This window comes from Escherichia sp. WS1118 (assembly GCF_046487695.1).
GTDB classification, from domain to species: domain Bacteria; phylum Pseudomonadota; class Gammaproteobacteria; order Enterobacterales; family Enterobacteriaceae; genus Escherichia; species Escherichia coli.
Window position 1 is genome coordinate 230,685 of sequence record NZ_JBJQIZ010000007.1, and the last position, 46,753, is coordinate 277,437.

The 46,753-nt window shown below is 48.4% G+C and carries 44 protein-coding genes, 1 pseudogene and 1 riboswitch (1 of these 46 running past the window's edge); of the genes and pseudogenes, 30 read left to right on the plus strand and 15 right to left on the minus strand.

Going from position 1 to position 46,753, the window contains the following annotated elements:
- From ACJHYO_RS14265 to metG, 5 genes and pseudogenes are all read right to left on the minus strand, one after another.
- Window positions 1-20: the start of an ATP-binding protein gene (locus ACJHYO_RS14265; protein WP_001313986.1), read on the minus strand. 1,069 nt of this gene lie to the left of the window's left edge; the window shows 20 of its 1,089 coding nt (coding positions 1-20); the start codon lies at window positions 18-20; its stop codon lies off the left edge, out of view.
- A gap of 779 nt (window positions 21-799) precedes the next feature.
- Window positions 800-1,116: pseudogene (yehK, locus tag ACJHYO_RS14270) on the minus strand (protein YehK).
- A gap of 60 nt (window positions 1,117-1,176) precedes the next feature.
- Entirely contained in the window at window positions 1,177-4,809 is a 3,633-nt protein-coding gene (gene yehI, locus ACJHYO_RS14275) for a DUF4132 domain-containing protein YehI (protein WP_024705194.1), read from the minus strand.
- A 9-nt stretch (window positions 4,810-4,818) separates the two neighbouring features.
- Complete coding sequence (locus ACJHYO_RS14280; RefSeq protein ID WP_001533467.1) at window positions 4,819-8,607, minus strand: DUF4132 domain-containing protein; 3,789 nt, start codon at window positions 8,605-8,607, stop codon at window positions 4,819-4,821.
- Between the two features lie 140 nt (window positions 8,608-8,747).
- Window positions 8,748-10,781 carry a methionine--tRNA ligase gene (gene metG / locus ACJHYO_RS14285; RefSeq protein WP_001350700.1) on the minus strand — a complete coding sequence of 678 codons (2,034 nt, stop codon included), beginning with the start codon at window positions 10,779-10,781 and terminating at the stop codon, window positions 8,748-8,750.
- A gap of 131 nt (window positions 10,782-10,912) precedes the next feature.
- On the opposite strand from metG, the gene apbC reads away from it, so the two are divergent.
- The 6 genes from apbC to ACJHYO_RS14315 all read left to right on the plus strand — a co-directional run bounded on the left by apbC (window position 10,913) and on the right by ACJHYO_RS14315 (window position 17,703).
- Entirely contained in the window at window positions 10,913-12,022 is a 1,110-nt protein-coding gene (gene apbC, locus ACJHYO_RS14290) for an iron-sulfur cluster carrier protein ApbC (protein WP_001005448.1), read from the plus strand.
- Between the two features lie 262 nt (window positions 12,023-12,284).
- Entirely contained in the window at window positions 12,285-12,566 is a 282-nt protein-coding gene (locus ACJHYO_RS14295; protein ID WP_001046487.1) for a YehE family protein, read from the plus strand.
- 293 nt (window positions 12,567-12,859) lie between these two features.
- Window positions 12,860-13,402, plus strand: coding sequence for a fimbrial protein (locus ACJHYO_RS14300; RefSeq protein ID WP_000830454.1), 543 nt, complete (start codon window positions 12,860-12,862; stop codon window positions 13,400-13,402).
- An 80-nt stretch (window positions 13,403-13,482) separates the two neighbouring features.
- A complete protein-coding gene (locus ACJHYO_RS14305) occupies window positions 13,483-14,157 on the plus strand; it encodes a fimbria/pilus periplasmic chaperone (protein ID WP_000677332.1) in 675 nt (224 codons plus the stop codon).
- A gap of 15 nt (window positions 14,158-14,172) precedes the next feature.
- Window positions 14,173-16,653 (plus strand): fimbrial biogenesis outer membrane usher protein, encoded by a 2,481-nt coding sequence (locus tag ACJHYO_RS14310; protein ID WP_000945347.1) that lies wholly within the window; start codon window positions 14,173-14,175, stop codon window positions 16,651-16,653.
- A 15-nt stretch (window positions 16,654-16,668) separates the two neighbouring features.
- The gene (locus ACJHYO_RS14315) at window positions 16,669-17,703 is read left to right on the plus strand and encodes a putative fimbrial-like adhesin protein (protein ID WP_085455432.1); all 1,035 of its coding nucleotides are present in this window, start codon (window positions 16,669-16,671) and stop codon (window positions 17,701-17,703) included.
- A gap of 81 nt (window positions 17,704-17,784) precedes the next feature.
- On the opposite strand, the gene rcnB is transcribed toward ACJHYO_RS14315, so the two are convergent.
- Together rcnB and rcnA are read right to left on the minus strand one after the other, a co-directional pair.
- Window positions 17,785-18,123: a Ni(II)/Co(II) efflux transporter accessory subunit RcnB gene (gene rcnB / locus ACJHYO_RS14320; protein ID WP_000153067.1), complete on the minus strand. Its 339-nt coding sequence runs from the start codon at window positions 18,121-18,123 to the stop codon at window positions 17,785-17,787.
- A gap of 218 nt (window positions 18,124-18,341) precedes the next feature.
- Window positions 18,342-19,166 carry a nickel/cobalt efflux protein RcnA gene (gene rcnA / locus ACJHYO_RS14325; protein WP_000134614.1) on the minus strand — a complete coding sequence of 275 codons (825 nt, stop codon included), beginning with the start codon at window positions 19,164-19,166 and terminating at the stop codon, window positions 18,342-18,344.
- A gap of 120 nt (window positions 19,167-19,286) precedes the next feature.
- Between rcnA and rcnR the strand changes: the two genes are divergently transcribed.
- The 5 genes from rcnR to ACJHYO_RS14350 all read left to right on the plus strand — a co-directional run bounded on the left by rcnR (window position 19,287) and on the right by ACJHYO_RS14350 (window position 23,048).
- A complete protein-coding gene (gene rcnR / locus ACJHYO_RS14330) occupies window positions 19,287-19,559 on the plus strand; it encodes a Ni(II)/Co(II)-binding transcriptional repressor RcnR (protein WP_000019944.1) in 273 nt (90 codons plus the stop codon).
- A 91-nt stretch (window positions 19,560-19,650) separates the two neighbouring features.
- A riboswitch (TPP riboswitch) is annotated at window positions 19,651-19,747 on the plus strand.
- A 34-nt stretch (window positions 19,748-19,781) separates the two neighbouring features.
- Complete coding sequence (gene thiM / locus ACJHYO_RS14335) at window positions 19,782-20,570, plus strand: hydroxyethylthiazole kinase (protein WP_001195614.1); 789 nt, start codon at window positions 19,782-19,784, stop codon at window positions 20,568-20,570.
- On the plus strand, window positions 20,567-21,367 hold the full coding sequence (thiD, locus tag ACJHYO_RS14340) for a bifunctional hydroxymethylpyrimidine kinase/phosphomethylpyrimidine kinase (RefSeq protein ID WP_000822280.1): 801 nt from the start codon (window positions 20,567-20,569) through the stop codon (window positions 21,365-21,367). The genes thiM and thiD overlap by 4 nt, the downstream gene beginning before the upstream one ends.
- A 64-nt stretch (window positions 21,368-21,431) precedes the next feature.
- Window positions 21,432-22,250: a glycoside hydrolase family 25 protein gene (locus ACJHYO_RS14345; protein ID WP_021516272.1), complete on the plus strand. Its 819-nt coding sequence runs from the start codon at window positions 21,432-21,434 to the stop codon at window positions 22,248-22,250.
- Between the two features lie 51 nt (window positions 22,251-22,301).
- A complete protein-coding gene (locus tag ACJHYO_RS14350; protein WP_000434049.1) occupies window positions 22,302-23,048 on the plus strand; it encodes a GntR family transcriptional regulator in 747 nt (248 codons plus the stop codon).
- On the opposite strand, the gene ACJHYO_RS14355 is transcribed toward ACJHYO_RS14350, so the two are convergent.
- The 3 genes from ACJHYO_RS14355 to ACJHYO_RS14365 are packed head-to-tail and all read right to left on the minus strand — an operon-like array spanning window position 23,022 to window position 26,262.
- On the minus strand, window positions 23,022-23,987 hold the full coding sequence (locus ACJHYO_RS14355; protein WP_000011935.1) for a carbohydrate kinase family protein: 966 nt from the start codon (window positions 23,985-23,987) through the stop codon (window positions 23,022-23,024). The two genes, ACJHYO_RS14350 and ACJHYO_RS14355, sit on opposite strands and share 27 nt — an antisense overlap.
- Window positions 23,984-24,988 carry an ADP-ribosylglycohydrolase family protein gene (locus ACJHYO_RS14360; protein ID WP_000846203.1) on the minus strand — a complete coding sequence of 335 codons (1,005 nt, stop codon included), beginning with the start codon at window positions 24,986-24,988 and terminating at the stop codon, window positions 23,984-23,986. The genes ACJHYO_RS14355 and ACJHYO_RS14360 overlap by 4 nt, the downstream gene beginning before the upstream one ends.
- Entirely contained in the window at window positions 24,985-26,262 is a 1,278-nt protein-coding gene (locus ACJHYO_RS14365) for a nucleoside permease (protein ID WP_000858523.1), read from the minus strand. Before ACJHYO_RS14365 ends, ACJHYO_RS14360 begins: the two co-directional genes overlap by 4 nt.
- 256 nt (window positions 26,263-26,518) lie before the next feature.
- Here ACJHYO_RS14365 and fbaB point away from each other — a divergent pair, with 256 nt between their 5' ends.
- The 8 genes from fbaB (at window position 26,519) to ACJHYO_RS14405 (ending at window position 34,048) form a co-directional block, all read left to right on the plus strand.
- Window positions 26,519-27,571 carry a class I fructose-bisphosphate aldolase gene (gene fbaB / locus ACJHYO_RS14370; RefSeq protein WP_000129551.1) on the plus strand — a complete coding sequence of 351 codons (1,053 nt, stop codon included), beginning with the start codon at window positions 26,519-26,521 and terminating at the stop codon, window positions 27,569-27,571.
- A gap of 228 nt (window positions 27,572-27,799) precedes the next feature.
- Window positions 27,800-28,654, plus strand: coding sequence for a tagatose-bisphosphate aldolase subunit GatY (gatY, locus tag ACJHYO_RS14375; RefSeq protein ID WP_000289800.1), 855 nt, complete (start codon window positions 27,800-27,802; stop codon window positions 28,652-28,654).
- Window positions 28,655-28,682: 28 nt separating this feature from the next.
- On the plus strand, window positions 28,683-29,945 hold the full coding sequence (gene gatZ / locus ACJHYO_RS14380; RefSeq protein WP_000853834.1) for a tagatose-bisphosphate aldolase subunit GatZ: 1,263 nt from the start codon (window positions 28,683-28,685) through the stop codon (window positions 29,943-29,945).
- Window positions 29,946-29,954: 9 nt separating this feature from the next.
- Window positions 29,955-30,407, plus strand: coding sequence for a PTS galactitol transporter subunit IIA (gatA, locus tag ACJHYO_RS14385; RefSeq protein WP_000182899.1), 453 nt, complete (start codon window positions 29,955-29,957; stop codon window positions 30,405-30,407).
- Window positions 30,408-30,437: 30 nt separating this feature from the next.
- A complete protein-coding gene (gatB, locus tag ACJHYO_RS14390) occupies window positions 30,438-30,722 on the plus strand; it encodes a PTS galactitol transporter subunit IIB (protein ID WP_000823288.1) in 285 nt (94 codons plus the stop codon).
- Window positions 30,723-30,725: 3 nt separating this feature from the next.
- Window positions 30,726-32,081 carry a PTS galactitol transporter subunit IIC gene (locus tag ACJHYO_RS14395; RefSeq protein ID WP_001467958.1) on the plus strand — a complete coding sequence of 452 codons (1,356 nt, stop codon included), beginning with the start codon at window positions 30,726-30,728 and terminating at the stop codon, window positions 32,079-32,081.
- A gap of 47 nt (window positions 32,082-32,128) precedes the next feature.
- Complete coding sequence (gene gatD / locus ACJHYO_RS14400; RefSeq protein ID WP_000844230.1) at window positions 32,129-33,169, plus strand: galactitol-1-phosphate 5-dehydrogenase; 1,041 nt, start codon at window positions 32,129-32,131, stop codon at window positions 33,167-33,169.
- Between the two features lie 105 nt (window positions 33,170-33,274).
- Window positions 33,275-34,048, plus strand: coding sequence for a DeoR/GlpR family DNA-binding transcription regulator (locus ACJHYO_RS14405; RefSeq protein ID WP_001367074.1), 774 nt, complete (start codon window positions 33,275-33,277; stop codon window positions 34,046-34,048).
- A gap of 81 nt (window positions 34,049-34,129) precedes the next feature.
- On the opposite strand, the gene yegS is transcribed toward ACJHYO_RS14405, so the two are convergent.
- Complete coding sequence (gene yegS, locus ACJHYO_RS14410; RefSeq protein WP_016233358.1) at window positions 34,130-35,029, minus strand: lipid kinase YegS; 900 nt, start codon at window positions 35,027-35,029, stop codon at window positions 34,130-34,132.
- A gap of 415 nt (window positions 35,030-35,444) precedes the next feature.
- Here yegS and yegR point away from each other — a divergent pair, with 415 nt between their 5' ends.
- Entirely contained in the window at window positions 35,445-35,762 is a 318-nt protein-coding gene (gene yegR, locus ACJHYO_RS14415) for a protein YegR (RefSeq protein ID WP_001441996.1), read from the plus strand.
- A 263-nt stretch (window positions 35,763-36,025) separates the two neighbouring features.
- Here yegR and ACJHYO_RS14420 read toward each other — a convergent pair whose 3' ends face one another.
- Complete coding sequence (locus tag ACJHYO_RS14420; protein WP_000985261.1) at window positions 36,026-37,039, minus strand: site-specific integrase; 1,014 nt, start codon at window positions 37,037-37,039, stop codon at window positions 36,026-36,028.
- Between the two features lie 115 nt (window positions 37,040-37,154).
- The gene (locus tag ACJHYO_RS14425) at window positions 37,155-37,454 is read right to left on the minus strand and encodes a helix-turn-helix domain-containing protein (protein ID WP_000020919.1); all 300 of its coding nucleotides are present in this window, start codon (window positions 37,452-37,454) and stop codon (window positions 37,155-37,157) included.
- Window positions 37,455-37,575: 121 nt separating this feature from the next.
- On the opposite strand from ACJHYO_RS14425, the gene ACJHYO_RS14430 reads away from it, so the two are divergent.
- From ACJHYO_RS14430 to ACJHYO_RS14475, 10 genes are all read left to right on the plus strand, one after another.
- Window positions 37,576-37,851, plus strand: a complete 276-nt coding sequence (locus ACJHYO_RS14430) for a regulatory phage cox family protein (RefSeq protein WP_001081582.1) — start codon at window positions 37,576-37,578, stop codon at window positions 37,849-37,851.
- A gap of 10 nt (window positions 37,852-37,861) precedes the next feature.
- The gene (locus tag ACJHYO_RS14435; protein WP_001752359.1) at window positions 37,862-38,032 is read left to right on the plus strand and encodes a hypothetical protein; all 171 of its coding nucleotides are present in this window, start codon (window positions 37,862-37,864) and stop codon (window positions 38,030-38,032) included.
- Window positions 38,029-38,529: a hypothetical protein gene (locus tag ACJHYO_RS14440; RefSeq protein WP_000217671.1), complete on the plus strand. Its 501-nt coding sequence runs from the start codon at window positions 38,029-38,031 to the stop codon at window positions 38,527-38,529. Before ACJHYO_RS14435 ends, ACJHYO_RS14440 begins: the two co-directional genes overlap by 4 nt.
- Before the next feature lie 63 nt (window positions 38,530-38,592).
- Window positions 38,593-38,817 (plus strand): DUF2732 family protein, encoded by a 225-nt coding sequence (locus ACJHYO_RS14445; RefSeq protein ID WP_000557703.1) that lies wholly within the window; start codon window positions 38,593-38,595, stop codon window positions 38,815-38,817.
- Window positions 38,817-39,119, plus strand: a complete 303-nt coding sequence (locus ACJHYO_RS14450) for a DUF5405 family protein (RefSeq protein ID WP_021540633.1) — start codon at window positions 38,817-38,819, stop codon at window positions 39,117-39,119. The genes ACJHYO_RS14445 and ACJHYO_RS14450 overlap by 1 nt, the downstream gene beginning before the upstream one ends.
- Window positions 39,119-39,343, plus strand: a complete 225-nt coding sequence (locus ACJHYO_RS14455) for a TraR/DksA C4-type zinc finger protein (protein WP_001113264.1) — start codon at window positions 39,119-39,121, stop codon at window positions 39,341-39,343. Before ACJHYO_RS14450 ends, ACJHYO_RS14455 begins: the two co-directional genes overlap by 1 nt.
- Complete coding sequence (locus ACJHYO_RS14460; protein ID WP_001565038.1) at window positions 39,340-39,615, plus strand: DUF5405 family protein; 276 nt, start codon at window positions 39,340-39,342, stop codon at window positions 39,613-39,615. Before ACJHYO_RS14455 ends, ACJHYO_RS14460 begins: the two co-directional genes overlap by 4 nt.
- Entirely contained in the window at window positions 39,605-41,881 is a 2,277-nt protein-coding gene (locus tag ACJHYO_RS14465; protein ID WP_171865120.1) for a replication endonuclease, read from the plus strand. The genes ACJHYO_RS14460 and ACJHYO_RS14465 overlap by 11 nt, the downstream gene beginning before the upstream one ends.
- Window positions 41,882-42,048: 167 nt before the next feature.
- Window positions 42,049-42,666 carry a hypothetical protein gene (locus ACJHYO_RS14470; RefSeq protein ID WP_176600426.1) on the plus strand — a complete coding sequence of 206 codons (618 nt, stop codon included), beginning with the start codon at window positions 42,049-42,051 and terminating at the stop codon, window positions 42,664-42,666.
- Window positions 42,667-42,678: 12 nt separating this feature from the next.
- Window positions 42,679-43,710 (plus strand): HAMP domain-containing histidine kinase, encoded by a 1,032-nt coding sequence (locus tag ACJHYO_RS14475; protein WP_113415494.1) that lies wholly within the window; start codon window positions 42,679-42,681, stop codon window positions 43,708-43,710.
- Window positions 43,711-44,113: 403 nt separating this feature from the next.
- On the opposite strand, the gene ACJHYO_RS14480 is transcribed toward ACJHYO_RS14475, so the two are convergent.
- Window positions 44,114-45,148, minus strand: a complete 1,035-nt coding sequence (locus ACJHYO_RS14480; RefSeq protein ID WP_001607696.1) for a phage portal protein — start codon at window positions 45,146-45,148, stop codon at window positions 44,114-44,116.
- Window positions 45,148-46,753, minus strand: a 1,606-nt coding sequence (locus ACJHYO_RS14485) for a terminase ATPase subunit family protein (RefSeq protein WP_410232495.1), incomplete at its 5' end; no start/stop codon positions are given. The genes ACJHYO_RS14485 and ACJHYO_RS14480, both read right to left, overlap by 1 nt.

Here is a 46,753-nt window from a genome sequence, read left to right on the forward strand (position 1 = left end):
TGATTATTCTGCGGTGACATATATTCATCCCTGAAATGTATTAATGAAATAAACGATATTTTACGCGCAATAAATGTTTGGCGCATTAGTTGTTTGAGCGGAAAATATCTGGAAAGCAGATCGCAAAAAATAAAAAAACCTGCTGGTGAGGCAGGTTCTTTTATTTACAACTTTGACGTTAAGTTACTGATTATGCAACATGGCGCCCCAACGAACGAATTATAACCACCTACGGACCCCGTTGCAATTAAGATAATGAGATTTATAATCCTGACTGTTGGGAAGTTGCGCCGGATCGAACCAATTTCAAGTCCTGGCTACCGGACGGGTGGTGCCGCAGGTAGTGCTCTGATCCGGAGTGCAACATGGCGACTCAACATACGTAAACCAGTATCGACAGGCAGTGTAAGGGTAAGATGCTGGTGTTGCGCTCCTTAATAAGGAGAGCGAATGGACACGCTGACACAAAAGTTAACCGTGCTCATTGCCGTACTGGAGTTATTAGTGGCTCTGTTACGGTTGATTGATTTGTTGAAGTAACGGGCAAATTGAAACGCATTTAAGGGGGAATACCGTTTCCCCCTTTAATAAAGCTTTACTTGTCATACTTCAAGTTGCATGTGCTGCGACTGCGGGTTATTCGGCCCATCCATGGACCTCACCCCTTACGGGGCCGCTACAAGTAGCGTTCAAATCCGCTCCATGCGGATTTGTCGTTCACCCCTGTCACTTACTTTAGTAAGCTCCTGGGGATTCACTCGCTTATCGCCTTCCTGCGACTTGAATTATCTAGAGTATATTATTCTATTTCTTGGTTGAATATATTCTGTAGTTCACAATTAAAAATTGCTATTACTGTTTCATGTGATTCACCTCGTAATTTCCGCTCATCAATAAACTCATCTCTTATATAAATCAACGCATCATTTATTAGTGGTCGGCATCTTCTCGATCACGTTGATGAAATGTTGGATGTAGCCGGAATCGCTCCAGTCGATAGACGGAACCTGTAAATAATTCAGAGCATTTATGGATTTCAAGTCTGAAGGAAAACGGCTCTTCAGGTACAGGGATCTCATAATCGTAAATAGCAACCAGCTCTTTTTGCACGATCATCGCTTCCCCCGCTGGTAGGTCGTGTTGATAACGGGCAGTTGCATCACTGCCCGCTGTGTTTTAATGGAAAATGACGTCAGGTGCGCTTAATGCCTCACTCAAATCAAACACATCAAGTTCGGCAAAAGTGACGGATTTATTGTCACGGTAAACCCGAAGAGAACGGAAGCTCATTAGCGCTTTGCTATCAGTACTGTAATGGTTAAAACCGGGTGAAAACTTAAGGACCAGCCGGTACGCACCTAAGTCATAGACAAATGCGTCCTCATAGCCTGACTCCCAGCCTTTGTATCGCATTCCCATAAGCTGCCCAACGGTAGCAGATTTACCTTCCCAGCGATTCAAACTATTACTGGCTGACTCGTCAGGCGTGAGCAGCACTGTGCGCCGCGTCAACTGGCGAAAAGGCGGCATAATTTCGTAATCGGCAAAAAGCTGTGCAAATTCACTGCGCATTTCTGCTGTCATTTCTAACGGGTGGGCAATGCCAATCAGAGCATCGGCAGGCAGGTCAATTGGCTCATCTTGCTCATTGCAGAACTCCCCCTCAGCGGCCACACGAAAGGCGTTAAGTAAACGACGCGGTTCATTTGCCGGATAAACCCCCCATATTAATCGCTGAGTAACCAGACGGGTAAAGGGATGATTAACAAACAGAGAATGAAAATCTGCCAGCGACCAGCGTCGGGTGGTGCGCAGGGCAGTTTCAAGACGCGGGAGCAGGTTTTTGCTCACCTGAGTCGCATCTTTTTTTAGCCCTTTGAGTCGGGCCAGTGCCTCGGGGGTTTTCAGTTGATCGTCATCGGCGCGCAACCGGGGAACGCTTTTCTGGCGAACGTTTTGCTGATCAAAGATAACCGGGTTGAGGTTTTCATCGAAGCGAACGGTAAATTGCCGTGGACCAAAATCAAAAATCAACGCCTGCGGATCATCAAGACCCAGTGTTGGGACTAATCTGTCCGCTAACTCTTCCTGGCTTAGCCCGCGATTTTCTGCGACCACCTGAAGAAATTCCGCCGCGTTATCACGTAAGGGGCGGGATTTCGCCCGTTGCGATATATGATGCAGCTGTATCAGTGCCATATCATTATTCATCTTAGTAAGTATATTCAGACCACTGACAGCACGGGCAGATTTGCCCTCTTGTGGCCAGGCGAGGATCTGTGTCGTCAGATCCCGTGCCGTGCTTTCGTCGCCAAAGAGACTTAACGCCAGAAATGCCCAGTTGTCTTTTGCGGGAGCACCAGCTTGTTGCCACGCGGTGAAAAGATCCCAGGCAAAAGCTGCCAGCGTTTGCGGCTGGCAAAACGTTTTCAGCTGTTCCAGTCCGCCATAAAAACGTCCGCCCTGGGTAAAGCGCAGCATTTCGCCGATAATTTCCAGAGCGTCATCGGTAACAGGCTGATTATTCTTGATAAGGCGCGGCCTGGACCACATTGCCGGATGCCAGAAATCAGGAGCTTTTGGAATACGTGCCGGGTAAATTTCTATTGGACCCAGTTTAAGTAATTGCTCCAGGGCAGGCCATACATCTGTACGCTGCCAGCGGTTTGCCACGGTTTGCAGTAATTCGCCATGCCCTTGTTCATACAGTAAACGCAGGGCAAGTAATGCAGCTTCGCTATTATCGCAGGGTTTTGTAAAGACAAGAGGGATAAGTGCAGTAGCCGTATGTTCCGGCCATTGTAAAATCCACTGGCGAGCCAGATCACGCTGCGCCGCGAAACGTCGCCAGACGCGGGCAACGGGCAGGGCCAGTTCTGTTGCGCCGAAATTTAAAATTAACGGAAATGTTTCTTTTGGATGATGTGAAAAAGCCAATAACAGGCCAGGTAATGTATCCAACCCGAGGATACTGAGAAAATAGTCCTCACCCGCGAACAGATGCTTTTTCTCATTGATACGCAGCCAGAAAGTCAAAGCCATCTCACGCGGCAACTGTGCCAATAAATACAGGTTCCAGACACTCTTTTCCGGACGATAACGTGAGTAGCTATCATTTTCCCAGGTGTTAATTAACGCTTCAACGTCGCCGGAACGAAGCGCCTGTTCGGCTGATTTTGCTTCCGTGGAGTGCCAGCCATTGTTGATTTCCTCTACTCTGCGCGGGGAGTAATGCCACTGACCCACTAATGATTTGCGCGCCGCATCCAGTTTGCCGGGCAGTATATAATTCCGGAACAGCCATACATCATCCCCAAAACCTAGCTCCTGTAGTACAACTCGACCACTTTTTCGTTCCATGCGTTCCGTAAAAGATCCCGTGCTGAAATAACGGGCAGACTCTGTGGCGGCAAGTCTCTCTCGTTCGCCTGGTTGCCAGCGGGCTTTGGGCGCTAATTCAAGAGGCACTAAATCAAGGCGCAGCAATGCCGTTTTTTTCTTACCTCGCCACGGTGGAGAAACAAGTATTTCTGGCAGGTCGTTGCTATGAGTACTCTCGAAAGCAAGTTTTGGCGATGCCGATAAATAACCATTCACCACTGCCTGGGCTTGTGTACTTAAGCACGGCATCACCTCTTCTGCCAGTTGTGGCTGCGATGCCATCAGCGTTTGTAACAGCGTATGCCAGTATTCATCACGTGCTTTTTGCTGTGCAGGCAGCTTTTTGTCTTCGATGATGGGATAACCAGGGCGCGCAGGGGGGGCTTTTAACGCCAGCAGTTCTGCCAGTGCGGCGAGCGTCGCATGGGGGAAGTTTTTACTGTATTTAGCCACACGTTGCAGGCTGGGTTTGTTTTTATCAGCCACCAGTAGCAAGGTGCGGATGACTTGCGGATGGTTAATTTGTACCAGCAGACTGCCGCAATCTTCTTTATGTGCATACATCGCGAGGCGCGGAACGGCTGCCAGTCCTTGTTCGCGCAAAAGGGCAGCGCAGGCCGCGTAGCCGAAGTGGTTTTCATGCGACATGTAGCTGGCTTCTCGATCGCTAAATATATCCTGGCTCCAGTAACGTGCGAGTTCTTTCACCGCCTTAGGGTCATCAGCAACAACTTTTAACCACTCTTTTGAGCGAAAATGAGTTTGCGAACATTCAAGGCTTACCAGCTCGTTGGCGATTTCGGGTTTTTCCGGGAGGTTCAGAGCAATAAAAGGGCGGCGAACTTTGGTTATTCCTGGCAGTGCGGCAATGAGTTTGTCGGCGCAACGCTGCCAGCAGGTTTCCTCTGCCAGAGAGAGATGCTTACGTAATCGGAGATCGAATTCGTTATAGGTTTCTGAGCGATAACCATAGCCATAGTCCTCGTTCTGATACTGCAATGTTACTACCAGAGGATCACTCTCATAACACCGTACAATAAACTGGCGTGCAATCACCACCTCAGTTGCATATTCCAGCCCCTCTTGTTGGACGATTTCGTCGAGCAACTGTTGGCTATCATTTTGCGCGATACAGGCTAGCGCCGCCATTGTCCGGGCCGTGATTGAGGGTTTGTGTTCGCCGATCAAGTTGATGGCCTGCGTGATGGCGGACTGCCACTCCAGTGAAAAGTTTTCATAACGCCAGACAATGTTTTTTTTCTTCTCTGCTTTTTGTAGCAATTCATCACCCAGTGTCTGAATGATGCTTTCAGTGATAACAGGCACCGGTTCGCCTGGCCAATTGCGATGGCTGAGTGGTGTTTTGCCTTTTTTATATTTAAGTTCCAGTTGGGCGTTATCCGCCAGCCACGGTAATTCCTTGTCCATGCTCTTTCCTTATTCAAACAGGGCTTCAATATCGTTAATTAGCTCGCTGGCGGTGATGGCATCGAGTACGGAGAACTGCGCTTCCTGTGTTGAATTACTCCCCCAGCCATAGCTTTCCGCTTTGCCTTCCCATAGCCACAGCTTGCTTAAGAGTTGCTCGGCACTCAGTTCGGCTGGCGACATGCCTACCGCAAAACCTTCATCGATTTCCATGATTAACGACCAGCGGCCCAGGGGGTTGATCATCCAGCCGATCCAGCCAGCATCCTGCGGGGTGCCCTTTATCCAGCCTTTATTCGCCAGCCCCATTACCCGACCACTCGGGCATTTTCTGCCTGTCCAGCGTGTCAGTTCGCTGGCGTTGCGCTCGGCTTCTGTCAGCGCGTAACTGTTACGATCAAGCTGGCGGAACGGTGGTAACAGTTCGTAGTCGGCAAAAAGCTGCCCGAAGGCGGCAGCATCCGTCGGTGATATTTCCAGAACGTGAGGAATACCAATAGAGATATCGCCTTCCGGCAGGGTGAAAAGATCATCGTCAGCGGTGCTGTAGCTGTTATCTTCCGCTACGCGAAAGCAAGCCAGTAGCTGGTTTTCGGCGCTATAAACGCCCCAAATCAGACGGCGGGTTAAGTGGCGGACCAGCGGATGCTCAACCAGGAAGAGCTGAAAGTTTTCCGGTGACCAGCGGCGACGCAGGCACATGGCGGATTCCAGCCTTGCTACCTGCTGGGCGGCGACGGTACGCGCATCTTTTTTCAGCAATTTGTAGCGGTTAACAGCATCGTTCGCCTGTGATTCATCATCGCTTTTGTTTGGTTTGGGCAGGTCTTTCAGACGACTGCCGGAAGCGTCACGCACAAACGGTTTTAAGGTTTCATCAAAGCTGACGGTGAACTGGCGTGGGCCGAAATCCAGCAACAACGAACCATTATCATCCAGACCGAGATCCGGTGCTAACCGATCTTCAAGCTCCGCCACCGTGAGTTCGCGGCTCTCGGCAATGTCGGCAATTTTTTCTTTTGCCCGCTCCTGTAATGCTTTGAATTTCAGTTTCTGGGCGATGCCGTTAAGCTGCATCAGGGCGATATCACTACCGATAGCAGCGAGAATATCCAACCCGACGGTGGCGCGTTTATGCTGGGATTCACCAGGCCAGGCGCGAATCAAAGGCGTCAGTTTGCGGGCGGTGTCATCGTTACCGAGAACGCCTAACGCAGTGAACGCCCAACTCTCTTTCGACGGCGCGCCAGCGGTCTGCCAGGCGGTAAACAGATCCCAGGCAAATTCAGCCAGTGAGTCGGTGGTACAGGCATCTTTCACCTGCAATAATCCCGGATACAGTGCCTCTTCCTGAGGGAAGCGGAGCATTTCACCGAGGTGGAGGAGTGCGCTATCAGGCAGTGATTGGGCGTTTGCTTTTAATAACGGGCGCGTCCAGAGCGATGGCTGATAAAAGGTCGGAAGAGTGGGGATTTTTGTCGGGTGATTATCTAAGGGATCGAGCGCAAGTAGAGCGTTCACCGCATCGGTTACTTCCGGCTGGTTATAACGCCGGGCGATTTCTTGCAGCAATGGCTGATGACCGTTTTCGGTAAGCATACGCAAGGCAGCACGGGCGTTGTCCTGTGCTTCACTGGCTTTGCCGAGCGCTGCAGGCAGCAGGCCGGTAATGGCGTGTTCCGGGTATTTCAGCAGCCAGCTACTGGCGTCTTGTCGTAATGTTTTGAGTTTGTTGAAGGCGCGGGCGACGGCAGGAGCCAGTTCCGTTGCGGCAAAATAATTAGCAACCGCAAAACCTTCTTGAGGGTAGCGTGAAAACGAGTGTAGAAAACCACTCATACCTGCCAGTCGCAAATAAAGCATGACTGGTTTTATCGCGGTATGCGGCTCTTTGCTGAGAAATTCCCATAGCTTAATCGCTTTTTGCATAGGTAAAAAGGGAAGTGAGTTGAGATGCCACTCCCCCTGATACGGTGCATGGTGGGCTTTAAACATTTGGATGAGTGTAGCGAAGTCCTCACGTTCCCATGCGTCAATTGCCGAGTCAGAAGCGCCGATATATTTATATGTGTCAAAATCCCAGCGGCGATACCCCAGCGAGTAAAGGAAATTTTTAGCACCTTCACCTGGCTTATGCGGTTCCCAGTCCCAATGAGTTTGAAACTCTTTAGCTTCTGTGTCGGTTATTGTGCATATGGATTCGAGGTTGAGCGGTGCTAAATCCAGCACCGGAATCGGCGATTTTTTCTTTTTCGAAAGCCATGGTGGGGAGACTACTATGGCCGGCAGTAGATCGGCGCTGGCATGGTTTGAGGGCTGTGTCAGTTGTTGCTGGCATGATTTCAGCACTGCAACTGCGGGTGTCGAAAGCCAGGGAATGACCTGTTCTGCTAGTGTCGGTTGCGAGATAAGCATCGTCATTAGCATAATGCGCCAACTATTCTCTTCTTTTTGCACTAGAAGTTCCGCCAGTGCTGCCAGTGCTGCGTGTGGGAACGCAGCGCAGGCTTTCGTCATTCGATCGTGACAGCGTTTAGTATGCCCTGCTACACGTATAAGCAGTGTTAATGCGAACGGATGATTGATATGACGCAACACATCGGCGCAGTAGTCACTTGCGACATAGGGAGCAAATCGGGGCAGGGCCGCAACACCTTGCTCCTGTAATACGGTGGCTGACCATATCGCACCACAATAGTAATCATCAAAAATGGCATATGGCTCGTGATATTTTTCTAATGAGGCAAGAATGTGCTCATCAGTCGCCACTATTTTTAGCCACTCCAGCGAGGGTAATTTCTTTTGCCCCAGTAGACGCTGGGCAATTTCATGTGCAATTTCTGGTTTTTCGGGCAATAACAAAGCAATTAATGGTTGCCGCCATTCTGGAATATGTGGAACTGCGGCAATAAGTTTTTGTGCACATTTTTGCCAGAGAGACTCTTCCGCCAGTGATAAATGTTTACGTAGGCGTAATTCAAAGCTGGAATATTGCTGCAAATAATCAGGTGAAATGCCAGACGACAGGAAAACAATATTATTGTTGACATAATCCCATTCAATAGATATTTGTTGAAGATGTATTATTACATCAGTAGCATATTCCAGACCGCCTTCCTGAATAATCTGATCCATAACATCCTCACGCTCTTTATATCTTGTGCATTTCATTTCAAGTGCCGTGAGTACAGCCATTACGGGTGATGGTAGCTGTGTTGTTTTCAGGTCGTCGATCTGACTGATCGCCTGGGCGACGGTGTTTTGCCATTCTAAAGAACAGGCGCTGAAGTCAAATGTGGCTGTTGTATTATCCCGTTGCGACACACTACAGGCTAAGCGACGTAATTGGGTCAATTTGTCTGCTTGCTGAACAGGAACTCCGGGAAAGCGGCGATGACTTAACGTGGTGTGTACAACTTCGGGCGGAAAAACGACAGCAATATCTTTCGCCAGCCACGGTAAAACAGCATCTGTATTTTTGTCAGCCGCACGGGTTTCTGCTACGAAAGAGGGTTGTTCCTGAATAATGGTGGATAAGTCCGCTACCTTGAGAGAGTCCGTTACCGTTTGGGAAGGTTGCAAAGAATTATCCTTCGCTTGCTCCACATATCCCTTCTTCACCTTCTCCGCAATCAGCTTCAGCTCCGCTTTTTCCGCTGCCACAGCATCAGCAAAACTTTTTACCTGGCTTTGCCCTTGGGTACCAACTTTTCCCCAACTGATATGCAACTCGTTTCCCTGTTGCTCCACCGCCCAGAATTTATGTGATTTTTCGTCCTGATAGATAAAGTGTCTCATTCTGCATCCCTGTAATTTTATCCAGTTGAATGCAGATGCTACCAGTATTTATGCGGGTTAGAGAGAGACAAAATCGCAAGAGAACAACTTTAGGAATTTATAAAGAAAAGGCGCTGTCGATGCAGCGCCTTGAAGGGGGATTATTTCACCTGATGACCCGGTTTAGCACCGGCATCCGGGCTTAGCAGGAAGATATCTTTCCCACCAGGACCAGCAGCCATTACCATGCCTTCGGAGATACCGAAGCGCATTTTACGTGGTGCCAGGTTAGCCACCATAATGGTGTGACGACCAATTAGTGCTTGCGGATCCGGGTAAGCAGAACGAATGCCGGAGAAGACATTGCGTTTTTCACCGCCGAGATCCAGCGTCAGGCGCAGCAGTTTGTCAGAACCTTCAACAAACTCTGCGTTTTCAATCAGCGCCACGCGCAGGTCAACTTTGGCGAAGTCGTCAAAGGTGATGGTTTCCTGAATCGGGTCGTCAGCCAGTGGGCCAGTTACCGGTGCGGCTGTGGCTTTTACTTCCTCTTTGGATGCTTCCACCAGTGCTTCAACCTGTTTCATATCGATGCGGTTATACAGCGCCTTGAATGGATTCACTTTATGGCCCAACAGCGGTTGCTGGATACCATCCCAGGTCAGTTCTGTATTGAGGAATGCTTCTGCGCGCTCGGTCAGTTTCGGCAGTACCGGTTTCAGGTAAGTCATCAGCACGCGGAACAGGTTGATGCCCATTGAGCAAATCGCCTGCAGATCGGCATCGCGACCTTCCTGCTTCGCCACCACCCACGGAGCCTGTTCATCGACATAGCGGTTAGCCAGGTCAGCCAGCGCCATGATTTCACGGATAGCTTTACCAAATTCGCGGCTTTCCCACGCTTCACCAATCACTTCAGCGGCATCAGTGAAGGTTTTGTACAACTGCGGGTCAGCCAGCTCGCTTGCCAGCACACCGTCAAAACGCTTATTGATAAAGCCAGCGTTACGGGACGCCAGGTTAACCACTTTGTTCACGATATCGGCATTCACGCGCTGAACGAAATCTTCCAGGTTGAGATCGATATCATCAATGCGCGAAGACAGTTTGGCGGTGTAGTAGTAGCGCAGGCTGTCGGCGTCAAAATGATTCAGCCAGGTGCTGGCTTTAATAAAGGTGCCGCGAGACTTGGACATTTTCGCGCCGTTCACCGTCACATAGCCGTGAACAAACAGGTTGGTCGGCTTGCGGAAGTTGCTGCCTTCCAGCATGGCAGGCCAGAACAGGCTGTGGAAGTAAACGATATCTTTACCGATGAAGTGATACAGCTCGGCAGTGGAATCTTTCTTCCAGTATTTATCGAAGCTTACGCTGTCGCCGCGCTTGTCACACAGATTCTTGAAAGAGCCCATATAGCCAATCGGTGCGTCCAGCCAGACATAGAAATATTTGCCCGGCGCGTTCGGAATTTCAAAACCGAAATAAGGCGCGTCGCGGGAGATATCCCACTGTTGCAGGCCAGATTCAAACCACTCCTGCATTTTATTTGCCACCTGCTCCTGCAACGCACCGCTGCGGGTCCATGCCTGCAGCATTTCGCTGAAAGAGGGCAGATCAAAGAAGAAGTGTTCAGAATCACGCATTACCGGGGTAGCACCAGAAACCACCGATTTCGGCTCGATCAGTTCAGTCGGGCTGTAGGTCGCGCCGCAGACTTCGCAGTTATCGCCGTATTGATCCGGGGATTTACATTTCGGGCAGGTGCCTTTTACAAAACGGTCCGGCAGGAACATGCCTTTTTCCGGATCGTACAGCTGAGAGATGGTGCGGTTTTTAATAAAACCGTTTTCTTTCAGACGAGAGTAGATAAGTTCTGACAACTGGCGATTCTCTTCGCTGTGCGTCGAGTGATAGTTGTCATAGCTGATGTTAAAGCCTGCGAAATCAGTCTGATGTTCCTGACTCATTTCGCCAATCATCTGCTCCGGGGTGATACCAAGCTGCTGAGCTTTAAGCATGATCGGCGTGCCGTGGGCATCGTCGGCGCAGATGAAGTTGACCTCGTGGCCGCGCATTCGCTGGTAACGGACCCAGACATCAGCCTGGATGTGCTCCAGCATATGGCCGAGGTGGATTGAGCCGTTAGCGTACGGCAGTGCGCACGTCACCAGAATTTTCTTCGCGACTTGAGTCATAGTAGGCATTACTTCTTAATAGTGAAAAGGGCTTAGATAGTACCAAATGGGAAAATGTTAAGTAAGTACTTCTCTATATTCTTCAGGTAAACTATCAGCTGATGGTTTATCTATACAAAAAAGGAGTCGGGATGAACGAACAATCCCAGGCCAAATCACCAGAAGCCCTGCGCGCAATGGTCGCCGGGACACTGGCCAATTTTCAGCACCCAACCCTGAAGCATAACCTCACTACGCTGAAAGCGTTGCACCATGTCGCCTGGATGGACGACACGCTGCATGTGGAACTGGTTATGCCGTTTGTCTGGCATAGCGCGTTCGAAGAGTTAAAAGAGCAATGTAGCGCCGAACTGCTGCGCATTACCGGGGCGAAAGCTATCGACTGGAAACTGTCGCACAATATCGCCACCTTAAAACGCGTGAAGAATCAGCCGGGTATTAATGGCGTGAAGAACATCATTGCGGTCAGTTCCGGTAAAGGCGGCGTGGGTAAATCCTCCACGGCGGTAAACCTGGCGTTGGCACTGGCGGCGGAAGGGGCGAAAGTCGGCATTCTGGATGCCGATATCTACGGCCCATCAATCCCCACCATGCTGGGCGCAGAAAATCAGCGTCCAACTTCGCCGGACGGTACCCATATGGCACCGATTATGTCTCATGGCCTGGCAACCAATTCAATTGGTTATCTGGTCACTGACGACAATGCGATGGTGTGGCGTGGCCCAATGGCGAGCAAGGCGTTAATGCAAATGTTGCAGGAAACCTTGTGGCCGGATCTCGACTATCTGGTGCTTGATATGCCGCCAGGTACCGGTGACATTCAATTGACATTGGCACAAAACATTCCAGTAACCGGTGCAGTCGTGGTCACCACCCCGCAGGACATCGCGTTGATCGATGCGAAAAAAGGCATTGTGATGTTCGAGAAAGTCGAGGTTCCGGTGCTCGGTATTGTCGAGAACATGAGTGTGCATATTTGCAGTAACTGTGGTCACCATGAACCGATTTTCGGTACCGGTGGTGCAGAGAAACTGGCCGAGAAATACCACACGCAGCTGCTGGGGCAGATGCCGTTACACATCTCCTTACGTGAGGATCTCGATAAAGGCACGCCAACGGTTATCAGCCGTCCTGAGAGCGAATTTACCGCTATCTACCGCCAGCTGGCTGACCGCGTTGCAGCTCAGCTCTACTGGCAGGGTGAAGTCATTCCAGGCGAGATTTCCTTCCGCGCGGTCTAACGCGTATTAACCATTCTGATTATTCTTCATACACCGCAGAGATGTTACATTGATGCGGTGTATTTGTTTTTGCCGCATTAATGAACACTTATTTAATGCTGCGAATATTCTGCGGACCTTCGTCCGAAACTCTACAAAGTCGATTGATCGTACCGGCGATGCTTCATTATCATCCTTCGTGGCTGTGTAGTGGATGTACAGCTATAGTTTGTTATGCACTCATTCTTTCCAGGCATAACCTTTACTACAGGGATAACGTTCAATGAATAAGTACTGGCTGTCAGGAATTATTTTTCTTGCCTATGGATTGGCTTCTCCCGCGTTCTCTTCAGAAACTGCTACATTAACGATTAATGGTAGGATCAGTCCCCCAACATGCAGTATGGCTATGGTTAATGGTCAACCTCAACAGCATTGTGGTCAGTTAACGTATAATGTTGATACCCGTCATCAGGTTTCTTCGCCAGTTAAAGGTGTAACGACGGAAGTGATTGCTGCAGATAGCGATAGCAAACGTCGAATCGTGTTAAATCGCTACGATTAATTTGCCACCCTGGTTTTAATCGGATTTAGAAAGCTTAAATCATTTACATGAATGATTTAAGCTTTTTTTATTGATATTAATAATACCATTTATAGAAATCCACATTAATTAATAGATTTGATAAATATTTAATGTGCTTAAGTATTTGTTGTGTTTATATTGCAATAGTTAATTTGCTTTAAATCAATAAAACAATGTGTTTACATTGCGGCAACTTTTTTGGTGTGAGAAATTTGTTTCCAAGAGATACAGACTCTTAACAACCAAAAATAGATTTTATTAAGGAGCATATTATGAAACGTTCAATTATTGCTGCCGCTGTTTTTTCTTCTTTTTTTATGAGCGCTGGGGTATTTGCCGCAGACGTTGATACCGGAACATTAACCATTAAAGGGAATATTGCAGAATCTCCGTGTAAATTCGAAGCAGGTGGCGATTCATTAAGTATTAATATGCCAACTGTACCAACTACGGTCTTTGAAGGTAAAGCTAAATACTCGACCTATGATGGTGCAGTCGGTGTAACCAGCAGCATGTTAAAAATTAGCTGTCCGAAAGAAGTTGCTGGTGTAAAACTCTCGTTGATTACCAACGATAAAATAACCGGAAACGATAAGGCGATAGCCAGTAGCAACGATACCGTGGGTTATTATCTCTATTTAGGTGATAACAGCGATGTCCTGGATGTTTCTGCACCTTTCAACATCGAGAGTTATAAAACAGCGGACGGTCAATATGCCATTCCGTTTAAAGCAAAATACCTGAAACTGACAGATAACTCAGTGAATTCAGGTGATGTGTTATCTTCCCTGATTATGCGTGTGGCGCAGGATTAATAAATAAAATTGCAATATTCTTCAGGTAATTAACATGGCCGCTATCTCCATGGCGGCCTTTTAATTTAAGAGGCATTAAGATGAAAGGATTATTAGCTTTACTCATTTCTTCTATGGTCCTTCCTGCACATGCCGGTATTGTTATCTACGGGACGCGTATTATTTACCCGGCAGAGCACAAAGAAGTGATGGTGCAGTTGATGAACCAGGGAAACCGTTCTTCGCTGATGCAGGCGTGGATTGATGATGGCGATACGTCATTACCACCAGAAAAAATTCAGGTTCCTTTCATGTTAACGCCACCAGTGGCAAAAATAGGGGCAAATTCCGGGCAGCAAGTAAAAATTAAAATTATGCCGAATAAACTCCCCACTAATAAAGAGAGTATTTTTTATCTGAATGTTCTGGATATTCCACCAAATAGTCCAGAACAAGAAGGTAAGAATGCACTGAAGTTTGCGATGCAAAACAGAATTAAGTTGTTTTACCGGCCAGCGGGTATTGCTCCGGTAAATAAAGTGACCTTTAAAAAGTTACTGGTAAATCGCAGTGGCAATGGATTGGTGATAAAAAATGACTCAGCTAATTGGGTGACGATTTCGGATGTCAAAGCTAATAATGTCAAAGTCAATTATGAAACTATTATGATTGCCCCCTTAGAAAGTCAGAGTGTTAATGTCAAAAGTAATAATGCAAATAACTGGCATCTGACCATTATCGATGACCATGGCAATTATATTAGTGACAAAATTTAATTGCAGGAGCTGCCTATGTTGAGAATGCCCCCACTTGCATCAGCAATCGTAGCGTTATTGATCGGCATTGAAGCTTATGCAGCTGAAGAAACCTTTGATACCCATTTCATGATAGGTGGAATGAAAGACCAGCAGGTTTCAAATATTCGTCTTGAAGATAATCAGCCCTTGCCGGGGCAGTATGACATCGATATTTATGTCAATAAGCAATGGCGTGGGAAATATGAGATCATTGTTAAAGACAACCCGCAAGAAACATGTTTATCAAGGGAAATGATCAAGCGGTTAGGCATTAATACCGATAGCTTTGCCAGCGGTAAGCAATGTTTAACATTTAAGCAACTTATTCAGGGCGGGAGCTATACCTGGGATATCGGAGTTTTTCGTCTCGATTTCAGTGTCCCGCAGGCCTGGGTGGAAGAACTGGAAAGTGGCTATGTACCACCTGAAAACTGGGAGCGGGGTATTAATGCGTTTTATACCTCTTATTATATGAGTCAGTATTACAGCGATTATAAAGCGTCCGGTAATAGCAAGAGTACATATGTACGTTTTAACAGCGGGTTAAATTTATTGGGGTGGCAACTGCATTCTGATGCCAGTTTCAGTAAAACAAATAACAATCCAGGGGTGTGGAAAAGCAATACCCTGTATCTGGAACGTGGATTTGCCCAACTTCTCGGCACGCTTCGTGTGGGTGATATGTACACATCAAGCGATATTTTTGATTCTGTTCGCTTCAGCGGTGTGCGGTTGTTTCGTGATATGCAGATGTTGCCTAACTCGAAACAAAATTTTACGCCACGGGTGCAGGGGATTGCTCAGAGTAACGCGCTGGTAACTATTGAACAGAATGGTTTTGTGGTTTATCAGAAAGAGGTTCCTCCTGGCCCGTTTGCGATTACAGATTTGCAGTTGGCCGGTGGTGGAGCGGATCTTGATGTCAGCGTGAAAGAGGCGGACGGTTCGGTAACCACCTATCTGGTGCCTTATGCAGCGGTACCAAATATGCTGCAACCCGGCGTGTCGAAATATGATTTTGCGGCGGGTCGTAGCCATATTGAAGGGGCGAGCAAACAAAGTGATTTTGTCCAGGTGGGTCATCAGTATGGTTTTAATAACTTATTAACGCTGTATGGTGGCTCGATGGTCGCGAATAATTATTACGCGTTCACTTTGGGGACTGGCTGGAATACACGCATTGGTGCCATTTCCGTCGATGCCACGAAGTCGCATAGTAAACAAGACAACGGCGATGTGTTTGACGGGCAAAGTTATCAAATTGCCTACAACAAATTTGTGAGCCAAACGTCGACACGTTTTGGTCTGGCGGCCTGGCGTTATTCGTCGCGTGATTATCGGACATTTAATGATCACGTATGGGCAAACAATAAAGATAATTATCGCCGTGATGAAAACGATATCTATGACATTGCCGATTATTACCAGAACGATTTTGGCCGTAAAAATAGCTTCTCTGCCAATATGAGTCAGTCATTGCCAGAAGGCTGGGGTTCTGTGTCCTTAAGTACGTTATGGCGAGATTACTGGGGGCGTAGCGGCAGCAGTAAGGATTATCAGTTGAGTTATTCCAACAACCTGCGAAGGATAAGCTATACCCTCGCGGCAAGCCATGCTTATGACGAGAATCATCATGAAGAGAAACGTTTTAATATTTTTATATCGATTCCCTTTGATTGGGGTGATGACGTTACGACGCCTCGTCGGCAAATATATATGTCTAACTCAACGACGTTTGATGATCAGGGGGTTGCCTCAAATAATACGGGATTATCAGGAACCGTTGGAAGCCGGGATCAGTTTAACTATGGGGTCAACCTGAGTTATCAGTATCAGGGAAATGAAACGACAGCTGGGGCGAATTTAACCTGGAACGCGCCGGTTGCGACAGTGAATGGCAGTTATAGTCAGTCGAGTGCTTATCGACAGGCTGGAGCCAGTGTTTCAGGGGGCATTGTCGCTTGGTCGGGTGGCGTTAATCTGGCAAACCGTCTTTCTGAAACGTTTGCTGTGATGAATGCGCCAGGAATTAAAGATGCTTATGTCAATGGGCAAAAATATCGCACAACAAACCGTAATGGAGTGGTGGTATACGACGGAATGACACCTTATCGGGAAAATTACCTGATGTTGGATGTGTCACAAAGCGATAGCGAAGCAGAATTACGTGGCAACCGGAAAATTGCCGCCCCTTATCGCGGCGCGGTTGTACTGGTTAATTTTGATACCGATCAGCGCAAGCCATGGTTTATAAAAGCGTTAAGAGCGGATGGGCAACCATTAACGTTTGGTTATGAAGTCAATGATATCCATGGTCATAATATTGGTGTTGTCGGCCAGGGAAGCCAGTTATTTATTCGCACCAATGAAGTACCGCCATCGGTTAATGTGGCAATTGATAAGCAACAAGGGCTTTCATGCACAATCACCTTCGGTAAAGAGATTGATGAAAGTAGAAATTATATTTGCCAGTAATAGTCAGGTGGTTCTATGGAAATTCGCATAATGCTATTTATAGTAATGATGATGGTTATGCCTGTGAGCTATGCGGCATGTTATAGTGAGTTATCTGTTCAGCACAATTTGGTTGTTCAGGGGGATTTTGCACTTACTCAAACACAAATGGCGACATATGAGCATAATTTTAATGATTCGTCATGCGTGAGTACAAATACTATCACACCTATGAGCCCGTCGGATATTATTGTTGGACTTTATAACGATACCATTAAATTAAATTTACATTTTGAATGGACCAATAAAAACAACATTACGTTGTCAAATAATCAGACCAGTTTCACCAGTGGTTATTCGGTGACGGTGACACCTGCGGCCAGTAATGCAAAAGTGAATGTTTCTGCGGGGGGCGGTGGTTCAGTGATGATTAATGGAGTTGCGACATTATCCAGTGCTTCATCATCGACACGCGGGAGTGCCGCAGTACAATTTCTACTGTGTTTATTAGGTGGTAAGTCATGGGATGCATGTGTAAATAGCTACAGAAATGCATTGGCACAAAATGCAGGTGTCTATTCCTTTAATCTGACATTGTCATACAACCCGATAACCACAACCTGCAAACCGGACGATTTATTAATTACGTTAGAGAGTATTCCCGTTTCACAATTACCAGCCACAGGTAACAAAACAACAATAAATAGTAAAAAAGGGGATATTATTCTGCGTTGTAAAAATTTATTAGGTCAACAAAGTCAAACATCACGGAAAATGCAGGTGTATTTATCAAGTTCTGACTTGTTAACCAACAGCAACACGATCCTGAAAGGTGCGGAAGATAATGGCGTAGGATTTATTCTTGAAAGTAATGGTACGCCAGTCACACTTTTAAATATCACTAACAGCAGTAAAGGATATACAAATTTAAAAGAAATTGCGGCAAAGTCAAAACTTACAGATACAACGGTTTCAATTCCGATAACGGCCAGTTACTACGTCTACGATACAAACAAAGTTAAATCTGGCGCACTGGAGGCAACCGCATTAATCAACGTGAAATACGACTAATAACAAGCAAGACGAGCAAGTGGCTAATAATAAAAATATTAAGGTGTCTGCATTCCCCCCTCTCTCCGAGGGGGCTTTTTTTTAGCGATGATAAAAAATCTCACCGTCGTAGGCTTTAATGATTTTACCGTCGGTGTCGCTGATCAACACGTACGCGCCACCCATATAGGTCCAGTGCGTCCCGGCATCAGGCGCGGGCAGGTTACGTAACTGCCACTGCTTAATGTTGTACTCATCGGTGCGGTACATCTCTGGGACGGTGTCACCTGGTTTGAAATGCTTAAAGTCAGCAATGAAACTGCTTAACTCATACTTAGAAATTCCCGAGGTATTGGTCGAACCCGCGGTGGCTGGTGCGGCCCAGGCGGCACTGGTAACCAGCAAAAGCGCACCCAGCAACATCTTATTTTTAATGGTCATAAACTCTCCACTTTGGGGATCTGTAATATCAGTCGCATATCTTTCCTGCCATACAATATAACTGACAAGCGATATTTTGTTAGTGATCCCATGATTTCGTAAAAAGTGTAAATGAAAGGATGCCCTAAAAGCATCCTTAGCGAGCAGAGAGTCAGCGGAAATAGCTGATTTAAGAATCATCCTGGGCTGAAGATAACATGCAAGCCTAAAGGATTGAGTTATCGCATTATGCCCATGAAGCCATGTACGCCCATATACACACCAACTAAGCCAATCAACAGACTGGAAAAATAGGGAGCGCGTTTAGCGAGAGTGTTAAATCCGCTCCAGCGTTTTGCGACCTGCTGAACGCTGATTGCTGCGCCAACGCCTACGGTGACAAGCGTTAACGCCAGGCCGAGGCTGAAACTGACGACCAGTGTTGCGCCCAGTGTCAGGGCTTTCAACTGAATGCAAATCAACAGCACGGTAATTGCTGCCGGGCAGGGGATAAGGCCACCGGTTAAGCCAAATAGCAAAATTTGCCAGTTGGTGACCTCTCTACCATCAAAGCGTCGTTTAATGTCATTGGCATGGGCTCGTGCATGGGCATCCTGATACTCGCCATGTTCGTGATGGTGATGATGTCCATGGTCGTGGTGATCTTCGTGATCGTGGTGATGATGCTCATGATCATGCTCGTGCATATTCTCCAGCCAGTTGCGTTCGCCGCGCCAGGTACGCCAGAACATCCAGAACGCGGTGCTAATAATGATCACTGCGGAAATCAACTGGAGCCACGGTTCTGCTGATTGAGCAGTAAAGCGTTTGCTGATCACCATCCCGCCAAAGGCAATTAACCAGACCACTGCGGTATGCGAAATAGTTGCTGCCAGTCCGAGCATCACCGCCTGTTTAATGGTGCCTTTGATGGCGATGATAAACGCCGCCATCATCGTTTTTGAGTGCCCCGGTTCCAGGCCATGAAGCGCACCAAGTAAGATGGCGCTGGGGATGAAGAACCAGGCGTTTCCTTGCTGAAGAAGTGTTGTAAATTCGGTCATGATAATAATTCTTAGTATTAATTCGGCAATCTGATTCTACTCCCCCCCAGTACCTGATACTACCCCCCAGTAGATTAATAGTGCTATGATTTTTCATATTCTTGTTAACCAGGTGTTGCCATGTCTCATACAATCCGTGATAAACAGAAACTGAAAGCGCGTGCCAGTAAGATTCAGGGCCAGGTCGTGGCGCTCAAGAAAATGCTCGACGAACCGCATGAATGCGCTGCAGTTTTACAACAGATTGCTGCTATCCGTGGCGCGGTAAACGGTCTGATGCGGGAAGTGATTAAAGGCCATCTGACGGAACACATCGTTCACCAGGGGGATGAGCTAAAACGTGAAGAAGATCTGGATGTCGTTCTGAAGGTGCTGGATTCTTATATCAAATAATTTCACAACGTTATTGTAATACCGCCGTTTTTCCCCGTTTACAACGCGTGCGCTGGACATTACCATCCTCCTCTGCGATTTATTATCGCAACCAAACGACTCGGGGTGCCCTTCTTTGTGAAGGCTGAGAAATACCCGTATCACCTGATCTGGATAATGCCAGCGTAGGGAAGTCACGGACCACCAGGTCATTGCTTCTTCACGTTATGGCAGGAGCAAACTATGCAAGTCGACCTGCTGAGTTCAGCGCAATCTGCGCACGCGTTACACCTTTTTCACCAACATTCCCCTCTTGTGCACTGCATGACCAACGATGTGGTGCAAACTTTTACTGCCAATACCTTGCTGGCGCTCGGCGCATCGCCAGCGATGGTTATCGAAACCGAAGAGGCCAGTCAGTTTGCGGCTATCGCCAGTGCCTTGTTGATTAACGTTGGCACGCTGACGCAGCCACGAGCGCAAGCGATGAGTGCTGCCGTTGAGCAAGCAACACGATCACAAACGCCCTGGACGCTTGATCCGGTTGCGGTTGGTGCGCTCGATTATCGCCGCCGTTTTTGTGTGGAACTTCTGTCCCATAAGCCAACCGCCATACGTGGTAATGCTTCGGAAATCATGGCATTAGCTGGCGTTGCTAATGGTGGACGGGGAGTGGATACCACTGATGCCGCAGCTAACGCGATACCCGCTGCACAAACACTGGCACGGGAAACTGGCGCAATCGTCGTGGTCACTGGCGAGGTGGATTATGTTACCGATGGACATCGTATCATTGGCATTCACGGTGGCGATCCGTTAATGACCAAAGTGGTAGGAACTGGCTGTGCACTATCGGCGGTTGTCGCTGCCTGTTGTGCGCTACCAGGCGATACGCTGGAAAATATCGCATCTGCCTGTCACTGGATGAAACAAGCCGGAGAACGCGCAGTTGCCAGAAGCGAGGGGCCAGGCAGTTTTGTTCCACATTTCCTTGATGCGCTCTGGCAATTGACGCAGGAGGTGCAGGCATGAAACGAATTAACGCTCTGACGATTGCCGGTACTGATCCGAGTGGTGGTGCGGGGATTCAGGCCGATCTTAAAACCTTCTCGGCACTTGGCGCTTATGGTTGCTCAGTTATTACTGCACTAGTGGCGCAAAATACCCGTGGCGTACAGTCGGTGTATCGCATTGAGCCTGATTTTGTCGCCGCCCAGCTCGATTCGGTGTTCAGCGATGTGCGAATCGACACCACTAAAATCGGTATGTTGGCGGAAACCGATATTGTTGAAGCGGTGGCAGAACGGTTGCAACGTTATCAGATCCAAAACGTGGTACTCGACACCGTTATGCTGGCAAAAAGCGGCGACCCGCTGCTTTCACCTTCGGCAGTTGCCACGCTACGCAGTCGATTATTGCCACAGGTTTCATTAATAACACCAAACTTGCCCGAAGCAGCCGCCTTGCTCGACGCGCCACACGCGCGCACCGAACAGGAAATGCTGGAACAAGGGCGATCGCTGTTGGCGATGGGCTGTGGCGCAGTGCTAATGAAAGGTGGTCATCTGGATGATGAGCAAAGCCCGGACTGGCTGTTTACCCGCGAGGGTGAACAACGGTTTACCGCACAGCGCATTATGACCAAAAACACTCACGGCACTGGTTGTACGCTCTCTGCGGCGTTGGCTGCACTGCGCCCGCGCCATACAAACTGGGCTGACACCGTACAGGAGGCAAAAAGCTGGCTTTCATCGGCATTAGCCCAGGCCGACACGCTGGAAGTTGGTCACGGTATTGGTCCGGTTCACCACTTCCACGCCTGGTGGTGAGCACCGTACTATAGCTGCTTTGGTTATTGTCAGCCTTTGGTGCTGACATTCAGGGATGAAACCAATGCAGTTGAGAATCACCAGTCGAAAAAAATTCACCGTTTTATTATGCGCTCTTGGGCTAATTTCCATCGTTGCAATTTATCCGCGTCAGACGGTGAATTTTTTCTATTCGACAGCAATTCAGATTAAAGACTACATTCACTTCTACGGTTATCGCCCGGTTAAATCTTTCGCTATTCGCATTCCTGCCAGTTACACCATTCACGGAATAGATGTTTCGCGCTGGCAGGAGCGGATCGACTGGCAGCGGGTGGCAAAAATGCGCGATAACGGTATTCGCTTGCAGTTTGCCTTTATTAAGGCGACGGAAGGCGAAAAGCTGGTGGACCCCTATTTTTCGCGTAACTGGCAACTAAGCCGCGAAAATGGCCTGCTGCGCGGGGCGTATCATTATTTTTCCCCGTCGGTATCTGCTTCAGTTCAGGCGCGATTATTTCTGCAAACGGTGGATTTCTCACAAGGCGATTTCCCTGCCATGCTGGACGTAGAAGAACGGGGAAAATTATCGGCAAAAGAATTACGCAAGCGGGTAAGTCAGTGGCTAAAAATGGTCGAAAAACGTACGGGAAAAAAGCCAATTATTTACTCAGGAGCCGTTTTTTATCACACCAATCTGGCGGGCTATTTCAATGAATATCCGTGGTGGGTGGCTCACTATTATCAACGTCGCCCGGACAATGACGGCGTGGCCTGGCGCTTCTGGCAGCATTCCGACCGTGGACAGGTCGATGGCATTAATGGTCCGGTGGATTTTAATGTGTTTAATGGCACGGTGGAGGAGTTGCAGGCATTCGTTGATGGGATTAAAGAAACGCCTTAAATATGAAGCAGTGATATACTCCCACCAGATTCCCCGGCAGGAAAAAGACAAATGGAACAAGCGCATACCCAGCTGATTGCCCAACTGAACGAGCGTATTTTAGCGGCGGATAACACGCCGCTTTATATTAAGTTTGCCGAAACGGTAAAAAATGCCGTGCGCAGCGGGGTGCTGGAGCATGGCAATATTTTGCCCGGTGAGCGTGATTTAAGTCAGTTAACCGGCGTTTCGCGCATTACGGTGCGCAAGGCGATGCAGTCGCTGGAAGAAGAGGGCGTGGTGACGCGTTCGCGTGGTTACGGCACGCAGATCAACAACATCTTCGAATACTCGCTGAAAGAAGCGCGGGGGTTTTCTCAGCAGGTGGTATTGCGCGGGAAAAAGCCCGATACGCTATGGGTTAACAAGCGTGTCGTGAAATGTCCCGAAGAAGTCGCGCAACAGCTGGCGGTCGAAGCGGGAAGTGATGTCTTTTTGCTTAAGCGTATTCGCTATGTCGATGAAGAGGCGGTATCGATTGAGGAATCGTGGGTTCCGGCACATTTAATTCATGATGTTGATGCCATCGGGATTTCTCTTTATGACTACTTCCGCAGCCAGCACATTTACCCACAACGTACGCGTTCCCGCGTTAGCGCCCGGATGCCGGATGCCGAGTTTCAGTCACATATTCAGTTAGATAGCAAAATACCGGTGCTGGTGATCAAGCAAGTGGCGCTTGACCAACAGCAACGGCCTATTGAGTACAGCATCAGCCACTGTCGCAGCGATCTATACGTTTTCGTGTGCGAGGAGTAGTTCCTCGCGCGTTGGCGCACAATCACCGCCCCGATGCCCGACAACCCACGACGCCACTGCATTGCCCAGTAATACGGCATCCGCCAGTGGCAGACCAGAGGCCAGCCCGGCAAGTACGCCGCCGGCATGACTGTCGCCCGCCCCAATGGTGTCTACAACTTGCGTTGGAAATGCCGGAATGCAGCCAGAAGCGTCGTTGCTGAAATACCATGCGCCTTCTTTATCGAGGCGAACGATCAACGGCGCGGCAAATTTCTCCTGCCATTGCTTGCCAAGTGTTGTTATCTCTGCGGATAAAGCAAAACGTTCGGCGGCAATCTCAGCCTCTTGACGATTGAGTGACACTAAAGGTCGACAGGCCATGATCCGCGCCAGTAATGCATCCGGGATATCGCCAATACGTGGGCCAAAATCGATAAACGGCGTCACGTCTTGTAGCTTTTCCAGCCATTCCACTAACAATTCGCCGCAGGGCGAGGCCAGTTGATAACCGGAAAAATAGAGCAGGCTGCCAGGCGCAACGGTTAATCGCGCCAGCCACTGGCGATTCCATTGATTTTCCACACCGCTGAATGACATAAAAGTGCGTTCGCCATCCGGCTCAACCAGCGCCAGACACCAGCCGTTATCACCTTCGGCGTTATCGATCAGGCTGATTAAGTCCTCTTTTGCCATGCGGTTGCGAATAATCTCCGCCCACACCCCCTGACCGAGCGGCAAGGCATTACCCGCTTCGATGCCGAGGCGCTTTAATGCCACGGCAATATTCAGGGCGCAGCCGCCAACGTTAACGCTCTGCTGTTTCAGTTCGATATCGCACCCACGCCAGGGGAGGGCATAAGCGTCGGCGATCACATCAATGACCGCCGCGCCGACGACCATCACCGGCTGACGCGTGGCTAATTCAGGCAGCAGCGTGTGTAATCGAGCGCCGCTCATATCGCCTCCCGTTGTTGGCGATACTTCGCCAGCGCCGTGGCATAGCGGTTGAAATCAAGCTGATTTACTGCATCCAGTTCCGCCTTTAACGCAGGATCGATAGCGTTAACGCCATGCAACGCGCCGCAAATTGCCGTCGCCATAGCACCGATGGTGTCTGTGTCGCCGCCAAGGTTAGCGCACAGGACGGCGCAACGGTTCGGGTCGGTTTGTGCCAGTTCAACCAGCGCAATGGCGCACGGAACGGACTCAATAGTACTGGTACCTGCGCCAACGACCTGGTAAAGCTGTTCGCTGGCGGATTCGGTGCCGTCAGCATTGCGCACAATTTTCAGCGCAATCTCCAGACGTGCTGCCAGTGAGGCGCTGAAGGTAGTGATGCGTTTTTGTTGAGCATGTCGCGCAATTGAAGGCAGTGAATCAACAATCGCTGACCAGCTTTCTCCGTCAATGGCACGAGAAATCGCCCATGCGATGACTACCGCCCCCGCAACCGCCAGATCGGATTTATGTGTCGGGCTGGAGGCCAGCGCCACATCATCAATAAAGGAATCAACATCACGCGCCGGAAGCAAACAACCTAATGGCGAGATGCGCATCGCTGCGCCGTTGGTCACGCCGTTATTTTCCAGTTCAGCAACGGGTTTACCGTCGCGAATGGCGTTAAGCGCAATCTTCGAGGTCGGACCTAGTACGTTTTTGTTAAAGGCGTCGAAACGCAGCGCCCAGTCGAGAATATTACGCCCAATCAGATCCGGATCGATCTTGCCTTCACGTTCCAGTAACGCATCCGCCAGACACAGCGCCATCGAGGTATCGTCGGTGAATTCGGCGCGGTTAAAATAACAGGCTGCGTTATTCTCCTTTGGCCCAGGCAGAAAACGGTCAATCCAGCCAAAGTGTGCTTTGACGCGACTGCGCGGCCAAAGCTCGGAGGGCATCCCCATCGCATCCCCTAACGCCTGCCCATAAAGAGCACCGAGAATACGTTCTGTTTTCATTTAACTTCCCCTTGTGTCAACGCAATATCGCGATCATCGACCTTGATAGCCGTAATTTCGTTGTCGGATTCGCGGAAAAAAATCATGAACAGCACGGCGATAATGGCAATCATCACCGCGCCGAAAGTCCACATCCCGGCCCAGTTGAAAGTCAGTCCGTTTACCGGTTCCTGATAAGCGAACATCTTTTCCATCATCACACCGCCAAGACGATAGCCGAGCAAACTGCCGAAGCCCTGGCAGCAGAGCGTGATCAGCCCCTGCGCGGCAGTACGCATATGCACGGGGGCTTTTTTATCGACATAGATGTAAGCGGTAACGTAGTAAAAATCGTAACTTACGCCGTGCAGCAAAATGCCGAGGAACAAGAGAGCGTAAGTGAAATATTCATCCGCACTGCCGTAAATAAAGAAGCCATAACGGATCGCGGCGGTGACCAGACCAAGCAATAATACCTTTTTGATACCAAAGCGTTTGGTGAAAAACGGCAATGCCAGCATAAAGAAGATTTCAGAGAACTGGCCGAGCGTCATCCAGCCAGTGGCGTTTTTCATGCCAACTTCGGTCAGATAACCGTTGGCAAAGATGTAATAGAACGCCAGTGGCATCGCAAACAGGAATGAACAGAAGAAAAAGACGAGGAAGTTCTTATCGCGCAGCAGGATCAGCGCATCCAGGCCGAGCATGACTTTAATATCCATTTTGCCGGTGCTTTTGGGCGGTGTGTCGGGCAGGAAAAATGCAAACACACCAAGCAGAGCAGAACTTCCGGCAGTAATCAGCAGCGGGATGTTCGTCGGTGAGATATCGGCATACCCCAGCATTTGCGGCAAGAAACCACATGCCAGACCAGAGGCAATCCAGCCGATAGTGCCCATCACACGAATGCGCGGGAAATCACGCTCCACATCCGGCACGTTGGCAAAAGCGATACTGTTAGTCAGCGCAATGGTCGGCATATAGGTTAGCGAGTAGGCCAGCAGTAACGGGAAGAACCCGGCAAAAGTGGTCTGTTGCGCGGCGAAATACATCAGCACCGCACCAGCGAACATCAATACCGCCAGCACTTTTTGCGCCGAGAAAAAGCGGTCAGTGATGGAGCCAACCAGAATCGGCGACAGGATCGCCGCAATGGCGGTACAGGCATACGACCAGCCAATTTCTCCGGCACTAAAACCGCTTTTACTTAACCACAACCACAATGGCACAAACCACGCGCCCCAGATAAACCATTCAACAAACATCATGAACGACAGCTTTGCTGTTGTTTTCATCTTTTAATTCCTTCATGACAGGTAATGTAAGGTACGCGATGACAATACCACTTAATAATACCTTTTAAATACCTTTGCGGTGAAAACTTGACCGCGGTAACATTTTTTCTGATGAATCGAGCCAACAGAAAACGCTGAAAAAACATCCAAAAGATGGAAAAACTCGCCCGTAACGACCAGGATTATGATTGCCCGCAAAAGGCGGGCCAGGACAATCCATAGCCGATATCCAATCGGAATTTACGGGAGCATAGTAATGACAGATATTGCGCAGTTGCTTGGCAAAGACGCCGACAACCTTTTACAGCACCGTTGTATGACTATTCCTTCTGACCAGCTTTATCTCCCCGGACATGACTACGTAGACCGCGTGATGATTGACAATAATCGCCCGCCAGCGGTGTTACGTAATATGCAGACGTTGTACAACACCGGGCGTCTGGCTGGCACAGGATATCTTTCTATTCTGCCGGTTGACCAGGGCGTTGAGCACTCTGCCGGAGCTTCATTTGCCGCTAACCCGCTCTACTTTGACCCGAAAAACATTGTTGAACTGGCGATCGAAGCGGGCTGTAACTGTGTGGCGTCAACTTACGGCGTGCTGGCATCGGTATCGCGGCGTTACGCGCATCGCATTCCATTCCTCGTCAAACTTAATCACAACGAGACGCTAAGTTACCCGAATACCTACGATCAAACGCTGTATGCCAGCGTGGAGCAGGCGTTCAATATGGGCGCGGTGGCGGTTGGTGCGACTATCTATTTTGGCTCGGAAGAGTCACGTCGCCAGATTGAAGAAATTTCTGCGGCTTTTGAACGTGCGCACGAGCTGGGCATGGTGACAGTGCTGTGGGCCTATTTGCGTAACTCCGCCTTTAAGAAAGATGGCGTTGATTACCATGTTTCCGCCGACCTGACTGGTCAGGCGAACCATCTGGCGGCAACCATAGGTGCAGATATCGTCAAACAAAAAATGGCGGAAAATAACGGCGGCTATAAAGCGATTAATTACGGTTATACCGACGATCGAGTCTACAGCAAACTGACCAGTGAAAACCCGATTGACCTGGTGCGTTATCAGTTAGCTAACTGCTATATGGGCCGGGCCGGGTTGATAAACTCCGGCGGTGCTGCAGGCGGTGAAACTGACCTCAGCGATGCAGTGCGTACTGCGGTTATCAACAAACGCGCAGGCGGAATGGGGCTGATTCTTGGACGTAAGGCGTTCAAGAAATCGATGGCTGACGGCGTGAAACTGATTAACGCCGTGCAGGACGTTTATCTCGATAGCAAAATTACTATCGCCTGATGCGCTTCATACGAACAGCACTACCCCGTAGGCCGGAAAAGGCGTTAACGCCACATCCGGCATAAAACCACGCGTACTTTGTTACGGCTTCCCCCGGGAGGCCGTTTTTTTTGCCTTTCATTCCTCGAACAATTTTCATATTGTCGTTTTTGTGATCGTTATCTCGACATTTAAAAACAAATAATTTCATTATGTTTTGAAATCGAAAATAAACGACAGGATGTGAAAATGTACGTGGTATCGACAAAGCAGATGCTGAACAACGCGCAGCGCGGCGGTTATGCGGTTCCGGCATTCAATATTCACAATCTCGAAACGATGCAAGTGGTGGTGGAAACCGCTGCCAGCATGCATGCGCCGGTCATCATCGCCGGAACGCCCGGCACATTTACTCATGCCGGTACAGAAAATCTGATGGCGCTGGTCAGCGCGATGGCGAAGCAATATCACCATCCACTGGCAATTCATCTCGACCATCACACAAAATTTGACGATATCGCTCAGAAGGTTCGTTCTGGCGTGCGCTCAGTCATGATTGACGCCTCGCATTTGCCTTTTGCGCAAAATATTTCACGGGTCAAAGAGGTGGTGGATTTTTGCCATCGCTTTGATGTCAGCGTCGAAGCGGAGCTGGGGCAACTTGGCGGCCAGGAAGATGATGTGCAAGTCAATGAAGCCGATGCTTTTTATACCAACCCCGTTCAGGCGCGTGAATTTGCCGAGGCAACCGGGATTGATTCCCTGGCGGTCGCCATCGGCACGGCTCACGGTATGTATGCCAGAGCACCGGCGCTTGATTTTTCTCGACTGGAGAACATTCGCCAGTGGGTGAATTTACCGCTGGTGCTGCATGGCGCGTCAGGATTATCGACTAAGGATATTCAGCAAACCATCAAACTGGGGATATGCAAAATCAACGTTGCAACAGAGCTAAAAAATGCCTTCTCGCAGGCGTTAAAAAATTACCTGACCGAGCACCCCGAAGCGACCGATCCCCGTGATTATTTGCAGTCGGCTAAATCTGCAATGCGCGATGTGGTGAGCAAAGTGATTGCCGATTGTGGCTGCGAGGGCAGGGCATAACGCACCTGCCATTTAACAAGGAAAAAACATGAAAACGTTAATTGCCCGGCATAAAGCTGGTGAACATATTGGCATATGTTCAGTCTGTTCTGCACATCCGTTGGTTATCGAAGCGGCGCTGGCATTTGATCGCAACAGCACGCGTAAAGTGCTGATTGAAGCAACGTCAAACCAGGTCAATCAATTTGGCGGTTATACCGGAATGACACCGGCAGACTTTCGCGAATTTGTTTTTGCGATTGCCGATAAAGTCGGATTTGCTCGTGAGCGTATTATTCTCGGCGGCGACCATCTGGGACCAAACTGCTGGCAGCAAGAAAATGCGGATGCGGCGATGGAAAAATCCGTCGAGCTGGTAAAGGCATATGTTCGTGCCGGCTTCAGTAAAATTCATCTTGATGCGTCAATGTCCTGCGCTGACGATTCCATACCGTTAGCGCCAGAAACGGTTGCTGAACGTGCCGCTGTGCTTTGTCTGGCGGCGGAAAGTGTGGCGACTGATTGCCAGCGTGAGCAACTGAACTATGTCATTGGCACCGAAGTTCCGGTTCCGGGCGGTGAGGCCAGCGCCATTCAGTCAGTACACATCACCCAGGTTGAAGATGCCGCCAATACTTTACGCACGCATCAAAAGGCCTTTATTGCCCGTGGTCTGGCAGAGGCGTTAACACGCGTGATTGCCATCGTGGTGCAGCCGGGTGTGGAATTTGACCATAGCAATATTATTCATTATCAGGCGCAAGAAGCTCAGGCGTTGGCGCAATGGATAGAAAAAACCAAAATGGTTTATGAAGCGCATTCCACCGATTACCAGACTCAGACGGCCTATCGGGAATTAGTTCGCGATCATTTTGCAATTTTGAAAGTCGGTCCGGCATTAACCTTTGCGTTACGCGAGGCGATATTTGCGCTGGCACAAATTGAGCAGGAACTCATCGCTCCAGAAAATCGTAGCCGTTGTCTGGCGGTGATTGAAGAAGTGATGCTCGACGAACCGCAATACTGGAAAAAATATTATCGCACGGGTTTTAACGATTCATTGCTGGATATTCATTACAGCCTGTCGGATCGTATTCGTTATTACTGGCCGCATAGCCGGATTAAAAATAGCGTCGAAACGATGATGGTGAATCTGGAAGGCGTGGACATCCCACTGGGCATGATTAGTCAGTATCTTCCGAAACAATTTGAACGCATTCAGTCCGGGGAATTATCAGCAATACCGCATCAGCTTATTATGGATAAAATTTATGATGTTTTGCGCGCCTATCGCTACGGCTGTGCGGAATAAGGACGGTATATGACTAACCTGTTTGTTCGTAGCGGAATTTCTTTTGTCGATCGTAGCGAAGTTTTAACCCATATCGGTAATGAGATGCTCGCGAAAGGTGTGGTTCATGATACCTGGCCACAGGCATTAATTGCCAGAGAAGCAGAATTCCCTACCGGGATAATGCTTGAGCAGCACGCCATTGCAATACCGCATTGTGAGGCGATTCATGCTAAGTCGTCAGCCATTTATCTGTTAAGGCCAACAAATAAAGTTCATTTTCAGCAAGCGGATGATGATAACGACGTGGCGGTATCGTTGGTTATTGCGTTGATTGTGGAAAATCCGCAGCAGCAATTGAAACTTTTACGCTGTTTATTTGGCAAGTTACAACAGCCCGATATCGTCGAGACACTAATTACTCTTCCTGAAACTCAGTTAAAGGAATACTTCACAAAGTATGTTTTAGATTCAGACGAATAAATCCCTCTGTAACAATAAAAAGGACTATTTATGAAACGCAAGATTATTGTCGCTTGCGGAGGCGCGGTTGCGACCTCCACGATGGCGGCGGAAGAAATTAAAGAGTTGTGTCAGAGTCATAATATTCCTGTTGAATTAATCCAGTGTCGGGTTAATGAAATAGAAACCTATATGGATGGCGTGCATTTGATATGCACCACTGCCAGGGTGGATCGTAGTTTTGGCGATATTCCGTTAGTTCACGGCATGCCTTTTGTTTCTGGTGTCGGTATCGAAGCATTACAAAATAAAATTCTGACTATCTTACAGGGGTGACCTATGTTTTCAGAAGTCATGCGGTATATTCTCGACCTCGGCCCTACGGTGATGCTGCCGATTGTCATCATTATGTTTTCTAAAATATTAGGCATGAAGGCAGGCGATTGCTTTAAAGCAGGTCTGCATATCGGGATTGGCTTTGTTGGCATTGGCCTTGTGATTGGCTTAATGCTGGATTCCATTGGCCCGGCGGCGAAAGCGATGGCGGAAAATTTCGACCTGAATCTGCATGTGGTCGATGTCGGCTGGCCGGGCTCTTCACCCATGACCTGGGCGTCGCAAATTGCGCTGGTGGCGATTCCGATTGCGATTCTGGTTAACGTGGCGATGTTACTGACCCGTATGACGCGGGTGGTAAATGTTGATATCTGGAATATCTGGCATATGACCTTCACCGGCGCGTTGCTGCATCTGGCAACCGGTTCATGGATGATAGGGATGGCGGGTGTGGTAATTCACGCGGCGTTTGTTTATAAGCTCGGCGACTGGTTTGCCCGCGATACCCGAAATTTCTTTGAGCTGGAAGGCATTGCTATTCCGCACGGTACGTCGGCGTATATGGGGCCGATTGCGGTGCTGGTCGATGCTATCATCGAGAAAATCCCAGGCGTTAACCGAATTAAATTTAGCGCCGATGATATTCAGCGCAAATTTGGCCCTTTTGGCGAACCGGTCACCGTGGGTTTTGTGATGGGGCTGATTATCGGCATCCTCGCGGGTTACGATGTCAAAGGTGTATTGCAGCTGGCGGTAAAAACGGCGGCAGTTATGCTGCTGATGCCACGGGTGATTAAACCCATCATGGATGGTTTAACGCCCATCGCTAAGCAGGCCCGTAGTCGTTTACAGGCGAAGTTCGGCGGTCAGGAGTTCCTGATTGGCCTTGATCCGGCGTTGCTGCTGGGACATACGGCGGTGGTATCGGCAAGCCTGATTTTTATTCCACTCACCATTTTAATTGCTGTTTGTGTGCCGGGTAATCAGGTGCTGCCGTTTGGCGACCTTGCCACCATCGGCTTCTTTGTGGCGATGGCGGTCGCGGTGCATCGTGGAAATCTGTTCCGCACCTTAATCTCGGGTGTCATCATTATGAGCATCACCCTGTGGATCGCGACGCAAACTATTGGTTTGCACACCCAACTGGCGGCTAATGCGGGCGCGTTAAAAGCCGGGGGTATGGTGGCTTCAATGGATCAGGGCGGTTCTCCCATTACCTGGTTACTGATTCAGGTTTTCTCCCCGCAAAATATTCCCGGTTTCATTATTATCGGCGCCATTTATCTCACCGGTATTTTCATGACCTGGCGTAGGGCGCGCGGCTTTATCAAACAAGAGAAAGTCGTTCTCGCAGAATAATTTTTACCTGAGGGGGAGGTTATCCCCCTTAACAATCAGGAGTTTTTATGAAATCAGTGGTGAATGATACTGATGGTATCGTGCGCGTAGCAGAAAGCGTCATTCCTGAAATTAAACATCAGGATGAGGTGCGGGTAAAAATTGCCAGCTCGGGCTTATGTGGTTCCGATTTACCCAGGATATTTAAAAATGGTGCACATTATTATCCAATAACGTTAGGCCATGAATTTAGTGGCTATATTGATGCGGTGGGATCCGGTGTTGATGATTTACACCCCGGCGATGCGGTTGCCTGTGTGCCGTTATTACCCTGTTTTACTTGTCCAGAGTGTCTGAAAGGGTTTTATTCCCAGTGCGCAAAATATGATTTTATTGGCTCACGGCGTGATGGTGGATTTGCCGAATATATTGTCGTTAAGCGAAACAATGTCTTTGCACTACCTGCGGATATGCCTATTGAGGATGGCGCTTTTATTGAACCGATTACCGTTGGCCTGCATGCGTTCCATTTAGCGCAAGGATGTGAGAATAAAAACGTTATTATTATTGGTGCCGGAACCATTGGCCTGCTGGCAATTCAGTGCGCTGTCGCGCTGGGAGCAAAGAGTGTGACGGCTATCGACATTAGCTCAGAAAAACTGGCACTGGCAAAATCTTTCGGTGCGATGCAAACATTTAACAGCCGTGAAATGAGCGCGCCGCAAATACAGGGCGTTTTACGCGATCTGCGCTTTAATCAGCTTATCCTCGAGACGGCTGGCGTCCCGCAAACCGTCGAACTGGCGGTAGAGATTGCCGGTCCTCATGCCCAACTGGCGCTGGTGGGCACGTTGCATCAGGATCTGCATTTAACATCTGCAACGTTTGGCAAAATATTGCGTAAAGAGCTGACGGTTATCGGCAGTTGGATGAACTACTCCAGCCCTTGGCCGGGGCAGGAGTGGGAAACGGCGAGCCGGTTGCTGACAGAACGTAAGTTAAGCCTGGAGCCATTAATCGCTCACCGTGGAAGCTTTGAAAGCTTCGCCCAGGCGGTGCGTGACATCGCTCGTAATGCCATGCCGGGCAAAGTGTTGCTCATTCCCTGAAACCGCGGGCCAGCGTGATGCAGGCCCGGTATTGTGCAAAACAGATCATTCACCAATGGTCCCCCTTCGTTTACACTAGCCACAATTGAATATGGGTAAATGACGATGAATTCATTCGAGCGAAGGAATAAGATCATCCAATTAGTGAATGAACAGGGAACCGTGCTTGTTCAGGATCTGGCGGGAGTATTTGCTGCCTCGGAAGCGACAATCCGTGCCGATTTGCGCTTTCTCGAACAAAAAGGCGTGGTTACGCGCTTTCATGGCGGTGCGGCGAAAATAATGTCCGGTAATAGCGAAACCGAGACCCAGGAAGTCGGGTTTAAAGAGCGATTTCAGCTCGCCAGCGCGCCGAAAAACAGAATAGCGCAGGCGGCAGTCAAAATGATCCACGAAGGGATGACCGTTATTCTCGACAGCGGAAGTACCACAATGCTTATCGCCGAAGGATTAATGACCGCCAAAAATATCACGGTGATTACCAACAGTCTCCCGGCGGCGTTTGCCCTTTCCGAAAATAAAGACATTACTCTGGTCGTCTGCGGTGGCACGGTCCGCCATAAAACGCGATCTATGCATGGATCTATTGCTGAACGTTCCCTGCAGGATATTAATGCCGATTTAATGTTTGTCGGTGCTGATGGTATTGATGCGGTTAATGGTATTACGACCTTTAATGAAGGTTATTCCGTTAGCGGTGCGATGGTGACAGCGGCGAATAAAGTGATTGCCGTTCTCGATTCATCGAAATTTAATCGTCGCGGTTTTAATCAGGTACTGCCAATCGAAAAAATTGACATTATTATTACCGATGATGCTGTGTCTGAGGTGGATAAACTGGCATTGCAGAAGACACGGGTAAAATTAATTACGGTGTAGTATTGTTCTGTATGCCGGATAAGGTGTTTACACCGCATCCGGCATTACGGATTATCCCTGGTTCAACAGAGAATAGTTTGATTAACGCAACAATGGACAATCTGGTGGTAATCGACAACGCAACGCCGCCGGAAGTATTTCAATATGGAAGTTTTGCCCACTCAACGGTTCGCCATCAAGATTAAAAGTGATTTCGTGTGGGGCTTGTATATCAAACCACGACGAAGCTTCTTCGATAATATTCGGGTTATCTTCGTCAGATTTTAAGGTTGATACGAGAGTCGGAATAATTTCATCGCCGGTAAAAATGCGCAGTTGCAGCAAGCCATCGTTAATTAATGCGTTCGGGCACAATTGTTGACCGCCACCGGCCTGACGCCCGTTACCAATACCAATGACCAGGGCGTCACCTTGCCAGTGAAAGTTTTCACCGCGGATTTCACAACGGTCCGGTTGCAGAGTGTCCATGCGCATTAAGCCATGAATGATGTAAGAGACGCCACCCAGCGCGGCTTTTAATTTTTCCGGCGTTTCTGTGGTAATACGCGTCCCAAACCCGCCTGTCGCCATATTAATAAAACAGGTTTGTTTGTTGACCTGCGCCATATCTATCGCAATGGCGTTACCGGCAATTGCCAGTTTCAGCGCCTTATCCAGTGCCTCAGGAATCCCTACACTGGTGGCAAAATCATTGGCAGTTCCTAATGGTAAAATTCCCAGCGCGGGTATGTCATCCCCCTCACATTGAATCAATGCCGTAGAAACTTCATTAATGGTGCCATCGCCACCACCGGCAATCACTGTTGCGACACCTAACTTCCGGGCCTCCTCTACAAATCGTGCAGCATCGCCTTTCTCCCAGGTGATCCGCACATGGATCGTCATTCCTTCCTCACGCAACAGCATAATTGCTTCGCGCAAGGGTAGATTGTCAGTACTTTTGCCATTAAGAATCAGTAAGCTGGCGGGAAATTCTGCCATGATCGTATGTGCCTTTATGATTGGTCTGTAGATAGTGTAGAGCAGAAAAGAAAAGGTGGAGTCAGAACAGGATGAAAGTCGGAGGATAAAAAGTCAGTTCAGGTATGGGGATTCAGTGCTTACCACCAGGAGCTTACAATGGGGACAGCGAATATTAACGGTAGCCACTGATAAATTTTTAAAAAAGAGAATATACCTAATATTCAACTAAACAGTGGCATCTTCAATATACTATTCAAAATATATTAAAGTCCCCCATGGGGTTACCCGGAAGGGCCACCATGTCTGTAATTCCTACTTATGTAGGAAATGTTGTACAGAACATTTATTATAATCCTATTCTATTATAATAATCATGCCATTATTATATTTAAACACTAGAGAATGTCGTTGGTAATTAATGGGGGAAGGTAAGGTGAAAAAGATAGCTGCTATATCATTAATTAGTGTTTTTCTTATGTCTGGTTGTGCTGTGCATAATGATGAGACAAGTATCGGTAAATTTGGCCTTGCATATAAAAGTAATATTCAGCGTAAACTGGATAACCAATACTACACCGAAGCCGAAGCTTCTTTAGCCAGGGGTAGAATATCTGGTGCAGAAAATATAGTAAAAAATGATGCAACTCATTTCTGTGTTACTCAGGGCAAAAAAATGCAGATAGTTGACCTGAAGACAGAAGGTGCAGGATTACATGGCGTCGCTCGTCTGACATTCAAATGTGGAGAGTGAGAATATTTTTTAGTAAGCATCAAACATGCGCGTTCTGGCTGTGCGTAACCGGAACCTGTGCGAGCACGATGCCAATAAGTGAAAGGCATCGTGCTATGAAGGGAGATTCTTTCGATGTGGTCAATGGAAGACGGTTACCAGGATACGGCTTATACATAAAAAATAAGCCCGTGTAAGGGATATTTAGGGTGTCACCAGTAGGGGCTTTCAACGGTACAATGCGGGTTTGAGCGGCATAAATTACCACTGAAAGCCCTTAAACGTTACTCTACTGTGGACACTGTGTGGACACTCTCGGCCTCAGTACCACCTCTTAGCGGATTAAGAGAAATGGCGTCCTGAAGGTACTCTGGCGCAAAATGAGCGTAAACCATAGTTTGCTCAATCCGCGTGTGACCTAGTATCCGTTGTAGCGTGATAATACTTCCTCCATTAATCATGAAATGAGTGGCAAAGCTGTGCCTTAGTGCATGTGTGGCTTGCCCCGTTGGCAAATCCGGTTTTATTGCTTTCATTGTTCGTCTGAAGCGAGGGTAATCAGCATCAGGGAATAAAAAACCTCGTTTGTTATCCGCGATCATTTTGGCAACAGCCTCTGAGATCGGGACGGTGCGTGGTTTGTTTGTTTTCGTTTTAACAAACGTGACGCGGTTATGGATGATATTTTCTGCTTTCAAACGAGCTGCTTCTCCCCAACGTGCTCCTGTACTCAGGCAAAGAATCGCAATCTTTTTATTGTCGCCGTCAAGTGCTGCAAGCAGTAAGGCAATTTCTTCCTGTGTGAGATAGCCTGTTTCTGGTTTTTCCTCCTTAAGCCTCTTTGTCCCTCTGATAGGGTGCTCACCAAAGAATAACTCCGCTTCAATCAGGGCTGTAAACATGCCGCTAATACATGTTAAATCACGATTGATACTCGAAGGTTTAATACCCTGACTTCTTCGGGTGGCGCAGTACTGGCTGATAAGGGATTTCGTGATTTGAAATGCGCATGGGTCATTCGTTATTTTTGTGAAGATTTCAATTTTTCCAAGATTAGATTTCCCATGCTCTTCGTGTTTACCCTTTAAATCCCACCAGATCTGTGTCAGTTCCGACAGACGTCGTTTGTCTGTTGGTTTTGATAGCCATTCTTTATTGTGGTGGTTGTACAACGTGTATTTTTCGAAAGCGACAGCTTCGCTTTTCTTATCAAACTTCCTACGGATGCGTTTTCCATTACGTCCAGTAGGGCGGATGTCCACTTCATATCGACCATCATCGAGTTTTTTGATTGCCATCAGAAAACCCTCCGAGTGGTACTTTTTTTTGCTACTACTAATCGCTTTTTTCGTGGTGGCTGAAATTTAGCCACCAATAGTAGGCACTTGTGATGAATATATTCACGATAAATTGTTAACCAGTCTTTTGACCGGAGTGGGGCGACGTTGTTTCGTTTTGCCCAAAGTGTGCGAGAGCGGGCGCAATTTGCCCGGCTTCTGGAGCTACCTGATCAGTCATGAACCACAAAGTATATTTAGTAAATCTAGGATGTTGTAAGACCTTCATTATGGCTTCAACTCCAGCGTTTTTTGACCGGCTCTCATAGCTCGAAAGTGAGCTGTAGGCTACACCAGTTAATTCACTGAATTCTTTACGGTTTAACCTTTCAGATTCACGGATTAGCTTCAACTTCTCCGAAACGTCTATTGACATAATTACTCCGATTGCGTAATTTCTTGCTGATAGTGTGAAATGTTGTGCTTCTGGAGTTATCCTTTTAGGCAATAATTAGCCATTAGGAGCCATTAGAAGCACTAAGGGAGAATCGTAGCAGATGAATAGACAGCTTGTAAGCGTGACTGATGCCGTGCCTTATCAGGAGTTTGCAAAACTCATTGGTAAAACTCCAAGAGCTGTAAGGGGCATGATTGAGAAAGGGAAATTACCAGTTATTGAGATTACTGACCCTCAGTCAGTATCGGGGCGTGCTGGTGAATATTGGGTATACCTTCCGGCATGGAATAACGGACTAAAACTGGCTTATGAAAGCCGTCCTAAAGAGATTCGTGACGGCTGGTTGATGTGGTTAGGTCTCGGTGAACCACGTTAAGGAGAACCGTATGAATGAGCCTCGTTGTATTGCTCAGTTATTGCGTAACGAAAGCCCCAGGGCGATTGACTTCACCATCACCCACGGTAAGGGGCGTAAGGGAATCATTATCCGCACCAAAAAACAGAGTCCGGTAAAAAAGGCTCTGACCTTTCTGAAAAGCCGGAGGGTCTGGAAATGACAGTGATGACGCTCAATCTCGTTGAAAAACAGCCAGCAGCTATGCGCCGGATAATTGGTAAGCATCTTGCCGTTCCTCGCTGGCAGGATACATGTGATTATTATAATCAGATGATGGAGCGCGAACGGTTAACGGTTTGCTTCCATGCTCAGTTAAAACAGCGTCACGCAACGATGCGTTTTGAAGAAATGAACGACGTCGAACGTGAACGACTGGTATGTGCAATTGATGAATTGCGTGGGGCATTCTCAAAACGCCGTCAGGTTGGCGCAAGTGAGTATGCATATATTAGTTTTTTAACAGTCAGTCAGCGTCGCACTTTATTTATGCACGCACGACTGACAGAAAAAGAATTTAACCAGCCATACTGGCGAATTAATGAAGAATCATGTTACTGGCGTGATGCTTTATTCCGTGCATTACGTGAATTATTCAGTCTGTTTGAGTATGCACCGACAATTCTGACGTCGGTAAAACCAGAGCAATATCTGCATTAAGTAATTAACCAGAGTTTTTAACGCACTTAATCGTGCGGGGCTTCTTTTTGCCTGGAGAAAGTCATGCATACAGTTTCTGAAAATCAGTGCGGTAAATACGCATTACTGCTGCAACAGGCCAGAACCGAAGCACAGGCCGACGCTGCGACGCGCTTTTCTTCTCATCTTGACGCCATGATTCGCCACATCACAAAGGCGGAGTTATCCCGCGTGGAGATAGTCGAGCTGCTCAGTCAGGAGTCGGAAAAATTTCACAACATCGGATTGTCTCGCGGGGAGGTGCTTTGATGTCCTGTTCTCGTTCAGTTGTTTTACTGAACAATGCCTTAAAAATCGTCGTTATGAAAAATGGCGATTTGTCTCTTATTCAACTTGGTCTTGATAAAGAAAAACGCGAAATAACTGAATCTGTTATCGCGATTTATCAGAGTGAATTAAACCTCCTGTCTGATGTGGTCAATTTACTTGTTAAACGCGCTGTATTTCACAAGCAAATTTCCTCCGTGGATGAACTGACAAAATTAACGACAGAAATCGCCAGCTATTGCGCTGATGAATTTAAGAAACTGAACGACAAAAGGAGCTGGTAATGCCGGACAATGTGGATTTTATTCAGGAACAACAGGCTGAATTACTGGAGCGCCAGATTAACGCAGCAAGGGTAAAACATTGTGGTGCTTCTGCGCTGGTTTGCGAAGAGTGTGATGCGCCAATACCTGCTGCCCGTCGTGCGGCTTATCCGTCAGCCACGCGTTGTGTTTCCTGTCAGTCAGTCTTTGAAGCAAAAAACAAACATTACCGGAGAACGGCATGAGTATTCGTATTGAAATTGGCGAACGTTATGTCGTTACCAGTGACAGCTTTCAGTTTATTCTCCACGAGAAAAAGAGAGCGGAAAGCGGTAAAAACGCCGGTCAGGAATGGCTGGCGGTGGTTGGTTATTACCCGAAATTAAGCCAGCTCGTTTCCGGCCTGATGCATCACGATATTCTGACCGGAAGCGCAAAATCTTTTGCCGATTTAAACGTGCAGGTTGAGCAACTCAGCAGGCGTTGTTCAGAGGCTTTTGGCTCATATGGCCGTTAAAGCCTCCGGGCGTTTTGTCCCTCCGTCAGCATTTGCCGCAGGCACCGGTAAGACGTTTACCGGTGCTTATGCATGGAACGCGCCACGCGAGGCTGTCGGGCGCGAAAGACCTCTTACACGTGACGAGATGCGTCAGGTGCAAGGTGTTTTATCCACGATTAACCGCCTGCCTTATTTTTTGCGCTCGCTGTTTACTTCACGCTATGACTACATCCGGCGCAATAAAAGCCCGGTGCACGGGTTTTATTTCCTCACATCCACTTTTCAGCGTCGTTTATGGCCGCGCATTGAGCGTGTGAATCAGCGCCATGAAATGAACACCGACGCGTCGTTGCTGTTTCTGGCAGAGCGTGACCATTATGCGCGTTTGCCTGGAATGAATGACAAGGAGCTGAAAAAGTTTGCCGCCCGTATCTCATCACAGCTTTTCATGATGTATGAGGAACTCTGCGATGCCTGGGTGGATGCGCATGGCGAGAAAGAATCGCTGTTTACGGATGAGGCGCAGGCTCACCTGTATGGTCATGTTGCTGGCGCTGCACGAGCTTTCAATATTTCCCCTCTCTACTGGAAAAAATACCGTAAAGGGCAGATGACCACGAGGCAGGCATATTCTGCCATTGCCCGTCTGTTTAACGATGAGTGGTGGACTCATCAGCTTAAAGGCCAGCGTATGCGCTGGCATGAGGCGTTACTGATTGCTGTCGGGGAGGTCAATAAAGACCGTTCTCCTTATGCCAGTAAACATGCCATTCGTGATGTGCGTGCACGCCGCCAGGCAAATCTGGAATTTCTTAAATCGTGTGACCTTGAAAATAAGGAAACCGGCGAGCGCATCGACCTTATCAGTAAGGTGATGGGCAGTATTTCTAATCCTGAAATTCGCCGGATGGAGCTGATGAACACCATTGCCGGTATTGAGCGTTACGCCGCTGCAGAGGGTGATGTGGGGATGTTTATCACGCTGACCGCACCGTCAAAGTATCACCCGACACGTCAGGTCGGAAAAGGCGAAAGTAAAACCGTTCAGCTTAATCACGGCTGGAACGATAAGGCATTTAATCCAAAGGATGCGCAGCGTTATCTCTGCCGTATCTGGAGCCTGATGCGCACGGCATTCAAGGATAATGATTTACAGGCCTACGGTTTGCGTGTCGTCGAGCCACACCACGACGGAACGCCGCACTGGCATATGATGCTTTTTTGTAATCCACGCCAGCGTAACCAGATTATCGAAATCATGCGTCGCTATGCGCTCAAAGAGGATGGCGACGAAAGAGGAGCCGCGCGAAACCGTTTTCAGGCAAAACATCTTAACCGGGGCGGTGCTGCGGGGTATATCGCGAAATACATCTCAAAAAATATCGACGGCTATGCACTGGATGGGCAGCTCGATAACGATACCGGCAGACCGCTGAAAGATACTGCCGCGGCTGTTACTGCATGGGCGTCAACGTGGCGCATCCCGCAATTTAAAACGGTTGGTCTGCCGACAATGGGGGCTTACCGTGAACTACGCAAATTGCCTCGCGGCGTCAGCATTGCTGATGAGTTTGACGAACGCGTCGAGGCTGCACGCGCTGCCGCAGACAGTGGCGATTTTGCGTTGTATATCAGTGCGCAGGGTGGGGCAAATGTTCCGCGCGATTGCCAGACTGTCAGAGTCGCCCGTAGCCCGTCGGATGAAGTTAACGAGTACGAGGAAGAAGTCGAGAGAGTGGTCGGCATTTACGCGCCGCATCTCGGCGCGCGTCATATTCATATCACCAGAACGACGGACTGGCGCATTGTGCCGAAAGTTCCGGTCGTGGAGCCTTTGACTTTAAAAAGCGGCATCGCCGCGCCTCGGAGTCCTGTCAATAACTGTGGAAAGCTCACCGGTGGTGATCCTTCGTTACTGGCTCCCACACCTTCTGAGCACGCCGCAGCAGTGCTAAATCTGGTTGATGACGGTGTTATCGAATGGAATGACCCGGAGGTCGTGAGGACGCTCAGGGGCGCATTAAAACACGGGCTGAGAACGCCAAGTCGTCAGCAAAGAAACGGAAGCCCGTTAAAACCACATGAAATAGCACCGTCGGCCAGACTGACCCGGTCGGAACGATTGCAAATTACTCGTATCCGCGTTGACCTTGCTCAGAACGGTATCAGGCCGCAGCGATGGGAGCTTGAGGCGCTGGCGCGCGGGGCCACGATTTCATATGGTAATTATAAAGCTGTGTACTCATCTGAAAATGAGTTTCGTGGATTCACTACATTTTATTAATTGGGGCTTAACTACTATCGTTTGAGGTTTTTTAGTAACTGATGAACGAAATTGTCTACTTCTACAGCATATAGCCTACCAACCACATCGGGTGTCGATTTTTTAAGCTATTGATCGAATTAAGAATTTTGTTTATAGTAGAATTTTCTTATTTTATTGAGGTTATCATGGATTTCGACCCGTCTTCTCATCCTTTAATCAACTGGGCTTTTGGTGGTGTTGGTGTAACTATTGTTGGGTGGCTTGGGAGTGTCGTGTGGAAAAAGTTCTTTTCAGGCCAAACACAGGCTGTTGTTCAGGACTCCAAACCGATTACAAATGAACAAAATGTCAATTTGAACATCTATAATGGTAACTTAGACTCTTCTAAGAAGGATGATGCCATGGTGGATGATAAAAAAGATCTGGATTATAAAAAAAACACTACAAAAATACTTTTTATTGATGATGAAGTGAGATTTAAAGTAGTTAAGATTTTACAAAAGGCCGGTTGGGTGCATACGAAGCTAATTAAGGATGCAGATAGTATTGATCAAGTCGAAATAAGGGAAGCTAAGATAATCTTTGTTGATATACAAGGGGTTGGGCTTGAAATTACACCTAACGAAGAAGGGTTGGGCTTGGCTCTCGCTTTGAAAACAAAATATCCAGAAAAGAAAATCATTATCTACTCCGCAGAGCAAACAGGTGATAGATTCCATAAAGCTCTTCGAGAGGTAGACGATTTTTTACCAAAGGATGCAGATCCTTATCAGTTCCAGACAATTGTAGAAAGTTTTGCTTGATGGTGCTTTAAAATGTCTTTTTATTATAAGTTGGAAACGACAGATGGTTGTTTGTTAGTCAATAATATTGAGAGGGAGCTTTTAGAGCACTTCAACTCTCTGAAGGCAGAGTCAGTTAAGTTCTCATATAATAAAGTTGCCTATAGAGCTGTAAGAGTATCCAATCAATTTGGAGTTGTAACATTAATATCAGCAAATGATGCAATGCTTAAGAGTTCGAAAGTTGCACGAGCTAAAGCTGAGATGTTGCTTGACGGTATTCCTTCCGTGCAAGAAGCTCACCGTAAGGCTAAGGAAGAGGCAAAGCAACATGTTAATCGATTGATTCATAACTTGGTTACTCTCAATGGTCATATTATCCAAGAGGTTTACTCTATTATCCCTCAAGAAGTTATGCAGGATAAGCGAGCGGGTTGGAAAAATAGAATAAAAGAACAGGTGGCTGAAGACCCATATGATGCAGGATTGTCATTAGTTAATATTGCAAAAAATACACTCAAGATGAAGGCTGAGATAGATGTTTATAATGCTTTATTGAGTGAGCATCCAAAAATAGCATTGAGAAATCATAGTATTCATCGAGTTTTAATGAATATAGTGTATGTCTTTTTCCCTGAGTTTACGGATAAGGGAATTCGTGTTGAAGTGGCTGAATCTAATGATACGGTATATATTGATTATGAGACTTTTCAGGTTGCTGTGTATCATTTAATTGAAAACTCTGTTAAATATATTAAGCCTGATTCGAGGTTGGTGATTTGTTTCGATAAAAACACAGAGACAAAAAAATTATCTATTTCATTTAAGATGGTTAGCCTTGTAATTAATCCTGATGAGATCGATAAGATCTTTATTGAGGGGTACTCTGGTGTTATGGCTAAAAAGAGTAATCGTGCGGGAAGCGGAATAGGAATGTACAGGGCTAAAACTTTGTTGAAACATAATAATGCATCTTTAAAAGTTAAGCCAAATTATGAAACGGCACATGAAGTTATGTTAGGACGTAAGTATCAAGAGAATGAATTTGTAATTGAGTTCTTGTGATATTTTGTTATTTGATAGGCTGAATCCTCATTGCTTTTTTTAGAGGCTTCTTTTGTAACATGTGCAAGTTTTATATTGTCTAGACAAAGTATTACATGTAGAACCTGCATGAATTTGCATGAGGATATAAGTGTTGCTAAGTAGTCCTTATGTAAAGGCTAGCATGCATTTCTATTTGTCATGCAACCGCATTAAAATCGCCCCACGAAGCGGGCGGGCGAGGCGGGGAAAGCACTGCGCGCTGGCGGTGGTGCTGATTTTATTTTTTAGCGTCTCAGCGCGTCGTGATGGCGTTTAGATTGTGCGCCGGGGCGTTGGTGTGTCTGCGGGGTGTTTTGTGCGGTGGTGAGCGTGTGAGGGCGTGATGACGGGGTGTAAAAAAGCCGCCCGCAGGCGGCGATGTTCAGCCGTTGTCAGTGTCCAGTGAGTAGTTTTTAAAGCGGATGACCTCCTGACCGAGCCAGCCGTTTATCTCACGGATCCTGTCCTGTAACGGGATAAGCTCATTGCGGACAAAGACCTTTGCCACTTTCTCAATATCACCCAGCGACCCGACGTTCTCCGGCTTGCCGCCCATCAACTGAAAGGGGATGCGGTGCGCGTCCAGCAGGTCTGCGGCACTGGCTTTTTTGATATTAAAAAAATCGTCCTTCGTCGCCACTTCACTGAGCGGGATAATTTTAATGCCGTCGGCTTTTCCCTGTGGGGCATAGAGAAACAGGTTTTTAAAGTTGTTGCGGCCTTTCGACTTCACCATGTTTTCGCGAAGCATTTCGATATCGTTGCGATCCTGCACGGCATCAGTGACGTACATGATGTATCCGGCATGTGCGCCGTTTTCGTAATACTTGCGGCGGAACAGCGTGGCCGACTCATTCAGCCAGGCAGAGTTAAGGGCGCTGAGATATTCCGGCAGGCCGTACAGCTCCTGATTAATATCCGGCTCCAGCAGGTGAAACACGGAGCCGGGCGTGAAAGGTGTCGGCTCGTTGAAGGACGGCACCCACCAGTAAACATCCTCCTCCACCCCACGGCGGGTATATTTTGCCGGTGAGGTTTCCAGTCTGATGACCTTACCGGTAGTGCTGTAACGCTTTTCCAGAAACGCATTACCGAACACCAGAAAATCCAGCACAAAGCGGCTGAAATCCTGCTGGGAAAGCCACGGGTGCGGGATAAACGTTGAGGCCAGAATATTACGTTTGACGTAAATCGGTGAGCTGTGATGCACGGCAGCACGCAGGCTTTTTGCCAGACCGGTAAAGCTGACCGGTGGCTCATACCATCTGCCGTTACTGATGCACTCGACGTAATCCAGAATATCACGGCGGTCGAGTACCGGCACCGGCTCACCAAAGGTGAATGCCGCCATTTTCGGGGCGCTGGCGGTCATTTTTTTTGCCGCAGGTTGCGGTGTTTTCCCTTTTTTCTTGCTCATCAGTAAAACTCCAGAATGGTGGATGTCAGCGGGGTGCTGATACCGGCGGTGAGTGGCTCATTTAACAGGGCGTGCATGGTCGCCCAGGCGAGGTCGGCGTGGCTGGCTTCCTCGCTGCGGCTAGCTTCATAGGTGGCACTGCGTCCGCTGCTGGTCATGGTCTTGCGGATAGCCATAAACGAGCTGGTGATGTCGGTGGCGCTGACGTCGTATTCCAGACAGCCACGGCGGATGACGTCTTTTGCCTTGAGCACCATTGCGGTTTTCATTTCCGGCGTGTAGCGGATGTCGCGCGCGGCGGGATAGAACGAGCGCACGAGCTGGAACACGCCGACACCGAGGCCGGTGGCATCAATACCGATGTATTCGACGTTGTATTTTTCGGTGAGTTTGCGGATGGATTCAGCCTGGGTGGCAAAGTCCATGCCTTTCCACTGGTGACGCTCAAGTATTCTGAATTTGCCACCGGCCACCACCGGCGGTGCCAGCACCACGCATCCGGCACTGTCGCCACGGTGTGACGGGTCGTAACCAATCCAGACCGGGCGGGAGCCGAACGGATTCGCGGCAAACGGCGCATAGTCTTCCCATTCTTCCAGCGTGTCGACCATGCAGCGTTGCAGCTCCTCGAACGGGAATACCGACGCCTTGTCGTCAACAAATTCACACATGAACAGGTTTTTAAAATCGTCGGCGCTGTTTTCGCGTTTAAGCTGCTCAATGTCGAACAGCGTGCAGCCACCTTTCAGGGCGTCCTCAATGGTGACAATCTGCCGCCACTGGCCGTCCGCACAGAGAAGCCCACCGGCAAGGGCGTTATGACTGACGTCGATTTCCACGCGTTCGGCGGCGCTGGCGCGTCCCCGGTTGAACAGTTCACCCGACCAGAACGGATAGGCGTCGTGCGCCAGCGTGGACGGGGTGGAGAAATAGGTCGAGCGCAGGTGACTCTGTGAGGCCATACCTGATGCCACCTTACGCAGTACCTGAAAATTCGGGATCCAGAAAATCTCATCGACGTACAGGTCGCCGTTATGGCTCTGCGCGGTGTTGGAGTTGGTGCCGAGAAAAATCAGTTTTGCGCCGTTATTGCCCAGGACAATCGGGTCACCGGTCAGGTCAACGTCAACCAGCCGGGCAAAGGCGATGATGTATTCGCGGAACACATACGCCTGCGTTTTACTGGCCGACAGAAAAATCTGGTTATGACCGGTTTTCAGGGCGCGCAGCAGCGCCTCGCGGGAAAAATAAAACGTCGCGCCAATCTGGCGGGATTTCAGGATATCGCGGATGCGGTGCTCAAGCCCGGCGCGATACCAGTGCAACTGATAGTCGAAAGACTGCTCAAAGAAAATCTGCTCCAGCTTTTCGATGGCCTCGTCACTGAAAAAATTCTTTTTCGGTTTGCGACGCCCGCCTTTGTTGCGGTTAGCGACGTTCGGATTAAGGTCTGCCTCGTTGCCGGTCTGACTGTAGCGGTTGACCCGCGCCAGCCGTTCAATCTGGCGTCCCAGCAGGTCAATTTCCTTGAAGTCACCGCCGGTTTTCTGCGGTTTGATGATGAGCTGGGTCAGCCGCGCTTCCAGACTCATTTCGACACGGCTG

Coding starts and splice junctions, on each gene's coding strand:
- ACJHYO_RS14430 (WP_001081582.1), top strand. CDS start 37,576: ATGAATAGACAGCTTGTAAGCGTGACTGATGCCGTGCCTTATCAGGAG.
- ACJHYO_RS14460 (WP_001565038.1), top strand. CDS start 39,340: ATGAGTATTCGTATTGAAATTGGCGAACGTTATGTCGTTACCAGTGAC.
- ACJHYO_RS14345 (WP_021516272.1), top strand. CDS start 21,432: ATGCAGTTGAGAATCACCAGTCGAAAAAAATTCACCGTTTTATTATGC.
- metG (WP_001350700.1), bottom strand. CDS start 10,781: ATGACTCAAGTCGCGAAGAAAATTCTGGTGACGTGCGCACTGCCGTAC.
- gatB (WP_000823288.1), top strand. CDS start 30,438: ATGAAACGCAAGATTATTGTCGCTTGCGGAGGCGCGGTTGCGACCTCC.
- ACJHYO_RS14455 (WP_001113264.1), top strand. CDS start 39,119: ATGCCGGACAATGTGGATTTTATTCAGGAACAACAGGCTGAATTACTG.
- ACJHYO_RS14440 (WP_000217671.1), top strand. CDS start 38,029: ATGACAGTGATGACGCTCAATCTCGTTGAAAAACAGCCAGCAGCTATG.
- apbC (WP_001005448.1), top strand. CDS start 10,913: ATGAACGAACAATCCCAGGCCAAATCACCAGAAGCCCTGCGCGCAATG.
- yegS (WP_016233358.1), bottom strand. CDS start 35,029: ATGGCAGAATTTCCCGCCAGCTTACTGATTCTTAATGGCAAAAGTACT.
- ACJHYO_RS14395 (WP_001467958.1), top strand. CDS start 30,726: ATGTTTTCAGAAGTCATGCGGTATATTCTCGACCTCGGCCCTACGGTG.
- thiM (WP_001195614.1), top strand. CDS start 19,782: ATGCAAGTCGACCTGCTGAGTTCAGCGCAATCTGCGCACGCGTTACAC.
- ACJHYO_RS14280 (WP_001533467.1), bottom strand. CDS start 8,607: ATGAGACACTTTATCTATCAGGACGAAAAATCACATAAATTCTGGGCG.
- ACJHYO_RS14405 (WP_001367074.1), top strand. CDS start 33,275: ATGAATTCATTCGAGCGAAGGAATAAGATCATCCAATTAGTGAATGAA.
- thiD (WP_000822280.1), top strand. CDS start 20,567: ATGAAACGAATTAACGCTCTGACGATTGCCGGTACTGATCCGAGTGGT.
- ACJHYO_RS14350 (WP_000434049.1), top strand. CDS start 22,302: ATGGAACAAGCGCATACCCAGCTGATTGCCCAACTGAACGAGCGTATT.
- ACJHYO_RS14420 (WP_000985261.1), bottom strand. CDS start 37,039: ATGGCAATCAAAAAACTCGATGATGGTCGATATGAAGTGGACATCCGC.
- fbaB (WP_000129551.1), top strand. CDS start 26,519: ATGACAGATATTGCGCAGTTGCTTGGCAAAGACGCCGACAACCTTTTA.
- ACJHYO_RS14305 (WP_000677332.1), top strand. CDS start 13,483: ATGAAAGGATTATTAGCTTTACTCATTTCTTCTATGGTCCTTCCTGCA.
- ACJHYO_RS14425 (WP_000020919.1), bottom strand. CDS start 37,454: ATGTCAATAGACGTTTCGGAGAAGTTGAAGCTAATCCGTGAATCTGAA.
- gatZ (WP_000853834.1), top strand. CDS start 28,683: ATGAAAACGTTAATTGCCCGGCATAAAGCTGGTGAACATATTGGCATA.
- ACJHYO_RS14435 (WP_001752359.1), top strand. CDS start 37,862: ATGAATGAGCCTCGTTGTATTGCTCAGTTATTGCGTAACGAAAGCCCC.
- ACJHYO_RS14475 (WP_113415494.1), top strand. CDS start 42,679: ATGTCTTTTTATTATAAGTTGGAAACGACAGATGGTTGTTTGTTAGTC.
- gatY (WP_000289800.1), top strand. CDS start 27,800: ATGTACGTGGTATCGACAAAGCAGATGCTGAACAACGCGCAGCGCGGC.
- ACJHYO_RS14315 (WP_085455432.1), top strand. CDS start 16,669: ATGGAAATTCGCATAATGCTATTTATAGTAATGATGATGGTTATGCCT.
- ACJHYO_RS14445 (WP_000557703.1), top strand. CDS start 38,593: ATGCATACAGTTTCTGAAAATCAGTGCGGTAAATACGCATTACTGCTG.
- rcnR (WP_000019944.1), top strand. CDS start 19,287: ATGTCTCATACAATCCGTGATAAACAGAAACTGAAAGCGCGTGCCAGT.
- ACJHYO_RS14360 (WP_000846203.1), bottom strand. CDS start 24,988: ATGAAAACAGAACGTATTCTCGGTGCTCTTTATGGGCAGGCGTTAGGG.
- ACJHYO_RS14365 (WP_000858523.1), bottom strand. CDS start 26,262: ATGAAAACAACAGCAAAGCTGTCGTTCATGATGTTTGTTGAATGGTTT.
- ACJHYO_RS14480 (WP_001607696.1), bottom strand. CDS start 45,148: ATGAGCAAGAAAAAAGGGAAAACACCGCAACCTGCGGCAAAAAAAATG.
- gatA (WP_000182899.1), top strand. CDS start 29,955: ATGACTAACCTGTTTGTTCGTAGCGGAATTTCTTTTGTCGATCGTAGC.
- rcnA (WP_000134614.1), bottom strand. CDS start 19,166: ATGACCGAATTTACAACACTTCTTCAGCAAGGAAACGCCTGGTTCTTC.
- ACJHYO_RS14470 (WP_176600426.1), top strand. CDS start 42,049: ATGGATTTCGACCCGTCTTCTCATCCTTTAATCAACTGGGCTTTTGGT.
- ACJHYO_RS14295 (WP_001046487.1), top strand. CDS start 12,285: ATGAATAAGTACTGGCTGTCAGGAATTATTTTTCTTGCCTATGGATTG.
- ACJHYO_RS14450 (WP_021540633.1), top strand. CDS start 38,817: ATGTCCTGTTCTCGTTCAGTTGTTTTACTGAACAATGCCTTAAAAATC.
- ACJHYO_RS14465 (WP_171865120.1), top strand. CDS start 39,605: ATGGCCGTTAAAGCCTCCGGGCGTTTTGTCCCTCCGTCAGCATTTGCC.
- ACJHYO_RS14355 (WP_000011935.1), bottom strand. CDS start 23,987: ATGAGCGGCGCTCGATTACACACGCTGCTGCCTGAATTAGCCACGCGT.
- yehI (WP_024705194.1), bottom strand. CDS start 4,809: ATGGACAAGGAATTACCGTGGCTGGCGGATAACGCCCAACTGGAACTT.
- rcnB (WP_000153067.1), bottom strand. CDS start 18,123: ATGACCATTAAAAATAAGATGTTGCTGGGTGCGCTTTTGCTGGTTACC.
- ACJHYO_RS14300 (WP_000830454.1), top strand. CDS start 12,860: ATGAAACGTTCAATTATTGCTGCCGCTGTTTTTTCTTCTTTTTTTATG.
- ACJHYO_RS14310 (WP_000945347.1), top strand. CDS start 14,173: ATGTTGAGAATGCCCCCACTTGCATCAGCAATCGTAGCGTTATTGATC.
- gatD (WP_000844230.1), top strand. CDS start 32,129: ATGAAATCAGTGGTGAATGATACTGATGGTATCGTGCGCGTAGCAGAA.